We start from the raw sequence: 56234 nt of genomic DNA, 5'->3' as shown, positions 1-56234 counted from the left end.
ATAAACATTTAGCCACTCAGCGAGAATTTAGCGGTTCTGAGGTAAGGTCCTTAAATGCTCCTCGGTAACTGCTCCTGCGTTACCCTACCTCCTATATCCCTATAGTCGTGCATTAATGACATTCACCACATCCATGTGGTTTGCAACGAGTGAAGAGCATAGTTATTCTACGGTTAAGCTCGTTAACACATCATCAGAATCGCTAAAACTCGCCATTCTGGCGCGTTTTAGGCTGCCTACTTCTGCGTTGAATAATTTCACAATGGAACAACCATTGTTTCAATCATTCGCCTTGAATTAGTTTGCCCAAAGCGCGCTGAGTAGATCAAATTCTTATACTGATTGGTATAAGTCAAAGCATCAATAATGGCGATAGCAAGTGAGGGAGGGGCAATGTCTATATCCTATCCAAGCATTACTATTAGTGTGGCCCGTCAGCAGGCTGGCGTATTGCGACTGCATTGCAAAGTAGCGGGGGAGGTCACAGATAACGACTGCGCGAATGTTGCCCCCATGTGCAACATATTAATGGCACAAAATGACTGCTTTGATGTGCTGTTGGATATGAGTCAGTTTCAACACTGTGATTTAAAACTGTTATATAAAAAGCTGAAGTTAGCGGTGCAATATCGACACCTTTTCAGGCATGTTGCTATATGGGGTACAGACACATGGCAGGTGAGCATTGCAGCATTAACGGCCAGATTACAACTAACCGACATGCATTTCTTTGAATATCGTGCTGAGGCTTTGTCATGGTTAGATGAGCAAGCCTAATACGCTAGTCAGTTGGTGCTATCAGCATGACTTGCCGTTGTGGAAATTGAGTTTGTAGATGGGGTTGAATAACCTCTGCATCACCACGTATCAAGATGATGGGTGACGCTTGCATCAGTGCGTTGGCACTGTCGTTAAGTTGGGCCGAATCTAACTGCTCAATTTGTTGTATATGCTGCTGTATTTGTGTTTGGGTTGCCCCCAGTGTTAGCTCATTAATGTAATAAGCTTGTGCACTACGCGGGGTTTGGCCTTTGAGTTGATATTGGCTCAATAGATAGGTTCTCAATGCGCTGACCTCTGGCGCTTTTACTGCTTGTGACTGCGCTAAAGTGAGATGATCAATTATGCCTTTGATGAAAGTACTTGTGTGCTGAATCTTGGTGTTGCCATAAAACTTCAGTGTTGTCGCTTGCGGGTTATGATAACAACGGCCGTATACACCGTAAGTTAACCCGCGAGTTTCGCGTAAGTCATAATAAAGACGACCGCTAAAGCTGCGTCCTAACCAGCTTGCCATTTCTTGACATTGCTGCGCTGCGACAAGGCCGGAAGGTAGCCGATACCCAACTCTAACCTGGGTTTGCACCGCACTAGGTGCATCGATCAAATAAATTTTGTCGTTGCTAGCGCTCATTTCTGTGTTGGTTAGCGCTTTTGTTGTAATAGGTGTACTGGTGCGAGGCAGTTTAGCAAGCAACGGCGTAAGCTCAGTTGTTAACGCGTTATCAATTGGCTCAGAGAGCAATAAGTGCCATTGTGCGCCTTGCAATAGATTCGATTGGATCTGAGCTAATTGTGCCATTGAGAGTTCATTTTGCCATTTGGGGTTGTTCAATGATTGTGTGTAGGGATGGTCCGCACCGAGTATAAGTTTGGCCCAAGTACGATCAATTTCTGCACCACTATAGGCGTTGATGTGTTTGCTTAACTTGAGTTGACGTTGCACCAACGCCATATCCAGCTGATCAAAACTACTGGGCTGCCATTGTTCAATAAGCAAGGCTATCGCTGTGTTTACTTCCTCAGCAGGGCAAGTCATCGCTAGGCTAATATGATGAATTCTAGCGCTGATTTGTAATGTTTCTATACAAGATAATGACGAACGCTTCGCCAGTGCAATGGCATTAAGTTGCAGCGCGGTTTGCAGCACGTCGATATCATGTAGTGGTCGATTCGGGTTGAGCAACACAAGATTAATATCTATCAGTGTTGATTGCCGCTTAGGCAGTTGGTGTAAGGAGACCTGCTCTACCTGCCCACTTGGTATGATGGCACTGAGGTTATTGCTCAGGTGGGTGGGGACACTTAAGGTGGGGGCGCCGTTAAGCGGTGCAAATTCAGCCACTGTAGGGGGCTGATGCTCGGTGAACTCAATGTTGGTTTGTTGGCAACCTAGGCTAAACGCCAGCAGTAGCGCAATGAGCATTCGATTGGTGATTGTCATAGTGCCCATTCCTCAATGCTTTCTGCTAGCGAACTTGGCAGCCACTCCATGAGCGTTTTGCCCCAGCGTATATACCAAGGTGGTAAAAGCTTCAATGTAACTGTGCCTTGTTGAAAATATTGCTGCGCCGCAGCTTGTAATTGCTCAGGCGTGACCGCATAAATACGCTCCCATGGGCCCGTTAATGGCGTCAGCTTATCTAGCGCTGCAGTGGCTGATAGCTGCTTTGCGAGTGCCGCAGGATCATCAAGTTTTTGCAGCGCATTAATCAACCAGTTTTGTTTCAATTGCCGCAATGCAGCGGCATCAACGCCATTGGCGGCCACATCTGCGATCAATCGATCAACGTTGTCAGCGAGTAAGTCTAGTGACACCGCAGCCCTTGGGACTAGGACTAAATTACTCACGCCCATATATTGCATCGACAATGGAATTGAATAACTCAATAAAAACTCATTTTGGCTTAAACCGCGCTGACGGACTAAGCTACTGCGATTTTGTAGTAAATAATTTTCAAGCAGTGTGATTGCAGCAGCATCTTGATGCTGTTGGCCAACGGTGTGCCAAGCGAGCAGGAGCGCTGGCCATGGGCCTCTTGAGTCTATGATCTCTCCTGACACTGATTTGGCTTCAAAAGTGTAGTGGGTATCGCGTTTGGGCAGCGGCTTTTCAGGTGGTTGCCAGTGAGCAAAAGCGCCATTGACCCAATCTAGTGTTTGCGCGGGTAGTGAGCCTACTAGACTCAATTGCATATTATCGGGACGGTAATAACGTTGGTGAAATTCCAGTAGTGACTGTGGCGTGGCCGCTTGTATATCTTCAGCGCTGCCAATCACGGCATGACCATAGGGGGAGCTTTTCGCCTGTGCGAGCAAAAATTCCATGGCTTGTCGCACGTAGGGCTGATTGTCGATAGTGGTCGCCATCTCTTCTAAGACGGTATGCTGCTGATTAGTTACTGTTGCATCTGATAACTGCGGAGCCATAAATCTATCGACTTCTAACCATAAGGCGAGCTTTAAGGCGTAACTGGGTACCGTGGCATAATAGTTAGTGAATTCAAAAAAAGTACTGGCATTAAAGCGGCCGCTGAACTGGCTCATTGTTTGTGCGTAGCTATCACCCGGGGCATTTTCACTGCCCTTAAACAACATATGCTCAAATAAGTGGGCATAGCCTGTTTGTCCTGGGTTTTCATCCCGTGAACCGACAGCAAACTCGCTAGCAATGGTCACGCTACTGGCAGAATTTTGCGGCAGCAATCGCAGCTGTAAGCCATTTTCAAGCTGCAGATATTCAATTTGCTGCTCGACCTCATACAGTGGCTTGGCCTTCGTCATTAGGCTCGCTTCTGCCGCTAAGGCAGCGGAGAACCATCCCGGTGTTGTTGTGCCAATCAGCAGTAAGATAAGTACAATTGATTGCCGCAGCGTTGGCCATAAGCATTTGATTGGCATAGACGTGGGGTACTCATTCCATTTGAGAAGGCTAAGGCTTTAATATAAAGGCTTATTTAGCCAAAGCAACTGTAAGTTGAGTAATTTGGTAAGGTCTATATAAAGCGGTGAACCACAGGGTTCACCGTATTGATATTGCGCGGTTACTGATAAAGAGACGGTGAGTCTTTATCTGGGCGAGTTTTGAAGCGGCGGTGGAGCCACATATACTGCTCACGTTTTTGATCTATGATTGATTCAATGATTTTATTGCCGCGTATAGCATCTTGTACTTCATCTTCACCGGGGAAGTTATCTAATGGCGGTTGGATTTCAATGGTGTAACCACTGTCATCATCGTTTCTTACTACAACAAAAGGCAGTACTTTAGCGCGACCGAGCTTAGCTAATGTGGTCGCACCGGTAATTGTAGCGGCATCTGGTACCGCATAAAATGGAATAAAGGTTGCGCTAGAGCGGCCAAAGTCTTGATCTGCCGTGTACCAGATCACATCTGGATTGCGCAGGCAGCGGACCATTTGTCTCACGTCTCGCTTGGGGACCAATGCTTTATTAGAGCGTAATCGGCCCTTTACTTGCAGGTACTCCATAACCGGGTTGTTATGGGGTCGGTAGACGCCGACGCCAGGTTGAAACTGGCCAAATATACGCGCACCCATCTCCAATGGTAGACAGTGAACCGCAAATAAGATCACGCCTTGCCCAGATTCAAGGGTTTGTTCGACATGTTGGCGGCCATTAATGGTCATGTGTTGTTGAATTCTCGCATCTGACCACCACCAAGCATTGATCGTATCGAAAATAGCCTTGCCAGTTTCTTGGAAGTTGCGTTTCAGTAGATGCTGCTGCTCTGCTTGTGGCATATCGGGAAAACACAGTTGCAAGTTGCGCTTAGCTGTATTGACGCGGCTACCGAGCAGCTTTTGCGCTAAACCACCAATGCCGCTGCCAATTTTCATTTGCCATTTTAGCGGCAGAATTTGGGTTAAGCGCATTAAAGCTACACCGAACCATAACAACCAATATTTGGGGTGGTACAAGTGTGAGGTAAATTGGGCTTTGTCGATCACGTCTAACTCATTATTTCTCTGACTATTGCGTTATTCTAACGCAAAATTTACCGAGTATTGGCGTGTTTCTGAAATTTTGTAGCAAAATAGCCAACATACAAAAGCGATGCTGGCTGTGTTATACCAATCAGTATAAGAATTTGATCTACTCAGCGCGCTTTGGGCAAACTAATTCAAGGCCTGCTAATTCAAAGTAAATATTGGAACAATGGTTGTTCCCTTGTGAAATTATTCAACGCCGAAGTAGGCAGCCTAAAACGCGCCACAATGGCGAGTTTTCGCGATTCTGATGCAGTGTTAACGAGCTTAACCGTAGAATGACTATGCTCTTCACTCGTTGCAAGCCACATGGATGTGGTGAATGTCATTAATGCACGACTATAGGGATATAGGAGGTAGGGTAACGCAGGAGCAGTTACCGAGGAGCATTTAAGGGCCTTGCCTCAGAAGCGCTAAACTCTCGCTGAGTGACTAAATGTTTATACTGATTGGTATTAACCAATATTAGTGTAAATTGGTGCCACATATACGTGGGTTAGCAGTGGATAGAATGACCCATGATTGAGCATGAAAGGATGGAGAGCGATTGAATACGTGGTTATTGTTGGCCAGTAGTTGGCTGTGGACGCCTTTGAGTCAAGGCCAGGCATTGGTGTGCTCAGTTGCAGAAATTGAAACGTGCTTAGCGCAATTACCCAATGAGTTAACCCATCAGGTTGCGCTGACTTCGGTGTCAGCGACAGAGGCGCTTGGCGGGCGAGGTGCGTTAGTTTACCCCTTGTCCCATGATGCGATTAGTGGCTTGGTGTTGCTATCTGAGAGCGCCATACCTACCCAAGTTTCCGCGTATTGGAATAATCAATCGTATGCTTTGCCATTGCAGCAGCAGCCTAAGTTGACGCTTTGGCATGAATTAGGCCATATAGAGGCGAGCTTGTTATTAGCACAAGGTGAGCAATGGAGCGCATATCAGCATGAATGGCTTGCTGATCTTTACTTGGTCTGGAGACTAGCCCATGAGCAGCAAGATCAAGCGCTCGCTTGGCAACAGTATCATCGTAGAAATTTAGCATTCATGACCGATACCACGGCGATTAGCCATTGGTCTTCACCTATTATTTTGCAGCTTTTCCAGCAGTACTCGTGGCAAGAGGTAGGGCAATTCGCGCAGTTCTCACAACTGTTTGAGGCTTTTTATCCCCAGTGCCGCCAATACAGTGAAGATGAATTAGCCGAGTTTGCCAGTTTAGTCGGCCGAACGTTTGGGCGCGGTAAAACTTTTCATCTGCCCAATTACATGAGTTGGCGCCGAGCGGCATTGGGAGAGTACTTGCAGCCCACATTGGCATCGATGATGGGACAAAGCCTCGCAAGTGACTGGCTTGTCGAACATCAAATGCTGGCAAGTGATTAGTGGGCCATTGGCATATGCAGTGGTTGACTCGGTATTGGGTTGCTTTTAGCTCATTCCGGCGTTAAAAACAAACAGGGAACCTTAGGCTCCCTGTTTATATAACAACTTTGATTGATTATGTTGTGCGCCGTTTTAGTTAGGTCGGCCGTCTCGTCGCTGGCGGAGAATTAATGTTGGGTTAAAATCGATATCGCCTTCATCGTCAATGGTCACCAATTGATCATCTTGTTTAGCGACAGCTGTACTGTGAGTTTTTTCCTGACGGACAAACAATAATTGGTAACCTAACTTAGCTAAAGTATAAAAAGCAAAGCGTTGTGCAGTGGTGAGTCTATGCCAGTGCTCATCTATATTGGGTTGAGTTATTCTTCTATCACCCAAATCTGTAAAAGTATGATTCAGTGCCGATGCTTGCATCTACACAGCTCCCTTAATGATTAGCTCATCATAATATTCGACCAGTTGCTATCTAATCAGATGTTGAATTTTTATGCAAGTCGGCTGTTGTTATTTTGTTAACAAAGTCATGAAATTACTGTTCTGTAGTTCATACATTTAAATTACTGGGCCAGGGTTTTGAAAACATTGATTATTAGGCCTATTTTCACTGGCATTCTTGCCGTGCTCTAGCGTATCCTTTGGCGGGTAAATGAACGGTGCATCACAGTCGCAGAAGATGCATATTATGGAGCGTAGTGCCGTTGTTAAGGAGTCGTGCACGAATATGGATATTAAACCGCAACCCGCTAACCAAGCTCAAAGCGTGAGTCAGCAAGTGAATAAACGTTTTCCGCAGCTTGATAATCAAGAGCTAGTTAAAACCAGCTTTTGGATTAGCCAAATTTTCATGATTGTTGCCACCGTTGCCGGCGTGTATTTGGCGGCGCAAGAAGGCCTGTCGCAGGCAATTACTTTCGATTCACTGACCAATCAGCAGAACAACTACTATTTACGTCATGCACTGTATGATGAAGTCTCTGATAACGTGGCTGAGATAGAAAACTATGTCGACGTTATTGCGACCAAGGCAGCCCATGAACGCAAAAACTTTCGACCGATAATGGCAACTTTTGTGTGGGACAACATGCGCTATTCGCCGCACACACTGGAAACACCCACCGCTATCTTGTCTCAGACGAGGCGCTTTTATATGAAATCAGGCGATATTGTCGACAAAATTGAGCGGGGATTTTACGGCGCTGCTTATGGTGGAAAATTGCTTAAAGCACTCACAGCTGAAATGCGCCAAGCGACTCTGCCAGCATTAAAAACAAACTATACCGCACTTGCGCTTTCACTGCGTGAAAATGATATTGAAGTTGATTAGAAAAGGATTTTTATGACCATGCAATGCCCCAGTTGTCAGAGTAAACACTTTGACGTATTTGATTTTCATGGCGAAGAGGTCGACCGTTGTCAGGATTGTTGTGGATTGTGGTTTGAGCGGGGTGAGCTCAATAGTGCGCTGTCTACCGCCGACAATGGCGATGACCGTGTACGACTTGAGCGGTCGTTAGGGCAGCATTTGGGCCAGACTTCACGTCAATGCTGCCATTGCCAGCAGCCGATGCAACATTTTCACTTAATGGAAGGCTTTGAAGTTGAAATTGATATCTGTAGTGAGTGCCATGGTGTGTGGCTCGATGCGGATGAAACTCAAAAAGTGGTGCATTCGCCGAAAATCAAGCAGGTGTTAGGCGAGCTTGATAGGCAAATAAGTATTAAAACCTGGTTGTTTCAGTTTTTATCGCAAATGCCAGTTGAGTTTAATATCAAGCCCAAACACCGCCCTTGGGTTACCTATTTGCTGATGCTGGTTAATATCGGAATTTTCATGGCTTATGGGTTCAATTTATCGGCTGCCGAAGTGGTGTTTGATGAATTTGCCATGCGTGCCGACCATATCGTGGCGGGTCAACAACCGTGGACTTTGTTAACCCATATGTTCCTGCATGGCGATTTGATGCACCTTGCGGGCAATATGTATTTTCTTTATGTGGTAGGTGACAATTTAGAGGATGCGTTAGGTAAACTGCGCTTTGTTGGTTTGTATCTGTTGTGTGGTTTTGCTGCAGCGGCTGCGCAAATTGGTGCAGATCCTCAATCTAATATCGCCATGGTAGGCGCCAGCGGTGCCATAGCTGGGTTATTCGGAATGTACCTACTATGGTTTCGTCATGCCAGCCTGACATTTATGTTTATCGTGTTCCAGAAGAAGCTGAGTCCGATGGCTTTCTTTGCCATTTGGTTGGTGTTCAACATTGTTGGCTTGATGATGGCGGGTCAAGGTGTGGCCTACTGGGCCCATATTGGCGGCTTTGTCGCGGGGCTGTTGGTTGGCTTGAGCTTAAAGCAATCGGTGATGGCACGTAACCCATTGCTGTCGATGTTGAATCAGCCAGAGCTGAAGATTCAGCGATAGTGCTTGGTATTATCTCACCGCATCAAGTCGCGTGCGGTGAGATATTTGAGACTAGCTTACAGTGAGGCCTGTGTTTAAAAGTGCCATTGCAGCGATACGGTCTGGTAATTGCTGCCCCCTTTAATACGCCCAAATGCCGAGCTGGTTTCGAAAATACCAGAACGGTGGTGAATGCTATAGCCTAACCACAGGTTCTTCATTCTTTGGCTATTAATAATATCCCCAATATTAACCTCAAATGAAAAATCTAAATAGTTAAGTAGTTTCGATGGTTTGTAGCCTTTTTCAGCTATTTCAGAGCCTTCAATATAGGTGAGGTTGCTGACGTAAGATAAACCTTCAGCTACGCCAAGGCGCCATCTAGGGCCGAATTTGAAAGTATAAAATGCCTTAATTGCGACGACAGCCTCAACGATATCGTCTTGAACTTCTGAATCGTAGTGCCAAACGGCGCCGGGGGTAAAATACAACTCTATTGGTAAAGTGAATAAAGTTTCAGTTAGGCGCGTACCATAAAACAGCGACGTCATCTGGTTGTTATAAGGATCTTTTTCGGCATTGCCAGACAGAATATCATTCAGATTAGAGGGGGTTGCCCACCCATGAGCGACTCGCAAAAACTGGTCGTTATCTTCATTAGCACTTGGATTTTTGTAGTCGAAACGTTGTTTTCCAGGCTCTGGGAAGAAGCCGAAGCCTAAGAAGCTTTCGTATTGATATTGGCTGTCTATGCTGGGCAGATCTACTACGCTATCTTCAAGGCGGCCAACCCCAAACTTACCGATTAAGTATAAGTTTCTAGACACATGGTAGCGCGCGGTTACGCCGGCATTAAATTGCAAACCACCTTCAGTATCGTATTGATCTAGCCCGTAATAGTAACGGTTAAATTTATCAGACTTCCATTGAAATTCTGCGTAGGGAATCAAATCCCAGTCGCCGCTATGCCAATGGTATTTGGTACGCGTATACATATAGCCGCGCTTATTCGAATCCGACAGTAACGCAACATCGGCTTCCCAAGGGCCATGGTTAAATTTGTATTGTAGGCCGAAGTCAAAAGCTTGTGCTTGGGATTCGTTTTGCAACTCTTTGGGGATATCGACAAAGCGGAAACGGGTATAGGCATTGACTTGATGAGCATCATTTTTCCACAGGTGTAGGCCAGCTTCCATGCCATCAATAAAGCCATAACTGCCTTGATACTTCAATAAAGGTAGTACATCGTAGACTTGGTCGTCTTCTACAGCGTAAGGGATATCACCACGGCGTACTCCAATGGCTAAACCCCATGAATCATAGCGCAACGCATCTTGCTCACTCGACTCCAGTGCTGTTGTATCATCACTCTTAGTAGCAGGCTCTTCAGCTAGTAATACTGAGCAAGGGAATACAGTTAAGGTAAGCAGCGTGGCAATTCGGTACAGCAAACTTCGCGTCATAATGATATTGGGTCCAATACAAAAGGAAATGGCGTGCAGCTATGATAACAAGATGTTATCAGGATCGTGAATTAATGGCGAGCCGCCTTGGTTTTAAGGTGAAAAAAAGGCTGCTTACGCAGCCTTTTTATTGTCTTACTCGGCCTCTTTCAGGCTCTGGGTGAGATCGACAATGGCCTTCTTACCATCACCAAAGAGCATCAAAGCATTGTCTTTAGCAAATAGTGGGTTAGGCAATCCGGCAAAACCAGGGCTTAATGAACGTTTTACAACCACGACAGTGCGCGCTTTATCAACGTTCAAAATAGGCATACCATAAATTGGACTGCCTTTGTCTTCCCGAGCCATTGGGTTGGTTACGTCGTTTGCACCAATAACAATTGCCACATCGGTTTGCTCAAACTGTGGATTAATTTCGTCCATTTCAATCAGTTTGTCGTAAGGCACTTCAGCTTCAGCCAACAGTACGTTCATGTGGCCTGGCATTCTTCCCGCAACAGGGTGAATCGCGTAAAGAACCTCGGTGCCGCGTGCTTCCATTACTGATGACAGTTCACGTACCGCATGCTGGGCTTGAGCCATGGCTAGTCCGTAACCAGGAACAATGACAACACGCTCAGCAGTCTCAAGTAGCATTGCCACTTCTTCTGGTGAAGAAGAGGTCACTTTACCGGCATAAACTTCGTCAGCATCAACCGTTTCGCCACCTTCAGCCATCACACCGAACAACACGTTGAACAGTGAACGGTTCATGGCTTTACACATGATTTGCGTCAAAATGATACCAGAGGCACCAACCAGAGAACCTGAAACAATCAATACCGTATTACCGGTAATGAAACCGGTTGTTGCCGCGGCAATACCTGAGTATGAGTTGAGCAAAGCAATCACAACGGGCATATCCGCGCCACCAATTGGGATGACCAATAACAGGCCAAGAACGATGGCGACAGCAACTAGCGCGTAGATAAGCGCGGTGTTACTTGGATCCATTACCACAGCGACAGACAGGCCCAGTGCACTAAGCAGTAATATCGCGTTGAGGACTTTATTGCCTGGGACTTTAATTGGGTTGCCAGAGATTAGCTCTTGCAGCTTAGCAAAAGCGACAAAAGATCCCGATAAAGTTACCGCACCAATTAGAACCGTTAAACTGATAGAGACTAAGGCTACCGTGTGGGTTGCTGATTCTGGGTCTAGGAAGTTAGCAAGTGCAATAAATAATGATGCACCACCACCAAAACCGTTAAGCATTGCAACCATTTGTGGCATTGCTGTCACTTGAATTTTGGTCGCCATCACTGCGCCAATGGTACCGCCCAGTAGGACACCTGCAATGATCCATTCATAACTTAATATGCTTTGGTCTAGCAAGGTGACGACTACGGCGATAAACATGCCCAGTGCCGATAGCTGGTTACCGCGAACCGCAGTTCTTGGCTTAGTTAGGCCTTTAATGCCTAAGATGAACAGACTCGCAGCCACAAGGTAGGCGAGATAAATAATCGTCGTACTCATGCTGCTTTATTTCCTTTTAAACATGGCTAACATGCGGTTGGTCACCATGTAACCACCCACTACATTGATTGTGGCTAACACCACTGCGATAAAACCGAGGATATTGACCCACAAGCCGGCACCTGAACCTGCAGAAAGCAGTGCGCCTACGAGTGAAATTCCTGAAATGGCGTTGGAGCCTGACATCAAAGGAGTATGTAATGTGGGTGGCACTTTAGTAATGAGCTCGACACCCAAGAATACAGCGACCATAAATAGGGTCAGCAGAAGTAATAGTTCCATTATGAAGCCTCTTGGTTGTCAGCATTGAGCGCAGGTAGCTCGAGTAATTCTCGTAAGCGCGCGTTAGTCACTTGCTTTTGATATGTCGCAACGGTGTCTTGGACGATCTCATCTTCAAAATCGAGCACCAAATCACCGTCATCGTTAACCATCAGCTTAAGTAGGTTTTCAATATTTGTACCGTACATCTGGCTGGCATGGGTGGCCGCGCTACCCGGTACATTTGAAGGGCCTAAAATGGTCACTCCTTTATGTACCACAACTTGATCAAGTTGAGTCAATTCGCAGTTACCGCCAGTTTCAGCGGCTAAATCAACAATGATTGTGCCTTGCTTCATCCCGTCGACCATCTCTTTGGTGATCAGAATCGGTGCTTTGCGACCTGGGATTGCGGCAGTGGTGATAACGATATCTTGCTGAGCCAATACATTGGCCATGGCTTGCTGTTGACGTTTAAGGAAATCGTCACTTTGCTCAGCGGCATAACCGCCTTTGGTCTCGGTGTTTTCTGCTTCTAAATCGAGTTCGACCGGCTTAGCTCCCACAGAGATGATTTGCTCTCTAGCAGCCGGGCGGATGTCATAGGCTTCAACCACAGCGCCCAAACGTTTAGCGGTTGCACAAGCCTGAAGACCCGCAACGCCCACACCCATAATAAACGCTCGTGCAGGTTTTAGGGTACCCGCCGCAGTCATCATCATAGGGAATAAGCGAGGCGCTTGGTGAGCGGCCAGTAACACGGCTTTGTAACCCGCAATTGTCGCCATGGATGAAAGAATATCCATGCTCTGTGCGCGAGTAATACGCGGTACCAATTCTAGGGCGATAGCCGTTGCCCCGGTTTCGGCGAATTCGGCAATATTGCTCGCTTGGGCAAGTGGGTCCATCATGCCAATAACAAACTGTTGAGGTTTGACGACCGTTTTTAGCTCGTCGAATTGAGTCCCTTTGCAGTTTACTACTGTGATGATATCCGCATCGCGAAGCACTTGCTCACGGGGGATGATAGTGGCACCAGCTTGTTGGTATTCATCATCGGTAAAACCAGCCGCAAGACCAGCTCCCGATTCCACCAGAATCTGGAGATTTTTTTTGATAAGTCGAGTCACATTTGCAGGGATGAGCGCTACGCGCTTTTCTCCAGCTTGGCTCTCTTTAAGTAGACCTAGTTTCACAGAGGAAACCTCTTAGTTAGGGACAGACGTCGTTATTAATATCTTGTAGGGTTATTATTGTGGCGGCTCTAACTTGAGACACAAGCGCGAATTTTTCATTATTCGCTTTTTTGCACTGGTCAGAGCAAAAAGTTTGCACTAGGCCACATTTTTTTCACTGCGGTTTTGTGCTAGACACCACTATTTCTTATAAAAATTGGCTTTCGCCCTCACTTTTGTAGCTCAATAATTCACCTTTGCATATTCCAAAAACGAATTAAAAATTAGATTTTATTCTTTTTTGCTTTCGTCAGTTACCGCTAAGCTAGCTCCATTAAACTGATACAGGGCCGTCCTCATGTTGTTAAAAGAGCTATCATCACTGGCTTCACCACTGTCACAAGGACAAGTGGACAAGCTTAAGCAACTCACCGCCGAACTTAGTGCCGTTCAATTGGCATGGGTGAGTGGCTATCTATCTGCTAGTGCAGAACTTGGAGGCAGCGCTGCTGCAACCGAGAGTGCACCAGAGCAAACACTGACTATTTTGTATGGTAGCCAAACGGGTAACGGTCGCGGTGTCGCGCAGCAGTTAGCGGAAAAAGCACAGGCTCAAGGTTATGCGGTTAACTTAGTTTCTATGGCTGACTACAAAGTGCGCCAATTAAAGCAGGAAACTCTGTTATTGGCGGTCGTGAGTACCCACGGAGAAGGCGAAGCCCCAGACGATGCGATTGAGCTGCATAAATTCCTCGCATCAAAGCGGGCGCCAAAACTGGATAACCTACATTATTCGGTGTTGGCTCTTGGCGATACCAGCTACGAGTTTTTCTGCCAAACAGGTAAAGACTTCGACCAACGATTATCGGCGCTCGGTGCGAAAGCGTTGGCACCTATTGTGGAATGCGATGTTGACTATGAATCGGATGCAGAAGCGTGGCAGCAAACTGTCCTTGAGGCTGTTAAGCCCCTTATCAGTGCAAGCAGCGCTAATACCAATGTGGTGTCTATTGGCGCAGCAGCATCAAGCAATGCTTTTAGCAAGCAAAAGCCCTATACCGCAGAACTACTTGTTAGTCAGAAATTGACGGGTCGTGATTCAGATCGCGATGTTCGTCATGTTGAAATCGATTTAGGCGAGTCTGAACTGAGTTATCAACCCGGTGATGCACTTGGGGTGTGGTTTAACAATGCCGAAGTGCTGGTTGATGAAATCCTTGCGAAGTTAAGTTTAGGCCCTGAAGAAACCGTTACTATTAAAGATGAAACCTTAACCTTGCGTGATGCGCTCATCAACAAGCGTGAAATCACGCAGATCCATCCCGCCTTAGTTCAAGGTTGGGCGCAACTAAGCGGCGATGAAAGCCTCACCGCTCTTGCTGAAGATCGTGAACAATTGCGTCAATTTGTGCTTAATCATCAGTTAGCTGATTTAGTGGCAAGCTACCCAGTATCGATTACTGCTTTCCAGTTGATAGAGCTGTTACGTCCAATTACGCCGCGCCTGTATTCCATTGCCTCAGCGCAGAGCGATGTTGAATCAGAAGTCCACCTGACTGTGGCTTTGGTTGAAAATGATCGTGATGGTGTTGCGCGTTACGGCGGCGCATCCCGTTTCTTGGCTGAAAGTGAAGAAGGTGCAGAGGTTAACGTGTATGTGGAGCCTAATAACCACTTCCGTTTGCCAGAAAACCCAGAAACGCCAGTGATAATGATTGGCCCGGGTACCGGTGTGGCACCATTTAGATCTTTCTTGCAGGAGCGCAGCGCACAAGGCATTACCAGCGATAGTTGGTTGTTCTTTGGAAACCCGCATTTCGAACAAGATTTCCTCTACCAAACTGAATGGCAACAGTACCTTAAAGAAGGCACCTTAAGTCGTCTTGATTCCGCTTTCTCTCGAGACCAAGCCCATAAGGTCTATGTACAGCACCGTATTGCTGAGCGTGGAGAGGCCTTGTGGCAATGGATAGAGGCGGGAGCGCATATTTATATCTGTGGTGATGCTGAGCGCATGGCAAAAGATGTGCACCAAGCACTACTAGATGTGATTGCCCAATATGGTGGCAAAAGTGCTGAAGAGGCTGAGGCATTTTTAGAAGCCCTACGTAGCGACAAGCGCTACCAGAAAGACGTCTATTAACGCATTTGACGTTGCAGTTTAAATACAACAAAACCAATAAAACAATAGCCTTGTATGGATGTCAGTCGGTACAAGCGAGAGTGAGGCATAAGCCATGAGCGAGCAAAAGTTATCTGTAAATGAGTATTTGAAAACCGACAGTAATTATTTACGTGGCGGTATTGAAGAAGGGCTAGATACTTCTCTGACAGGCTCTTTTAGCGAAGGCGATCAACAGTTGATCAAGTTCCACGGGTTCTATCAACAAGATGATCGTGATTTACGCAATGAAAGAAAAGAGCAAAAACTGGAGCCTTTGTATAGCTTCATGCTGCGTGCCCGTGTTGCTGGTGGTGTTTGCTCGCCGCAGCAATGGCTTGGTGTCGACAAAATTGCCACTAACTTAACCAGCTCTAACAGTATTCGTTTGACGACGCGACAAACGTTTCAGTATCACGGCATTCCAAAACGTAATCTTAAAACGCTTATCCAAGATTTGGATAAAGAAGCATTAGATTCAATTGCTGCGTGTGGTGACGTAAACCGTAATGTGATGTGTAATCCAAACCCTGTTGAATCAAAGTTACATCAACAGGCTTATTATTGGGCCAAAAAGCTATCTGACAACTATTTACCGCGTACTAAAGCCTACGCTGAGATTTGGTTGGGTGACGACAAGGTTGCGGTTAGTGAAGGTACAGAGGTAGAGCCTGTTTACGGTAAAACTTACCTGCCACGTAAGTTTAAAATGGCTGTAGCTGTACCACCTGATAACGATGTGGATGTTTACACCAATGACTTAGGTTTTGTGGCTGTAGCAGAAGCTGGCGAGCTAGTTGGCTTTAACTTGGTTGCAGGCGGTGGCATGGGTTCTACCCATGGCGAAGTTGAAACCTTCCCTCGTCTTGCAGATGACTTTGGTTTTATTAAGGCCGAAGACACGCTTAAGTTTGCTGAAGCTGTGCTCAAAGTACAACGTGACTGGGGTAACCGCGTAGATCGTAAACAATCACGTTTGAAGTACACCATTGTTAAACATGGCTTTGAGGCATTTAAAGCGGAAGTTGAGCAGCGAGCTGGCGTTAAATTTGAGCCTAAACGTGATGTGATTATTGGTGATCGTGGCGATCGCTACGGTTGGATCCAAGGCGTTGATAATAAATGGCACCTCACTTTATTTATTGAGGGGGGCCGTATTAAAGATCTGCCAGGACAGCCATTACAAACGGGTTTACGAGAGATTGCCTTGGTGCATAAAGGTGATTTTAGAATGACCTCGAATCAAAATATCATCATTGCCAGTGTTGATGAGCAAGATAAGCAGCAGATTGAAGATATTGCACGCAGCCATGGTTTGATGGGTAAGCTCATTTCTGAAACACGTGGCCACTCTATTGCTTGTGTGGCTTTACCGACTTGTGCGCTTGCCATGGCGGAAGCTGAACGTTATTTCCCAGACTTTATTTCTAAAGTTGAAGCGCTGCAGGAAAAGCATGGCTTTATTGACCAGGGGATTGTGGTCAGGATGACAGGTTGTCCAAACGGTTGTGCTCGACCATTTGCAGCGGAAATTGGCTTGGTGGGTAAAGCGCCTGGCCGTTATAACCTTTATTTAGGCGCCAGTTTCGAAGGCACAAGATTGAACAAGTTATATCGAGAAAATATTCAAGAAGCAGAGATTTTGTCTGAACTTGGTAGCTTGTTTGCTCGTTACGTGGCTGAACGTGAAACTGACGAGACATTTGGTAACTTTACGGTGCGCATTGGCGTCGTGAAGGCGGTTAACGATGCCGCTAAGGATTTTCATGGATGATTCAGTGATCACTGCTGACGAACTTAAGGCGCTGTTATCTGCGCCTAAAGTTGAGCAGGATATTGAGCTTAAAAGGGTTAATGAGTTCCTGTCAGCATTAACGCCACAACAGCGAGTTGCATGGGGGCTGAAATATTTGCCTGGCAACCATGCACTTTCGTCAAGTTTTGGTATTCAAGGGGCAGTCATGCTGCACTTGATGACGACAGCACAGGCTGATATCCCGGTGATTCTGACCGATACAGGGTATTTATTCCCTGAAACTTATCAGTTTATTGATGAGCTGACCGAGCGCTTATCGCTTAACTTGAAAGTATATCGTTCTAACATGAGCAGTGCTTGGCAAGAGTCGCGCTTTGGTCGATTGTGGGAACAGGGGCTCGACGGTTTAGAGCAATACAATCGCATGAACAAAGTGCTGCCCATGCAGCAAGCGCTAGAAGAGTTACAGGTCACGACTTGGTTTGCCGGTTTGCGCCATAGTCAATCGAGCACACGAGAAGGTTTACCTATTCTTGCCATAACGGGTGGGCGCTATAAACTGCTGCCTATTATCGAATGGAACAATAAGCAGGTGCATGAGTACCTGACCAATAATGACTTACCTTATCACCCATTGTGGGAGAAAGGTTATGTCTCAGTTGGGGATACTCATTCAAGCAAGCCACTTGAAGTGGGTATGAGTGAAGAGGAAACCCGCTTCAATGGTATGAAGCGCGAGTGTGGTTTACATTTTGATATTTAATGCGCAAGGCACTATGCAAAATAGGCAGACAAAACGACCTCGAAAGCACTGATTCACTCAGTGCTTTTTTATTGGCATAACTAGTACTGATGTACCAGTTATGCGCCCATAAGCTAACTGGATAATTCCTTTTAATTCAGTGGTTTGCTGTTTTGCTGTTGTTGTGGTGAAATGCGCTGGAAAATAGTTTTACAATTTTTTGCACAGGGTTATGCACAAGGGCTGTTTTTGATCTATAGTCTTAGGTTCCCGTAGATGGTTTTAAGCTACCATTCTGTATTGAGCTTAAATTTGAGCTTAGCTAATTTGTCACCTTCCGCTGGTGCATACCAGATGACGGTTAGTCGACAGAGGCGTTGGTAGTGTTAAACCTAAAGCAAGGTGGATGCCTTGCGATTTGATTGGCTTGCTAGCGCTTGTACAATCAAAAGCCTCTGTCTCCTGGGTAGTGCGGTGTCGCTACCCAGGAGCCCGACGATTACTCGCTTCCTTTCTGACTGTTAATTCACCTCTTTGCTCTCGAATTTGTTTTTTACGTGCGCTTATTTTGTCGGTGTCGTAGTATAGTGCCCACAGTTATACTGATTGGTATTATTTAATGGTAACTGCTTGATGTTGTAACGTTCCTTAACATATAGGTGCGTAGTAGCCATATTGGCTTAAGAGTCAAGCAGCGGCTTTGATTGAAACAATATAGGGAAGAGTGCATGAACAAGGTGTTAATTGGGGCGGCGGCAGTGGCTTTAGCCGCTGGGGCTTATGTCATATCACAGCAAGACGGAGCAACAACGCAATCTGATAGCGTATTAGGGTACATCCCCGCTGACACCCCGATGTTGGCAGTGCAAACCGCAGCTTTCCCCATTAAAGACTATATCGACACTATGGCTTCGAGCCAGCTGCACTCAGTTAAAGCGTTTGCGCAAGAGTTGGCAGACGATCCCGCGCCAATGTCACAGTTTTTAGCGAGTTTAACGCAAAGCTATGCTGCGGCTAGTGCGAGCGGTCAGGCATTTATTGATACCTTTGGGTTACGAGAGAGCGGCCGTAGCTATTTTTATACACTGGGCGCTCTGCCAGTGATTAAGGTTGAACTTGACGATCCGCAGGCTATTTGGGCTGTGCTGGACAATGCCGAGCAGCAAAGTGGTGTTACCCACATGAAGCAGCAACGCCAACAGATTGAGTACCGAGCCTATCGCTTAACAGAGGCCACTGACAGTGAACAGCTGGATGTGGTTGTGGCCATTGACGGTAAGATGTTGACCATCACCTTAGAAGCCAGCTTTGCCGAACCTGCTTTGTTAGATGTGGCGCTGGGTTTGGTAAAACCGCAACAGTCAGTGGTTGATTCTGGGATTATTGATGCGATTTATGACCGCCATGGTTTTATGAAAACCGGGGTAAGCTATATTGATCACCAACAGCTCGTCACTGCATTAACCACCACAGATGGCAATCAACTAGCCAGTCAAATGACTAAACTGTTTGAGCTTGTCGGCGATGATCCTCTGTATGAGCTTCGCTCGAATGAGTGCCACCAAGATTTAAGTGCCATAGCTAAAAATTGGCCACGCACGGTGATGGGCTACAACGAGCTCGAGATAGATGCTAAACAAGCCAAACTTAACTTCAGCACCATCATTGAGAGTAATAACCAGACCATGCTGGGAGCGTTGAGTCAGTTAAAGGGTTATTTACCTAGCTTTACTCAAGATGTTAAGGCCAGTACTTTCTCTATGGGCGTGGGGATTAATGTCAATGAGTTCGTTCCGGCTGTGACGACGATTTGGAACGAGTTCCTAAACCCAGAATATCAGTGTGAACCACTACAACAAATGCAGTGGCAGATGAATCAACAAAGTCCGGCAATGTTGGGCATGTTTACCGGTATGGCTAATGGCGTTAAAGGCATGAGTTTTGGCCTGATTGACTATCAGCTTAATGATGATATTAATCAGCCTGCCATGGATCAGGTAGATGCCATTATGACGCTGTCAGCTGAAGATCCGGTGATGTTGCTTAACATGGTGAAACCTTTTGTGCCTGAACTGGCCAACCTGCAGGTGCCTACCGACGGTACGCCAGTGTCACTCAATCAAGCGCTACAAGTCCCCGCTGCTTATGGCTTAGATGCTAAGTTGGCGATTAAGGGTCAACATATGGTGATTTATACCGGCGAGGCGAGCGCTAAGGTGGCAGAGCAAGTTGGCAAAGGGGCGGTCGACAATAATGGTTTGTTGAGTATCACCGCCGACTACCAACGCTTACTTGCGCCATTGATGACTGTGCTGGAAATGAGTGGCGAGCCAATTCCACCTGAACTGCAAGACTTCCAGTACTACAACATGTCAGCCAAGTTCGACTTAGACATCAATAAACATGGTATTGTTATGGGTTCGGTGATGCAGTCAAATAGTCAGTAAACAAAGACTGGTTTTCAAAGCCCTAATTCATATTAAGAATATGAGGTAGGGCTTTTTTATTTGGAGAGATAATGATTACAACTGGGGTACTACTTAAGGCCAACGAAGCGAGATTGGTTAGTTTGTCTGGCACACGAGGGCAGTGTCATCTAGTCGCAAGTCAGGTTAATAAGATTGTCATTGCTAAAAATCCTACTCAGCAAGATATTGCTGAGTTCATTAATGCGCTGCAGGCATATCTTAGCAGCGTTGGAAGTAATGCTTTAATTGTGAATCGCCGCGCTACCACTGGCCAAGGTGCGGGTGGGGCGGGTACTTTTATTCTTGAAGGAGTGATATTAGCTTGTCTGGCGCAGCCGGTTGAGTTTATTCATCCTGCGACAATACGGGCTACCGATAAACGCTGGGCAGAGCAGAAAACCTGTCGGCCAAAAACTCAAGATATGGCCAAAGCTTTTGATTTAGCGTTTGAAGGATTGGATGCATAGTAGCTAAACCTGAGCAAAAGCTCATTGTGAACGCATTAGCAGCTAGGGACTGATACTTCATCGGTAAAACAAAGCCAGAATGGTCGCGAAGACAACCATTCTGGCTATGGGGGGGGGACAACCGCTTGGCTGGTTTACTTATCGGTTAGCTTGCCTTGTCGATGTTAAGCTCAGCGAGCGTGGCGGCAATATCTTGCGCTGCAGTTTCTGGATTGATGTCATCATCAATTTTTAAAATGGTGCCATCTTTACCTATGTAGAAAGTAACTCGGCTAGCAACTCTGACTAAGTTGAGCACATCGAAAGCTTTAGCGGTCGTTTTGCTCGGATCGCTGAGCATAGGGAAGTCGGCTTTTTCTTGCTCAGCAAAGGCTTGGTTATCTTCTAAGTCATCAACACTAGCCATCATATATACCGCATTGTACTGCCGAATTAGGTGGCCATCTTTAACCAGTGAGCGGCACTCCAACGTACAACCACGGGTATTGGCCATTGGATACCAAGCCAACACTAAGGTCTGTTTCCCTAAATAGTCCTGCAACTGGTAAAAATGACCGTCTGTGGCTTGTAAGCGAAAGTCAGGGGCTTTGTCGCCCACCTTTAAATCCGTTGCGTGAGCGCTCAAAGGTAGCCATAGGTAGCAAAGGCCAACTAGCATCATGGTTAATTTTTTCATCTGTTGATCCTGTTATTGTGTCACTGCGGTGCTTGAATGGCTGTTGATCACATCCAATAGGCCAGGCCAATGGATATTTTCATCTACAGTCAATTCAATATCGGGTTGAGTTGCGCGCCCTGTGAGTAGCTGGCCGTGCATGTCATAGACCAAACTATTGGTCAGCGTAACGTCTATATTACTCTTAGGTAAAGTAAATCGGTGCTTTAAATCAAAATCGCCTCGGGTTGCTGTACCAATTAAGGTTACGTTAGGCCAACTTTGGGCAAAATGAACCAGCCATTGGCACTCACCACGGCATTGTGGGCCAATTATTAATGCCAGTTTGCCGACTTTATTATGGGTCGGCAATGGGCTGACCTTAATCTGACTAAAAGGGGCTTTACGGGCAAACCACTGACCAAAACTACTGTCACTGTTGCTGTGGGCAGCCTGGCTTGCGGTAGTTAAATGAAGTTGCTCAAAGGAAGAAAATTGATCAAACAGCGCAAATTGGCGGCTTTGCAGGTAATCGGCCCGCAGTCGATTGTTTAGGCGATAACGGGCTATTGCCACCGGAGGCTGAATGCCGGAGTAGCTTTGCATACCGTAATAACCTGCAAGGGTGCGGGTTAATAGGCTGTTTGTGCCGTGCCCCCGGCGTAGATCGAGAATGGTAAGCGGCGTAAGCAGACTTTGCGTAACCACGGCTTTGAAAGCGGTATCGTTATCAAATTGATTGAAATTACCAATTTCAAACACATTGCTTGGCTGCGGTTTTATCACCCAATTGGCACTAAAAGGCAGGTGCGGCGGCCTATCACTGTCGATAAGTGCAATCGTTTGCTGGTGGCTTTGTTGCCCGTCTGATAGTGTCAATGTGACAGTCTCACTAGGACGAGCTCCAATCTCTTGGCGTAACTGCGGCAAATAGCTTAGTTGGGTCAGGAGTGCGTTGTAATCTTGACTCAGTCCCGATGGCAAATAACGGGCAGCGGCGCTTAACCAATAACTCAGCGGCAGACCATCAAGGTGAGTAAGGTATGGGTACTGGCTGATTTGCAGGCTGCCTTTATCGTTCAGCGCGATAAACTGGTTATCAATATACCGAATATGGATTGGCAGCTGCTTGCTGAAACGATCAGTTTTAACATGGGCGTTTATGTCATCGAGTTGTGCCAATATTTTTTGCACTTCAGGGACAAACTCCGTGACACTGACACGGGAGGGCAAAATCTGCTGAAACTGCTGACTGGCTTTAATGACTTGATTTAACTGAGAGGGATCAATAGCTGCTATGGCCGAGTGTTGGCTAATCTGCTGCTGCAAGACTTGTAGATCTTTGTTGGCCTGATAGGGGCTTAAATGGGTATTTTGCCAATCACTGTTAAGTGCAATTAACCCCAGTGCACAGCCACTGGTCAGCATTGCTAGCCCAAAAAAGTTGATGATTGTCTTAGCGCCAAATTGCATCAAAGTCCTTATGTCGGTGACGACTCATCTAAAGCCAGCTAATTATCCATTGTGTTTTATCAGTGAGTTAACTAGATATCGTGCTAGTTACTCGCTTATCTGAGTATCCTTCAAATTACAGCAATTTGCCAATACGATGACAGATAAAAATCAGTCACTTATATAGCTGCTTACGAACAGACATTTCAGCCAACATATTCAAACCATAGGCCCGCTACGACTTTGGTAGCGAGAGTATTGCCTCACTAATAACAAAAAGGAATAAATTTTAACTTTTATCTATTTTTTTAATTATAAGAATATCGCTATATTAGCCTGAAGTTATTTCGTCTGGAATTGATTATGGAACTCATTGCGTTACCTGGGCAGCAAGCTGCCGGAAAAGTCTGGCTAGTTGGCGCAGGTCCTGGCGATGTGGAGCTGCTAACCATTAAAGCGTATCGTGTGCTTTTGCAGGCTGATGTTGTACTTTATGACGCGCTTGTGAGCGACGATATTATGGCGTTGGTTCCCAGTGATGCGGAGCGAATTGCCGTGGGAAAACGTGCGGGTAAACACAGCGCAGCGCAAGAAGAGATCAATCAATTGTTGGTCACCAAAGCATATACTCGCAAGAATGTGGTGCGCTTAAAAGGTGGCGATCCGTTTATTTTTGGCCGTGGTGGCGAAGAGCTTGATTCCTTAGTTGATGCCGGAGTGGAATTTGAAGTCGTCCCTGGGATCACTGCGGCTAGCGGCACCTCTGCCTATGCGGGTATTCCATTAACCCATAGAGATTATTCTCAAGGTGTGACCTTTTTAACTGGTCATTGCAAGCTTGAAAGCCGTCCGATGGATTGGCCCAGCTATGCTAAAGCTAATCATACATTAGTGATCTACATGGGCATTCTCAATGCCAGTTTGATAAAGCAAGGTTTGATTGGTGCGGGGCGTTCAGCAGATACGCCGGTGGCCATAGTCTCTAAAGCGACGACACAAGCACAGCAAAGATTTATTGGAACATTAGGTCAGCTTGATAAGCTTGCCGCCGATCCGCAGCTGCAAATGCCAGCGTTAATGATAATTGGCGAAGTGGTAGCCTTGGCTGACACACTAAACTGGTTTCAGCCCAAAGGCGCAACTAACGCGATTGATGAGCAAATTGCCATTCGGCTCAATCAATAATAAAGTCTTTAGCAAACAAGGCCTTTATTGCTTTTGTATATTCGATATCTGCCCCAGGGCGCACCAATTGGGCTAGTTCTTCTCCCACTGGGGTAAGACGATAATAGCTAAATAGCAGGTGGCCGCCCTTAGGTGTCAATGTCATCTTTATATCTTGCAAAGTAAAACTGATTGGGGTTTTGCTGTTGAGTAAGCCAGTCTCAAATTCACTTCGGTGCAGTATGCCCGAATCAATTAGCGTTAAAATTGTTGAGTAAGGTAAGCCAAATTGAGACAGGCCGATACTGATAGCATCGGTTTTGCGAAACAGCTTACCTATACCACCAGCATAGCGATAACCAATAATCAGTTTATGCCGGGACTCGTTATTAATTTTTACTGCCATCGCCAAGGCTTTTTCAAAAAACTGCGCCTCTTTATGGGTGAGCTGCTTTAGCGTGGCTAATGTTCTTAAGCTAAAGTTGCCGGGCGAGGTAATTTCATAGGCGAGAATGCGCCCCCACAGCTCCTGCATTTTACGATTGTGGATTTGCTCTGCCAGTTGAAAGAATTGGTGAACCCAATCTGGATCTAAATCGGTTCCAGTGACCTCAGATGGCGTATTTGCTAACGCAATGGTGTAGACCGCTTCTAAATTGGCCTGGTATTGGCTATCAAGTTTACGCTGACGGTGCTCAGCTCGCTCGGCAATAGAGGCTTGAGATGCACGATAGCCTTCTTCGCTCGTTAAACCTAACCGTCTTCCCAACAGTAGTGCTTTTTTACGTGCCGATACATCGGAGGTTTGCTCGCTTTTGGGCTCTGAGGGAGTGTCAGCCATGATGTCTATTGGTTCCGTCTTTTGCTTTGCTAATAAGATAAAATAATAGTGTTAACCACAGCTATTGAACAGTGCTATTTAGTTTCATTGAGCATTTGAGTGGGCCTTGGTTGGGGTTAATGGCCAGCAGACACGGTGGTTTTGAGTTGGCATTAAAGGGATATTGCGCGCCAAAATGAGGGAACACAGTGCCAGCCCAGCACCGATAAAAAACACCATTTTCGGTGAATACAGCCATAGTAGGCCTAGCAGGGCAGGAATCACCACCGCAGCAATATGATTAATGGTAAAACTCACCGACATGGTTGCGGCAATATCTTGTTTATCAGCAATCTTTTGGAAGTAGGTTTTGATGGCGATCGCCATGGCAAATAGCAAGTGATCGATGACGTACAATCCTGCTGCAATATAGGGGTGGGTCACAAAAGCGTAGCTTACAAATACAATGATTAGGCCGATATATTCGATTGTTAATGCCCGGCGTTCGCCGATTCGGCCAATAAAGCGCCCTAATGCGGGGGCAAAGAGCAAGTTGACGACATAGTTAATCAAAAACAGGGCAGTGATCTGGCTAACGCTATAGCCAAGCTTCTCTACCATCATGAAGCCCGCAAACACCATGAATATTTGTCGTCTAGCACCAGAGAAGAAGGTCAGTAGATAATACAGCCAATATTTTTTACGTAAGATGATTTTCTTATGCTGCGGCTCACCTTCTGGAAACTTGGGAAAATATACCGTTAGCACTGCCACCATAAATAGCCCAAGTAAGCCAATAAAGGCATACATATACACATAGTCAAACTTAAGCCAGGTCATAATTAACCAAATACTGGCATAGCCTGTTAATGCGGCAGCAGCTTTCCATGCCATGGCTTTACCCAAAAAGCCTGCCGTGTCTTGCTTATCTACCCATTGTAAGGTTAATGATTGGTTGATAGTTTCAAAATAGTGGAAGCCCACAGACATTAATATAGTGGTGAGATATAAGCCCATTGCTGACGGGAAAAAACCACTTATCGCGACACCAATGGACAATACGGCCAAAGAAATTAATGCAAAGCTCTGCTCTTTTAGCACCAGTAATACGAAAATTGCGGTAAAGGCGAGAAAGCCTGGTACTTCGCGCAAGCTTTGTAATATACCTATCTCAGCGCCGGTAAACGCTGCACGTTCAATAACAAAGTTGTTGAGCAATACCTGCCATACGGAAAAGACCAACGACATAATAAATGTCATCCATAACAATAAGCTTTGCGGCGTTCTTTGCATTGGTTCATTCCATCGTCGGCACCAGAGCTCAGTCTATCCGAAATCCAACTTTATCCCCAAGGCTATTTTCGATTCAGCGAGGGTGTATGGTCACGATGACGCTCAACGCTGTGCACTGAGCGCTGTTTAGCCGATCTGCCAAGATTGCTATGCAATGTAACTTGTACAATTCGCTCGACCTAAATTTATTCCCTAAATTATTGTATTTACTAATTATTAAAGTTGGAATTACTAGCGAGAAACAATATTAGCAGTTGCAAATGTAATTGCATTGTAAATTGTATTGTAAATATTAATGCAAATTGTTCTCATTCCGTATATTTTGTGGGGGATTTTTCAGGGGGAGCTGTTCTACAGCGGAGAATGATATGAAAACAAGATTGACCTTGTTAGGAATTTGTATAGCAAGCGTGTGTTCCATAAATGCTGTTCAAGCAGCCGATCCAGCAGCGCTGGAAAAAGCGATAGCTAAGCAGGAAGCAGAACTGGCAAAGTTAAAACAGGACTTGGCTGAACTTGCGGCACAACAAAAGCAGCAGGCAAAACAGCAAGAGCAACGCGCTGTTGAGCAGCGACAGCAGGTTGCAGCGATTGTTGATGAAAAAGTCAGTGAAAGCCCATGGAGTAAATTTACCTTCAAGTCGTACGGTTCAGTTAACTATACCAGCGACGAATATTACGAGAATGTCCAAGACACCACACCAGAGCGTCGTGGAAGGTTCGATTTAGAGCGTATCGTTACCGAGTTTGGCTATCAATTTAATGACCAGTGGGATATGGAAGTTGAAATTGAATATGAACACGGCGGCACGGGCGCAGCGCTAGAGTATGATGGCTTTGATGAGTTTGGTGAGTTCGAGTCAGAGGTAGAAGCTGGCGGTGAAGTGATGATTGAGAAAGCCCAAATTAGGTATCGACCTAATGAGGCGTTTGGCGTCAAGTTCGGTAATATCCATCTACCCATCGGATTGACGAGTATCCTTCACAAGCCTAATCAATACCTGACAGTGCTGCGTCATCGTAGTGAAACCGCAATGATGCCAGCGGTATGGAATGAAACCGGTGTCGGTATTTTTGGTGAAGTGGCAAATTTTCACTATCAAGCGCAAGTCGTCAGTGGGCTCAATTCTGAGTATTTTCGCACCTATGACTGGGTAGCCTCTGGTCATCAAAAACGTTTTGAACATGTCAACGCTGACGATCTCGCCTATGCATTGCGGTTAGATTACGGCAGCTTTAAGCAACCCGGTTTTGCAGCCGGTGTCGCTTACTATTATGGCAATACCACTGGCAATCGCCATAAGAGCAACAAGGTAACTGGCGATGGTACCGTGTCTATTTTGGCGTTGTCGGGTGCATATGTTCAAGGTCCTTGGATACTGCGAGGCCAATACTTATACGGCACCTTAAGTGATGCCGATGCGATTACCCAAGCCAATAAAACCACCCCAGGATTAAAGCCTGGCAACTTTGCTCAGCTGGGCTCAGAGTCTGAAGCTTTTTTTGTTGAAGCTGGTGTCGACTTAAGTTATTTCACCTCTATTCCATTGACTGTTTTTGCCAATATCGACTATTCAAATCCGCTGAAAGAGGTGGAAACCGGTACGGCGACCAAACGCTACGAAAACACTTGGACGAGTGTCGGGGTTAACTATTCACCTATCCCTGAAATTGTCATCAAGGCTGAGGGCGGCCGCCAACAAGTCGCCGTTGCTGCCATTCCCGATACCAACTTCTTCGCTTTAGGCGTCGGTTATCAATTCTCTTTGTAAATATTCCGCCTAATAGGCATTGAAACTTATTAAAATTTTGGAGCTTTAACATGAAAAACATTAAATATTCAGCTGTGGCATTGGCTTTGATTACCACACTTGCAGCTTGCGGTGGCTCAGGCAGTGACAGTAGCACACCCGATCCAGTGGTCCCTGAAACGGGCTTCACTTACAGTGCCGATGAACTTATTACTAATTTGACCGATGATGTCATTGTTGCTGGTTACGCTGCATTAGCGGCACAAGGTGAAGCGATGCTTGCGGCAACACAAACACTGGTTGCCACCCCCACTCAAGCAAACCTTATTGCTGCTCAAGAAGCATGGAAGGCGGCGCGCCAACCATGGGAGCAGGGTGAATCACATATTTTTGGCCCAGTTGACTCGTTAGGTATTGACCCACATCTAGATAGCTGGCCACTCAATACCACCGACTTAACCACTGTGCTGGCGACTAACTCAGGCTTCGATGCTGACACTATTAAAGGTTGGAATGATGATGTGCAAGGTTTCCACACTATGGAATACCTATTGTTTGGCGATGGTGTTGCGGACAATGAGAAAGATATTGCCGATCTAACGGCAACAGAGCGTGACTATCTAATGGGGCTAGCCGAAGTTTTTCGCGACTATACCAAAACCCTTGATGATGCCTGGCAACTTAGCCATGACGGTCAAAGTGGCGATGCTTATGCCAACTTAGTGAAAAATCCTGGCGCTGATGGTAATACATTTTATGCATCGCAGGTTGGAGTGATTGAAGAGCTTATCAATGGCATGATTGGCATTGTCGATGAGGTGGGTAATGGCAAAATTGCTGACCCATTTGGTGCCACCATTAATGATGCAGACACTTCTAAGGTAGAGTCACAGTACTCTTGGAACTCATTGACTGATTTTAGCGACAATATTATTGGCGTGCGTAATGTTTATCAAGGCGAGCTAACAGGCCAAGCAGATAAACAGGGAATTGTCGATTTTGTTGCAGCGGCAGATGCCACCTTAGCCGCACGCGTTGGCAGCGAGATTGATGATGCCATCATTAAAATTCAAGCGATAGCGGGCACCAGTGACATGCCATTTAGACAAGCTATTCTCGATGAAGCAGGTAGAGAACGAGTGCAAACAGCGGTTGATGCCTTGACCACGCTGCAAACCACCTTAGAGTCTGATGTGTTACCACTATTGCAAGATTGGAATGTTTAACCACAAAAGTTAAGGGAGCTTAGGCTCCCTTTTTTTGATTGTATATCCATGATTTTTACATGGTTTATCAGTAAATGCTTAAGAGCTATATAGAGTGTGCAGCGCATGAAATCAATCAATAATAGCTTGATAAAACTATCAAGTATTTCTTTAGCTATTCTATTTACCCTTAGTGGCTGCGGAGGATCAGGTGATGAGGTTGTCGACCCTGTCATTCCTGAGCCCGAAGTGACTTACCCAGATTATACTGATGTGACTGCTTTAGGCGGTGACACCACCACGTTCGATGCGTCAGAGTCGGGGCATGGTTTTTCAACCCCGGCACCTAACCTTAGCGAAGCTGAACTTGAGTTGCATTTAGACGGTGACTTAGGTTTTGAAACTGCATTCACCACAGCGCCCAATGTAGAACACCCTGATTTAGATGGGTTAGGTCCAGTATTTAATAATGCCGACTGCAACTCTTGTCATCAGCGCGATGGCCGTAACTCTACACCGATTGTTGCCAGCGGCGAAACACGCGTTAAATTGGGGTCTGAGGCTGGTATCTTCTTGCGCATAAGCCTTGCGCGAGATCAGCCCTGTACCCAAGGCACGGCAGCTAACAATTACTGTGCGCCGATCCCTGTACCAGATTTTGGTGGCCAGCTATTTCATCGCGGTGTGTTAAAAGCTCGGCCTGATTGGGAAACGAATCTGTTTGGCGGTCAAGCCGATGTTTATCTGTCTTATGAGACCAGCCAAGTTACTTACCTTGATGGCCACACTGTCACCTTGAAAAAGCCTTTATTCGAAGTTGAAAACCCTTACGATGCGCCGGGGGAAACGAAGCAAAGCAGCAATGTAACCTCCAACTTGTTACAAGATGATGTGTTGATGGGTTGGCGTAATGGCATGCCAGTATTTGGCTTAGGTTTGCTAGAAGCGATTCCTGAAGCGGACATTTTGGCACTGGTTGATGAAAATGATAGCAACCAAGATGGCATTTCTGGACGCGCGAACTACGTGTTTGATGCGGTAAAGGCGCAGGCCGGTGATCCTAACCCGGTATCGCTGGGACGGTTTGGTTGGAAGGCCAATACACCCAGTGTCAGAGTACAGTCGCTAGGCGCGCTGCGTGGCGATATAGGCATTACTAATCCATTGTTCCCACAAGAAAGTGTTGCGGGCACTGCTTTGCACGATAGTTATCTGACACGTACCGGTTTTGTCGATACTGGTGAAGATGAAAACGGCGCACCTGAAGCGGATGCCGCGTTCAGTGACGCAGTGGTGTTTTATGCCGAAACCTTAGCTGTTCCAGCTCGCCGTAATGTGCAAGATGCAGATGTACGTGAAGGGGCACGACTGTTTGCTGAGATTAACTGTAGCGGCTGTCACCAGCCTAAATTTGTCACTAAGACAGAGGGGACAATTGGTGGCAATGCGATGACTGAAGGTCATAAAGGGCAAACCATTTACCCATTTACCGATATGTTGCTACATGACATGGGAGAAGGCTTAGCGGACAATCGCCCAGACTTTCTCGCGGATGGTACAGAGTGGCGTACTCGACCGCTTTGGGGAATAGGCTTGACCCAAACCGTTAATCCTCAAGCGGGGTTCTTGCATGATGGCCGTGCCGCGACCATTGAAGAAGCTATTTTATGGCATGGCGGCGAGTCACAAGATAGTACCGATAAGTTTATGGCGCTTAGCGCCGCTGAGCGAGCTCAGGTTATCGCGTTTGTTATGTCATTATGATTCACTTAGAGCTGGCGTATAGCCAGCTCTATGCTTCTTAGTGTGCGCTACCTATAGCACCTAATGCTTACCTTACGCTGATCCCAAGCGTGAACAACTGCGATCGCTGCAACCAAAATATCGCGACATCACAAGTTTTCACCTCTTCGCAGTATTTAATTGTTCTGCTTTACAGTGGGTTAACAAGTCAAACTTGGCCTTCTCAAATGTGGTAACTCGCTTATTGCAAGTCATCAAAATTGGATCATATCTTGATCACAAAAATACCTCTTTAGGGGTAATATGTGAGTTAAACTAGGTTAAGACAGCAGTTGTTGTGATAAGTTCTCACAATCGAAGTAACTTAATTCATTTGGTCAAAAACTCATGTTAAAACAACTATCAAGGTTAGATTACTTTACTTTAAAGGTGCTCATCGGCTTATTTGAATTTAAAAATGGCAGTGTTGTAGCAGAAAAGCTTAATAGTACTCAGCCTAAGGTAAGCCGTGCACTCAGCACGATGCGTGAAGTGATCCATAATGAGTTATTTATTCGGCAGCAGTACGGATTGCAACCTAATGCTATGGCTGAACGCCTGTATCCTTTGGCCAAAAAGATTGTGGCTTCCTATGACCAAATGGCTATTGTTGCTCATGCGAAGCCTGAATATCACCGGCTGTTGCATATTGGCGCACCGGAGCAAATGTCGACTTTTATCTTACAGTCGATTGAACAAGCGAGTGAGGCCTTTGGCGTGAGTCATACCGTTGATATTCATCCCTGGGGCGAAAATGTCGAACAATTGATGGTTCAGGGAAAGTTAGACTTTTGTATTTCAGCTCGACCGGTGCAAAACCAGCATATCATCAATAATAAACTTGGAGACGTAGAGTTCTGGTTCTTGGCAGTACGTAAAGGTCATCCGATTTTGCAACAGGAGATCACCTTAGAGGCGATTCTTGAACATAGACTAGTATTCATTAACAACGGACCACTTTCTGAGCTAACAGAATTGGTTGACCGCTGTGGTGAAACTATCAACAAGAAAGTCGATATTAGCTTGATCACATCGAGCCTACTGGTTGCGTTTGAGAGGGTAATTAACTCTGATGACTTATGCTGGGCGCCTTCGGTTTTTCCTTATGAGCTAAGCAAGCAGCGCGACGATATTGAGCTGATTGATATGACTCAATTCTATAAAGAACACTTTAAGCACATAGAGAACTTGCGTCACCCGAGCCACTATTTACAATTTCATGAAACTCAGAAAAATGAGTTTGCTGCATTACTGTCTGAAATTATGAAAGAAAACTTGAAGCTATGCCAACAGTTATACAGAAACATAAATAGTACTCAGTCCTTTGAAATAAACCGCTATAAATGAACTTCGTTTTATTAAATAGCAAAAAGCCATTAGTCATCTAATGGCTTTTTGCTATTGATTCTAAAAGCGCTAGTGCAGTGCGGTATGTACTAGATCTTGCAGTCTATCGGACAGCCAGTGAAAGTTCATTTTATGATTGTTTCTATTGTAAATCATGTACAGTGTCGGCGCTTTTATCTCCATATAAAGCCTTTCTGACTCAACCTTTGCCAATTGACACGCATGTAAGCCCGGAGTGGAATTAATTACATTGTAAATAGAGCTGTATGGCAGTAGGGCAACTGCATCAGTCTTTCTTAAATATTCAAACAAACTGGATACGCCGTTAAGGTCCATTTCGGTATTCAGTGGGATGTTATTGATGCAGCAATACTCCTGAAAGGTACTTAGTCTTTGTTCAGCATCCCCTATGTTGCTATTGACATAGGGATACTTTGCAATGGACTCCAGAGTGATATCTTCCTTTAGGATGGGGTGATCATCATCGCAAATTAAAAACAGTTTATTGAGCTTTTCTAGTGGAACAATAGCCAAATTCTCATCAATGGTCTCTAAGTTAGCTACGGTTTTACAGCAACAAAGACCGATATCTATATCACCGGACACAATATGTTTAAGTGATGACTTACTCCAAGGAGAGATATTAAAGTTAACTTCTTTTCCTGCATCCCTAATTGATGTCAGCAACATCTTCGGAAAAGGAAACGACACAAGATCTGGGGCAACAATTTCGAAGTCATGAACGTGCTCTGCTAATACCTCGCCATTGAGTTGCTGTAAGTTATTCGAGCACTCTAGAATTTGCTTGGCAATAGGGTATACCTTTCCTGCGAACTCATTTGGAATTAAGCCATATTTTTTTCGTATGAATAATTCGTTGCCAAAAATTTCACGTGCATGTTTAAGGCATCGGCTAATTTTGGGGGCTGGAACATTCAGCTTATTTGATACATATGTTGCTGATTTGTATTCGTAGAGGTTTACTAGGATGTTGATACTTAATAAGTCCAAGTTGCTAAAGCTAATATCTCTCATCTGCATTCCTCCAAAGTTGGTACATTAATACAATACATAATTTGTAATTGTTTTTGTTGTTTTATTTTAATTACTTTTTAGAAATGCATGCTGTGTCGCTTATTAAGTTATTCATAATTTTTATAGTTATTAGTTGAATCTGGTAATACTGGTATTTTATATGGAGTTTACTGTATTTACTTACCTTAAAAATAACCTAAAAACCATTAAGTAATTATTTTGTTGGATTTTAAGTTTGCTATTGCTTATTGTGTATTTTGGTTTTTTGTTTTCTGCATAACTGTTCTTTCACTGTGAAAATAAAAGGTTTAGATATTTTAAAATTGCATTTCAAAAAATTAATTTTAAAATTTTCAAAATGTAAATTTTAATAAATAACCTCATTCGATATATTTGGGTATGAAAGTTATCGCCCTATCCATTAATTGATTTAAATCAATGTTTGTAATGCCGAGTGGGGAAATACTGAATGTGCTTTAAATATAAACTTAATAATTAATGAAAGTTTGGAGGCGTTTATGAACACATCAGTCATATTAAGCTATGCTTTTGTCTACTTTGTACTGCTTATTGTTGTACCTTTTGTTTTAGTGATATTTACTATGACATGTATAAAGTTTTTCAAAACAAGCAATGTAGAGAATGTGGGAGTTAATATTAAATTAAACCCAGAAAAAATTGCGAACAAACCGGTTGGATTCTTCAATAATCTAAACAACATCGTTAACACTGTTGCCAAGGGGAAATATAACATTCTATATGGCACTTCAATGGACAGCATAGTCGACATTGATAAAACGGATAAACCAGAGGATGCACACCAGCATTTAAGACACTGTCACCTTGACTATGTTGTGGTTGATGATAACTCTGCCGTTAAATTGGTGATTACTGATCCTCAGCACAATTCACCTGAAAACAATGACTTTATCGACCACTCCTTAGCAGAAGTAGGAATTAAAGTGATTCACCTTGCACAGAACCAGCAATGTGATGAATCCCTCATCCGTAATTCTCTCGCTGCATAGTGTTATTGAGTACTGAGGGTCCACCTCAGTACTCAAATCCTTCAAAAGAATAAATTGTATCACTGAATAATGTGAGGACTCATTATGTCCAAAATCTCTAAAATAGCCCTTCCTTTGCTGACCTCCATTTTGGTGGTATTTAGTTTCAGCTCGCCGATGGTCAAAGCAGAAACGTCAGAACTAAAAATGAACCAAAATCGCCAATGCATTATGTGCCATAAGAAGAACGGCAATATGTACGGTTTGCATGCAAACGATGCCTTGGGACAAACTTGCCAAGACTGTCATGGCGATAAAGGTAAACATCCTCGTGGTGAGTCAGATCTTATCGGCTTCAGCCAGTCTTCTCCGGCTACAGTTGAGCAGCAAACTGCAGCGTGCATGTCATGCCATGATCAACAAGAGTTGTCCGAGGCAGACTGGACTCACAATGTTCACTCGAACAAAGTCAACTGTGCTGGCTGTCACCAACTTCACCCAGAAGTCGATCCAATTATTGGCATTAGTGAAAGCAAACGCATCGCGTCATGTGTTAGCTGTCATGAAAGCAAATAATTAGGAGGATATAACAATGAAAAAAGAAAGAAGACAATTTATAAAAGGGGCATGTGCATCAGCCTTTGGCGTAGCCTGCGTATCGGGCCTTGGTATCGCTAAGTCTAATGCTCATAAAGATAAAAATGAGACCAACTGTAAGTACGCACTGATTCATGATGAAAACAAATGCATAGGCTGTGATGCTTGTTCAGTTGCTTGCCGTGAAGCCAATGATGTACCTGATGGCGTGAGTCGTTTAGAGATTGAGCGTGAAGGTCCGTTTGGCGAATACCCAAATCAATTCTATCGTTTTACCCGCAAGTCTTGCCAGCAGTGTGAAGGCAAACCTTGTGTGAATGTTTGCCCCACAGGTGCCGCATACCATGACCCAAGCACCGGTATTGTCAGTGTCGATGAATGGAAATGTGTGGGCTGTTTGTATTGCATTGCCGCTTGCCCATATCAGATTCGTTTTATCAACCCTGTCACTAAAGCTGCTGACAAATGTGATTTCTGTAAAGAAACTCGCTTGAAAGAGGGGCGGCAGCCTGCTTGTGTTGAAGCTTGTCCTACAAAAGCACTGACATTTGGTGACCTTAAAGACCCACACTCACAAGTGGTAGAAGTACTTAAAGCGACACCGAATTATCGCAGCAAGACTGAACTGGGTACTCGCCCTAAAGTGTTCCGTATTGCTTCGCAAGAGGGAGAAATCAAATTATGAGCCCATTCCACTTTGACAGTTTAGTTTGGCACTGGCCAATTGCTATTTACCTATTTTTAGCAGGCATTTCTGCTGGGGCAATCTGCTTTGCGGTACTGCTAAAGCACTTTAAGTTAGGCAAGAACGCCTACAAGTCTAGTTTTGTAAGGGCGGCTTGTTTAATTGCCCCTCTTGCGGTATTTGCAGGCCTAGGTATTTTGGTCATCGATTTAACCAAGCCTTTCGATTTTTGGAAAATATTGGTTTTCTATAACCCAACGTCGGTGATGTCTATCGGTGTCGCCGTGCTACTGATTTATCAAGTCGCTTTGTTTGCCTGGTTGGCCTGTTTATTCAAAGAGCCAATCCTTAAATGGTGCAATAACCGCTGGCCAGTGGTTGATAAAGTTCTGAATGCTTTCACCAAGTGGGAGGCGACGATTACCGGCTTGTTGGTGATATTAGCATTAGGTTTAGGTGCATACACAGGCTTCCTGCTATCAGCACTAACAACCTTCCCGATGCTCAATAACCCAGTGCTACCGCTGTTGTTCTTGATTTCAGGTATTTCTTCAGGCGCCGCAGGTACCTTGTTAGGTGGTGTGTTAATGAAAGGCAACCCAGATGGTAAAGAAGTGCATTTCATTCACAACATTGAAATTCCGTTAATTTTACTTGAATTAGCCCTGCTATTTACATTCTTTGTTGGCCTAATACTTACCGGTGGACAAAGTCAGGCAGCTGCTCTCAATGCAATTGGAGAAGGCTTCTGGGGTTGGATCTTCTGGGGCGGAGTGGTGGTGGTTGGCTTAGCCATGCCATTGGCATTCAACTTATTCATGACAGCATCAGCCAAACGTAAATTCTCTTATGTTGCTATCACAGCAAGCTGCAGCTTATTTGGTGTACTACTGCTGCGTAATTTCATTCTTTATACCGGCCAGATGACGGTAGCTTAATCATTATTTAGGAGTTAACCATGCTAAAAGTTTTAGGACTATCCATTTTACTCAGTTTCTCAGGTGCAGCGCTTGCAGATTCAATTGCAGATACGCATACGGAAATGGCTGGATGTGAAGCTTGTCATATGAACGGAGAGCCTTCTGCAGATATGGCCTATGAAAACCAAACTTGTATCGATTGTCATGGGGGATTAGATAGTATCGAGGGGGAAATTCATCAGCAACATGATGGTGTACTTGATTGCGGAACATGTCATATCGTGCATGATGAAAAAGACCCTAATGATACGTGTGCAGATTGTCATTAGATTCCTTTCCACCAAGTTGCACCCACTTAACGGTAGTGGGTGCGCTAATTAGTTAAAATTCAAAGTGAAAATCAGCCTCTCATCAGGCGATAGATCGAAGGGATGACAGTTGTCATTTCGTCGAATTAACAAGGAAGTGATTGGGCAGGATGCCATTTTAGCGCAACTACTTTGCACACCTCTTAATCTGCCTAAGGGTGTGCACCCAACCTCCAAATGGGTTCGCCACTCAGTACTAGGGTGGCTTTTTTGGTAACAGTACTTGTGCTTCCCCCTTTGTTTTCTCATGGTTAGTTCGCGAAATAGCGCCGCACTCTGTTTGCCTTAGCACTGAGCGTGCCAGGCAAATTGAGCGATCAATGCTGCATCGCGGCTGCTAAATACAGCCTCTTGGTGTGACGTGTCAGGTGCAATGAGCCGGGCGATACTTGCTGCTAGTCACAGGCAATATCTTTTAAGTAAACAGCGACGACATCATAGGGTTTTGCTGCTGGGTTTAGCCGACACTGGCGAGCGATTTTCTGAGTACATGGACACGATAAATCAATTAGTTGGTAGGCATATCTCGATAACAAATACCAGGCTATAGTGTTAGATATTAGCGCATGTTGCTGTAGCTAAAATAATACGATCACTAGGCAAAAATATAGCGCATTAATACTCTGTTTAATTAATTGATAGTGTTATGTGATAGAGATTAAATTAATGCCAAGATAAGCCAAAGTGCTTGTGATCTGATTCAAGTAAATATTGGCAATTATCTATTATGATAAGTTTATCAATTGTAGTTATTTTTAGAGGCGAGAGTGAGCAAATTTATTATTATTTATTCCAGCGTGCATGGTCAGACCCTGAAAGTAACCAATTACTTAGCTGAAAAGCTTATTGAGCAGGGTCACCAAGTGACTACGGCAACTTTAGAACAGGCTCCGGCATTGGATGAGTTTGATAAGGTGGTACTCGGGGCCAGCATTCGGCACGGTAAGCATACACCCGGTTTGTATGATTTCATCACTGAACAACAAACTGTGCTTGAGCAGAAAGCGACGAGCTTTTTCTCGGTGAGCTTAGTGGCGAGAAAGCCGGCAAAAAATACGGCTGAAACTAATCCCTATATGCAAGCGTTTTTAGCTAAAACACCTTGGCGGCCAAATTTGTTAGAAGTGTTCGGTGGCAATTTGAATTACCAAGGTTATAACGCGATGGATCGGAATATTATCCGATTTATCATGTGGATCACTAAGGGCCCTATCGATGCAAATACTAATGTTGAGTATACTGATTGGCAAAAAGTTGATCGCTATGCACAGCAATTAATGGCACTGTAAATAGCGCCAATGGCTTGTCGATAATCAAGGATAAATATGGCTGCAAACCGTTCACTCATTCAGCGGGTTATCTCTCAGTATCTGGAGCGTCAGCACCTATTACTGATTGTGTTATGTTTGTTTTTATTGCCAACAAGTGGCTACTTGATGATGGGGCGAGCGCTGCGTAAAAACGCCTCTTTTTGGGATATATCCCATGTTTATCTGGGTTTGTTGGCCTGCTTTATTGCTGTTACCTTCTTAGTAACCAATGTCATGGGTAATAAGTGGCGTCAGTATTTTCCTTGGCTAACGCTGGATTTTTCACAATTACTTCAAGACATCAAAGGCCTTTTCAAAGGCAGGCTACCACAAGCGGGCGGGCGTGGCTTGTTCAGTTGTGTGGAAGGCCTTGGTATGCTGATTATGGTAGCGGTGGGAATAACTGGCGCAATGTGGTTTGTATTGCAAGGTACGACCGATGCGCTGATGTGGCGCAACTACCACATTATGGCCGCCAAAGGGTTAATGGGTTTCTTAGCATTACACGTGATTTTTGCCGCGCTGCATCTGCTGGACTTTATTCGAAACTAACTCAGTTTAGCTGCTTTAAAAAATAGCCTTTGTGGCTACTTTTCCTTCTTCCTAGCTCAATACGTTAATCTTTTTCTATGTTACATTGGCCATATAGTCAATGGGGCTGAGGCCTCATGTGAACTTTCTGCTGATAGATACTATGTGTTGGGCTAGGGGAAGGCGATATGGGCAACAAGCAAGCAAAAGTACTCCATTTAGTGGACGACCTGGCCATGGGCGGGGTGAACGTTGCCTTGGCAAGCTTAATGGAAAGTGAGCTAAATACAGAGTATGACTTTGCCAGCTTGTGTGTCTGTTTTCGTTCTCCTCGGCAATGGTGGCGAGCGCTGCGTGCGATAAAGCAGCATCAAGCTGATATTATCTGCCTACATTACGCTGCTAATTGGAGCCGTATCGGGTTCACTTTATTGCTTAGATTGTGCTTTTCTGGACGTATCGCACTGCAAGAGCATCACTATAGTCGTGGCTTCGTGGAACATAATGTTAAGACACCAAAGCGATTTTATTGGATGCTAAAGTTGATGTATCGCAGTGTCGATAGAGTGCTTTGTATCTCAGTTTCACAACGCTTGTGGATGCTAGAGCAGCAATTGATAAGCGCTGATAGACTGATTTTTGTGGGGCAAGGATGTCAGCGATTAAACCTTCTTGCCGTTACGCCTAAGCCGCTTGAACAACCATTAGTTGTTGGGGCTTACGGCAGATTTAATCAACAAAAAGGCTTTGATATTTTAGTGCAAGCAGCCACTTTGCTTGATCCTGCCCTAGTACAGTTAAAAATTGCCGGTGAAGGGCCGCAATATGCACAGCTACGTGCATTGGCCGAAGATTCGGACAATATTGAGTTCATTGGTAAAGTTGACGACATTGCGCTGTTCATGCAACAGGTCGACATAGTCGCAATCCCATCCAGATGGGAACCGTTTGGTTTAACGTGTATGGAATCGCTGCTAGCAGGAAAACCTGTGATGATATCCCTAGCCGATGGTTTGCCTGAGCAGGTAGATTATTTGCTGGCAGCAAATCTGGTTCAGGCTTGGCCACGTTTTACCGCGATGACCCCAGTGGCGTTTGCTGCTGCGATATCGCAAACTGTTAACCAGTTGCAAGCCAGAGAAAGCCGACCACAAAGTCTTGCCATTTCATCCGATGCTCGGCAGCGTGTTGCGCAAAGTTGGCCGGCATTGATACAAAGGTGGCGATTGACATTGATGAAGCTCGCCGACTAGCTCGGCGAGACTTATTGGCGCAAGCTGCAGCCTACAAAGCATATAAAAAAAGCGCCAGTTTGGCGCTTTTTTTAGGGAGTCATTAAAGTTACTTGCGCTCTACCGCAAGGTAGTTGATCAAGTCGATCAATTCGCCCAGTGTACGAATTTGGCCCATGTTAACGGCATATTTATCATTAACGATAAATGCCGGTACGCTTTGTACGCGGAATTCACGTTGTTGTACACGCCATAGGTCGATTTTGTCGTTGACGGCTTTGCTATCGGCAATCGCGTCATATTTGCTTACGTCGAAACCATGTTCTGCAAAGACTTTTTTAATGTCATCGCGGTTGTTGATTTCTGGTTTCTCATGCGCGCTGTGGTCGTGGTCATGGCTGTGACCATGTGCGCCTTCTTCGCCTTGAATTGCAACGAACATAGCGTGAGTCATTTTATCGCCAAGATCGGCTTCTTGAATGACTGCAAGAGAGCGCATCACTTCAGTACCAATGTCGCTATTCATGAAGTCAACGTGTTTACTATCAAAAGTCACTGACTTATTGAGATTAGCTTTGATATCGCCAAGGAACTGAGTTTCCATATTGAAACAGTTGTGGCAATAGAAAGAGAAAAATTCGGTTAGTTTAGGCTCGGCACTGGGTGCCTTATTAGTGACGGTAGTGAAGTGCTTACCTTCAACAAACTGCGCGGCAAAACCGCTTAATGGTGCCACGGCCAAAGTTAAAGCTAATGCGATATATTTAATCAAGCTGCTGTCCTCAAATGTGAAAGGTCTGTCTAAGTTTATGTAACTTATCATTAACGCAAACCTCTATGCTATTTAGCATAATAGCGAAAGCTTAAGTATGACTGAAGTAGCTTGAAATGGCAGTGTTTAGCATGTGACCTGTAACAAGTTTTTGCACGGTTCTTATAAGTTCCGTCGCAAAGTTTGCCATGCTTCACAAACTTGCTTAAATTTTATCGCATCGCCGCCTTCTCGGTCTGGATGCCACTTAAGGGCGAGTCGGCGCCACTGCTTACTGATGTCTTTATCGGTTGCCTCTTCATTGAGCTCAAACACGCTTAAGGCGCGGCAATGATGCATGTCGGTGGGGTTAGCGCCAATGTAGTCTTCATAGCGACTCCAGAAAGACGCTAACATCTCTTGAATGACATTAGGGCAGGTATCATAGTTGCCCCAATCTAAATAGTAGTCTCGCAGCGCATCATCAGTACTGAGTTGTTGGTCAAGGTTACTCGGGAGTATCCTAAAAATTTGGATCTCCATGGCTTTGACATGTAAATAGCTATTGGGCAGCAGTATCGATTGCAGATTGAACAGCGCGTTCATTAGTAGGAAGTTGCGCTTGAACAGGGCTTTTTCGGGATTATTATCTAAATCTTGCATTAGGCCTTTAGCTTGCAATTCGGCAGCTAAATGATGGACCTTCCAGCTCTGGTTACTGGCTTGTAGTAAGCTAAGTAGCGGCCAAATTAGCGGGTTATCGCCTTTAATATGGCAAAGCTTTTCCTGTTGAGAAGCATCAGTTAGCCTTGGTTCAGTGAAGGCTGGTTTGGCTAAAAGCATAAACGAGACTCTAGGTAACTGGCGATATTTTCTACTATGACATAGTCGTAATTGAACGCAAGTATTAATCACCCGTCACCAGTATACAGCGAACATATTATCGCCTTTTACTCAGGTTTTTGGATGAACATAGGTAATACAAATTGACACATACTGGCGAGTCATAATTTATTTGTGGTAAGTTGGCTTGTTAGTCGATATTTTGTGCTAATTACTTTAAATAACATTTAGCTAGGGAAGCATGACGTGAGCCGTTGGCGTTGGGTATTATTAATCTTTTGGATGTTGGCCGGATTATCCGTGACCGCGGTCATGGTCGATCGAGTTTATGACAAAGAAACTCGCGCGATCGCGGCTGAGTTTCAGCAAGATGTTGATGATAAAACCGCGGCGTTAGAGCGAGAAGTGTTGCTCAATATAGAAGTGTTGTATGCATTAAAAGGATTATTTGAAAGCTCAGATGACGTCACCCGTGCAGAGTTTGACAAAATAGCCACTCCCTATTTGCAAAGGCATCAAGATATCGATTCGCTGCAGTGGGCAGTGCGGGGCAGCACTGATAGTTTGACTCAGTTGCCAGTTACCTACGTGGCTTCTTTGACAAATTATGATGAGATCCTTGGTTTTGATTTGCTAAGTCGCGATACCTATCGCAGTGCCATTGAGCAAGCCATTGACGTCGATAACGTAGTTGCCAGCTCAAGTGGTATAGGCAAAAGCAGTGCGTTAGACATTAACGTGTTTATCAGTGCCTATCGTGGAGAACCTAATAATGCCATTGAGCGCAGGGCACAAACCTTTGGCGTTGCAGTGCTCAGCCTGAAAGTGGATGCGATGTTCAACCGAGCTGTGCAACGAACCGCGACGAAGGGGATTCATTTTACCTTAAAAGATCATACTGACCCGCTAGTAGAAACATTACTGACTTTGCACTTAGGCAATGAGCATGGTGGCCATGGTGCCGAGTCTTTTGAATACCAGCGCCAACTATCGACTTTTGCTGGGCGACGTTGGACTATTATCGCGCGCCCTAGCAGTGAATATGTAGATAGTCATCGCAGTGCGTTGCCACTGGTGCTTGGGCTATGTGGCGGCTTGTTTGTTCTGTTTGGCGCTGGCTATTATGTTGCTATGCGACGCCGAACGGATATTGTGGAACAAGAGGTGCAACAGCGTACTTTAGATCTTTATAAAGCCAAGCGTCAATTGGAACTATTATCTCAAACAGACGGTTTAACGGGGCTGGCCAATCGCCGCCATTTTGAACAGCGTTATGAAGCGGTTTGGAGTGAAGCGATCAAAGCCAAGCGTTGCATTACGCTGATGATGCTCGATGTTGACCATTTTAAATCGTTCAACGATACCTATGGCCATTTAGAAGGGGACAAGTGCTTAAAGCGTGTGGCTCAAGTGGTAGAACAAAGTCTTAATCGTAAAAGTGATTTCATTGCGCGCTATGGCGGCGAAGAGTTTGTCTTATTACTACCTCATACTCGTGATAACACGATTCCTGCTCAGCGTTGCATTGAGGCAATCGAAGCGTTGCAAATCTCGCATACTGGCTCGACCACAAGCGAATTTGTCACCGCCAGTATAGGGGTCGCTGCGATGGTGCCGACCATCGCAAATCATATTGAAGACCTAATTGTTTTGGCTGATGCTGCCTTATATCAGGCCAAAGAAAATGGCCGCAATGCCGTGCACTATCATGTGCCTAAGCCCGCCATTACGGCTGTTGAACAAGGTGTTGCTTAAGGGCTAATCACCGCTTCATTAAAGTAGTGATTGCTCTTTTAATGCCAGTTCCACTTCAGGAATATTCAAGCCGATAATTCGTTTGTCACCGATGATAATGACCGGATAAGCATTGGCGGCAAGATCATTAAATCTTTGGCTAGCTTGTTGATCTTTTTCAGGATTAAATTCGGTATAAGCAACGTTATTTGCGGCAAAATAGTCTCGGGTATTAGCGCAAACCGGGCACCAGTCGGTACCATACATAATCACGGGCTTGTCAGAGTATTCAAAGTGTTGTGAATAATCCCCGACCACTACGGGCGCCGGCGTTGTCAGCCATTGATAGCCATGCAAGGCGCCATATCCCAAAGCAAGCCCTATACCAAGGCATAGTGCGTATGAAGTAATGCTCTTTAGTATTGCTACACTACGACGCTGTTTTACTGCGGTATTGATGTTACTCATTATAATTCCATTTATATTTCTATTATTATCTAGCCACTTTAAATCAGCCTGTTAATTCAGCCAATAGTTCTTTTTTACTATATTAATGAGTCTGTGAATGATTGGGTACTATATACCTTTGGGGGGTTGTAATCATTTTTGGATGATATTTAATTGTTCGCAGCGTTATAGTAACGCTGAGTAACAAGCAATTTAAATTCTATAAAGTAAAAATAATAAGTGAGAATATAAATGAAAATTAAAAATATGTTCAAAGTTATGTTGTTAGGTTTAGGTCTAGGTGCTGCGGCATCAGCCTATGCGGCATCGTGTACCCAGTGTAATAATGCATTTAATAACTGTTTAGAAAGTGGTGCTTATCCATCTGCTTGCCATACTGACTTTCGTGCTTGTAAGCGAACAGTTCAAGGGCCATGCTGGTTGTACTAATCAACTCAGCTCGTCTAAGTTAAAGGTTTTTAAATATCGGCTGTATAGCGATAATTGATTTATATCACCGTCGCTGATTAACAGCTTAGTCAACTAAAAGGAAAGAGTGATGAATATAAAAAAACTAGCTAAAGTTTTATTGGTTGGAATGGGCTTAGGGGTAGCTGCCTCTGCATATGCTGCTACTTGCTACCAGTGTTTAAGTGCGCTCGAGCGCTGTGAGTTTACGGGTGGACAACACTGTGCCAGCTCTTTTGAGGCCTGCTTAGCAACCATACCACAGCCTAATCGTTGTTGGTTCCCTTAGCCACTAAGGTTTAGTATTTAGCCTGGTAGCGTTAAGTGGTGCTATCAGGTTGTTTTATTTAGAGTCAGACCCGTTACTTTCGTGCTACCTAACTCCTTTATTGCAGTGTGTAGAGGATTTTGTCGAAATTTAAAATAGTGCGGTTTGTGGTTTAAATCAGATATAATTAACTAATGCCTTTCAGCTGCGGCCATCAATTTGTCGACTCAGAATGAACATACTCAGTTTAACATTGCGACGCTTAACTTATTTAACTTTGTTGAGCCACCCAATGCGTATTATGATTTTGAAAATATCTATACAGCAGAACAATGGCAGAAAAAACTGACATGGATATCGCGATATATTGACTTGCAGCAACCTGATGTTATCGGTTTTCAAGAAGTGTTTAGTATTGAAGCCCTCAAAACGTTGATGCAACAATCGGGTTATCAATATTTTGCTGTTGTTGATGAGCCAAGCATTAGTGATGATTTTATTTATAGCTGTCCTGTGGTGGCGTTAGCATCTAAATTCCCAATTGTTGAGATCAATGCCGTCGCGGTTGAACACCAACTGTTGCAGCTACTGTCATTGCCTAGTGACTTTGCTTTTAGCCGTATCCCTCTGCGTGTCACTGTCGCAACACCATTATTAGGTTCAGTTGATTTTTTCGTTGTGCATTTTAAATCGCAACGGGGAATTTTTGATGTAGATGAGCAAGTGCAAACTGATATGGGTAATCCAGAGCGTTTTGCTTTAGAAGCGGTGGCTAAATGGGGGGCGGCTCAACAACGCGGCGCAGAAGCGGTACTACTTCGCTATAGTATTGCATCTAGGCGCGAGCAGACTCAAAACCCTTGTGTATTACTGGGAGACTTTAATGAATCACTACAAACAGGTGTACTTAAAGGACTTGTGAGTCAAGACAGCCGACTGAAAAATCAGCTAAGCGAGCATGAATTTACCCTATATAGCCTAAGCGATGCTTATGAATTATGCCAAGCCAATCAATATGCCCCCAGTGCTGTAGCGCGCGCACCTACCCACTATCATCTTAATCACGGCAATGTCTTGGACTACATCTTACTCTCTGCAGAATTTAATAGTCAGAATCCACAGAGTTTGGCTGAGGTGACTCGCTATCATACGTTCGACCAACACCTGACCAATCCCCAGTATGCAACGGATAGCCATAGCAGTGATCATGCGGCTGTTTGCGTCACTTGCCGTATTAGAAATTGATATTGTCATTTGAATTTGGCTTGCGCAATAAGGTCATTACTCATATGTTGGTGATAGTTTGAAGTGGCATTTTGCTATTGAATAAATAGCGCAGGGAATTGAAACGACAGGGTGGGTTTAGCTGTGCACGTGCAACAAAAGATTAATCAGAGTAATAACTTCTTTTATATGACCTTTGCTTTAGTGAGCTTATTGGTCTGTTCTTCATTAGTGCAGGTGATGCCACAAGGCGTATTAGAATACGTAGTAGAAGGTTTCACTATAGTGACGTTTATTGTCTGTTTACGGAGTTTACGGTTTGATCGGCGTTGGTATCACTTTATGGTGTTACTGGTGGTGTGTTGGTTAGCGGCCACGCTAGTTCGCAATTTGTTAGATATCAAGGTCATGGATTTACTGATGCTGTCGTTCATGTTCGCCTTCTTTTGGGGGACGTTTACTTCAGTTGCGCGGCAAATTCTATTTGTTGGCCATGTTGATCGGAATAAAATTATTGGTTCAATCGCGCTGTTTTTATTGCTCGGTTTGATGTGGTCATTAATTTATCTGTTTATTTTGGAGTTCTCCCCTCAATCTTTTACCGGTGTCGAGCCTCAAGCATGGGGCGAAAACTTTTCGCAAATGGCCTATTTCAGTTTCGTCACTTTAACGACACTAGGTTACGGCGACATTAGCCCGGTTACCCCGTTTGCCCAAGTTGCAGTGTATATGGAAGCTATTGCTGGGGTATTTTATATGGCGATTGTGGTTGCGAGTTTGGTTAGTGCAGGCCAGGCTAAAGCAGAGCAGCAAGACTAAGAGACATAGGCCAGAGTTATTATGTTAGATGCCGTATATCGACCAGCCTCTTCAGCAGGTTCTGCGCTTGATGAACCTGGGCGAGTTTATTCAGTATTCGCCTTTCAGCAGCTTGATGATGACGAGATTGCCCGATTACGCTGTCACCTTTATTGCCCTGAGTGTCAGGGGCTAGCTTATTATCGTAAAGCATCTAAAGATGGCAAAGCAGCTTGTTTTGGTTCTCGCTATCACGCGGCTGATTGTCTCGAATTTAAACCTTCAAGTTCAAGAAAGCTCGAAGAAGCGGATGCACAAATTGTCAATGACATCGTGTTACAGCACGACGCCATGCAGATTGATTTTAACCTTGCCCCATCGAAGCAACGTCAGCTGCATACAAGCACTAAAACCCCCCGCCCATTAAAGCCTGCGTTGACCAGTCAATCACCCCAGTCGATACTTGCTGATGGTGAGTCAACGCCAACCACACCGGTTACAAACTCCCAAGCGGATGAGGCTAAAAAGCAATCTGAATTAGCTAAGCCCAAAGAGGGGTTGCAACGACTATTGCATAGCTTACTTCGTGGTAGTGAGCTGCAACAGTCGCAACTGTGGGTTTATACCGATGAAAAGTATCGTTGGCGTGCCAAGAATTTGTTTGTGAACTTCGCCGATGCCGAGCCCACAGACAATGGTGCACCAAGGATGTATTGGGGCACCTTATCCCATGCAGATAAACAACTCAATTGGTTAAATCCGGCGGAGAACAAACACATAGGCATCCCAATTGATGCTTACCAAGCTAAGTTTAAGCAACGCTTTAATATCGATGAAGCCAGTGAACTGGCGGGGGCGGCAATCATCGTATTTGGACGTTGCTATTGGAATAAAGATAAGAGTCGAAAGATCATTCAGTTGTGGAACAAAGATATTCGTCGGATGCACATCATTTTAACCGAAGACTAATCAAGTGAAGTTAGGTTTGGATGCCAGCCGGTTTATAAACTACGCACAGTTAATATCTGTCAGCTTGTTTCAATTTGCCAATGCATTTTGCAAATTGTTCGCTTGAGATTGGAATATGCTGAGTTATTTTTAGAACAATACTGAACAAATATAGCAATAATATTGTCGAAATTGATGCATTAAAATATATAAAAACAGCTGCTTACGCATTGCTTGGTGATTCTGACATCGATTGTGGCATGGGATATGCTCTAGGTAATATTGACCATCAACACTTGGTCGTTCTATTTATTACCTAAGGAGTCCATCATGGCTTATTCAAACTTAAACCTCGCTAAGCAACAGCTACATTTTGCGATTAATCAGCATCTCTATGAAACATCGGATGCTTACCGTTGTCGAGTGGACTATGTGATTAAACTTATTGGTGAGCAAGCGGAGAAAGAGCTAGGGATTGCGCACACCAATCAGCATGTACTCTATCAAGAAACCGATTTTGTACTGGGGTACAACTAATGCATTGTTATGTTAAACATTGCGGTGACCCATCGCTCTTTGTCACCGCAATGCCATCACTGAATGCAGCTATTTTGCCGTTTACTCTGCCACCATTTATCACCAAACAGGTAAAAGGCTAAGCCCAATAAGACTAGTCCTGCACCAATGATCAGTGTTTGACTGACCTGTTCCTGGTTGAGTACAGCCCCTAGCGCCATAGCAAATACAGGTGTAATCAAGGTTACTAGTGATACAGTGCTAGCATTAAGGTGCTGCAATATATAGAAATAACCTACAAAGCCAATTAATGAGCCAAATATCCCGAGGTAAACGATTGACCAAATAGACTTTGCACTCCAAGTCTCTGTAGGCACAGTGCCATCAAATAGCAACCAAGCAAGGGCGAATAGCGGAGTTGATATCAGCAAGGCACCCACGGTGCTTGCGATGGGATGAATACTCAAGCTCACCGTCTTAATTAACACACCACTTAAGCTAAACAGGGTTACCGCACACAGGATTAATACTAAGCCTATACCTGCTTCACTGCCCAAAGCCAATTTAGATGAGCAGACTATGGCCAATCCTGAAAATGCCAAAATGAGTGCAACAATTTTCACTCGGCTAAACTTGGCTTCGCCTAAAATCCTTTGCGCCAACAGCCCTGAAATAATCGGTGACAGCCCAAAAAGCAGCGACATGGTACCAGAGGGAATATAACGGGCAGCCATATAGCTGAGCAGCATGCCACCGACAATACCGATGGCTGAAAAGCCATATAATTTAAAGGCTGTTGCAGATAGCGGTAAACGTATTGAACTGCAGGCAATCACTAAGCATCCAATCACTAGTGCCAGCACCATGCGTAATAATACCGCCATAGTGGGATGAACACTCTCGCTGCTCCAGACTATCCCCAGTGGGGTTGTTGACCAGATCAGTACCACAGCAATAAATGCGATAGGGACGAGCTTGGGAAGTGATGGCTTTGTTTTCATTACATGTCTACCTCAATGTTCCATATTGTTAGCAAGGTGACGACAACAGGTAGGCAATGCGATAAAGCGACCGCAATGCTTGACGTTGCGGTCAGGGATGGCTAATAGCTGGGAGTTTAGTCCATATGATCCGCGGGTGTTTTCAGCCACACACAAACACTAGTTGCGAGTTTTCGCACTAGAGGTTGGTTACACTGGAATGTATTGGGGCTTGTTAACACAAGGGAGTTCATATTGGTCATTATTTCACTATATTAGTCATTGGTTTCATACTGAATGGCAGGCGGAAGATTGTCAATCAGATAATTAGGCTAAAACTGATTACTGGGGCTCTTTCTTTACTTCCCAAATTAAGCGCTACGGTTCACTGACATTATTTAGATTATTGAGCTAGTATGAATAAACATGAAATGGATTTTACATAGGGCAGGCATGATAACGCGCGTAATTTTGATTTTGTTGTTGCCATTTACCTGCGTGCTTTCCGCATTTGGTACTCAAGCTCCAAGTCTTATTCGCTACAATATCTCCGCAGATAAAGTCGATGGCAAACAAAGCTATTATATTGATGTGCTCACATTAGCACTGGAAAAAAGCCGTCCAGAATACGGTGATTTTGAGCTTAAACCTGTTTTTATGTCGATGCCGCAAAGTCGCACAATCAAATTAGTCGCCGATAGAAAGTTAATTGATATTGTTTGGACCATGACCTCCCCTGAGCGTGAACAGCAATTATTGCCCGTGTACTTTCCCATAATGAAAGGTTTGATGGGTTATCGGATCGCAATTATTCGTCGTGATGAACAGTTGCGGTTTGATCACATCAATGATCTTGAAGATATGAAACAGTTGGTTTTTGGGCAAGGTAATGACTGGCCAGATGCCGATATTTTACAATCCCATGGCTTTTCAGTGGTAAGAGGCGCGTCTGATAACTTGCTAAATATGTTGGTTAAGGGCCGATTTGATGCATTTCCTCGTGCGTTACACGAGCCTTGGGAGGAGGTTTCCGGGCGCAGCGATGTGATGATAGAAACTGGATTGTTGGTCAAATACTCAGCACCGATATATTTCTTTGTTAATGCTGATAATCATCAGTTAGCTTCGCGAATTCAGTTTGGTTTAGCAAAGGCGATTGATGACGGCAGTTTCGATGAGTTGTTTTTTAGCCATCCAACCACAGCGGGGATTTTACAAAAAGCTAAATTGGAGCAGCGGCGAGTAATTGAACTGAATAATCCCAATTTATCCTCCGAAAGTCAGGCGCTCACAAGTAGCAAAAATTTGTGGCTACAGTAAATAACCATGTCAGTTATCTTAATCTGTAATCCTATGTTTGATCTTAACGGCGATGTTATGGGCTCAGTTTGAGCGAGGAATGGCAATTGAGATAAGTTGCAGGAGTGTCTAAATATCAAAAGGGGCATTGCCCTTTAGCGAATGCCCCTTTGTTGTGTTTGCGGTTGTATGAACCTTTGCCCTTTTTAGGCTTTTCAACTCTTGGCCTAAATAAATTGCTGGTTACTAACGCTTTAATTGCGTTGTCTTTAATCTCTCCTCGACCATGTTCGTGGCCAATACGCGAAGAGGCACGTGGTTTTGCCATTCTATTTTCCTTTCACTACAACGAGTGTGGTTACAAAAAATCAATCTGATTGGTTTGTTGGTTTCAGCGAGTCAGTGCTGCTGAAATTGTGGAGAATATAGGCTATTGCCGACTATCTGTACAGTGATAAAGTGGTCACTTTTTGCGATCAAACCCACAAATGTGATGGCAATTTAGTCAATAGTGGTTGGTTGTTTATCTAGTGGTTGGTTGTTTATCTAGTGGGGGAGGTTGGTGGAGCTGGTCTCCGAAAGGTGCTAATTTTTAGCAGGGATGACTATAAGTTGTTGTTTTGCATGCCCTTTTGTATTAAAGGCGCTTGTTAGATGCTGGTGAAGTATAATTCATTGATTATTAAGCCTAATTGCCTCAATTAACATTGCATCATGATGGTGAGTTGGCTAATATTTTAGATACGTGAACTCAAGCACATTTTTAGTGTCATAAAGTGTAGGTAGCGTTGTGTTGTCCGTGCTTCGGGTTAGTCTAGTTTTGAAAATCTTAATGGTTTGAAGGTGATGAATGGATAGAGCTAAAATCTTGATTATAGATGATGACCCCGTCTGCACCGGCGTGTTACTTGCTATGTTGGGCGATGATTATCAAGTCACCACCGCTAATTCAGGTTTAGGTGGTATCGATCTTTTAGATTCAACCACTCCAGATTTAATCTTTTTAGACATCAGTATGCCGCAAGTTAACGGCTACCAAGTGCTTAAGCACCTTCAGCAAGACAGCGTCAAAGCGCAAATACCTGTGGTTGTCATCAGTACATTAGCTGAAGAGTCAGATCAGGAGTTTGCCAAAAAGTTAGGCGCTAGTGATTATGTGACCAAACCAATTTTGCCCGATGCTATTCAACAGAAGCTCGACAAGTATCTAGCGAGCTCCTAGAAGTACAATAACCATATGAAAATAAAGGTTAATGGAAATGCTCTGCCGTAATATTAACGAATCAAATTGTTATAAGCAGATAGGCTGATTTTTAAACTAATCAGTTAACTTTTAATCGCTGATCGATTATATTTAATCGTCCAGTTTCATGTTGACTCGCAGGGATGCAGTATGGGTCAAACGTCAAACTTAGAAAGTTGTGCTAGCACATTTACCAATTATCAGACAAATGTGCTTAAACTTTTACACAAATATTCTCAGCAACTCAGTCATCTTTAATCGACAACCATAGCGCTTTTAGTTGTGGAAAAAATAAGCTTAGTACCACACCAAAGAGGCTAGCCCACATCACGCACACTAGTGCTGCTACAGCGTAAAGCCCCAACTCATTATCCGCTACAGCTACATACATGTGATGGGTGCCTTGTAGCAGCCCAATAAATATTAATAAACATACAATACTACCAATAATTGGTTTTACCATGTTGCTCACCTTATGTAATAAATTGTATCTAACATAGCTAACTTTGATGGCATTATGCAAGTTTACTTAATCCGAGGGGTGATACAGGTAGAGGAAAATTAAATAGCTAGATTCAGCTAACAAAATTCCTTTATTACAATAACTTGTGGAATGTTAAAAAAAGCGAGGTCATGTGGCCTTGTGATTTGTCGCTTGTTGAATACTTATTGGTAAAGATAAGCTGCTACTTAGCATGATTTTTGACAGGTGAATTTAAGGCGAATATCACCGAGAATGGTGACTTCCTTAAAAGGTTACACAACCTACAAGTCGGTTGTTCAAAGCAGTGTTTAAAGGCGAGTTATAGTGGTCCATATGCGGTGGCAACCAATCTAAACCTAGTGTCACTAGCTTTAAATTGGTTACTTAGCCGCTGAACCACTACCTGCTCGCTGAGCGATCAACTCTTTATAATCGTTAGTATAAAGAGTTAACGTCCGCCCGGCTCGGCAAAACGCGTCATCCAATCTTCCACTTGGTTGTACCAATAAATAGAATTATTAGGCTTCATAATCCAATGGTTTTCATCTGGATAATATATCATGCGTGATTCGACCCCACGGCTTTGTAGGGTGCGGAATAGCTCAAACCCTTGCCCTACCGGTACGCGATAATCAAGTTGACCATGAATGACCAAAGTCGGCGTGTTGAAGTTGCCTGCGCCATAGTGTGGTGAGATAGACTGGTAAATTTCTGGGTTATCCCAGTAGTTACCAAATCGGGTACTATGTACGGCAAAGTCGGCTGACATTTGTGAGTACATGTTATAAACCGCTGCATGGATAAGTAATGCATTAAACGGGTGTTTTTGTCCCAAAATAATCGATGTTAAATAGCCGCCGTAGCTCGCGCCGCCAGCCACCATACGCTCACTGTCAATCCAATCTTTGCTCTCAAACCACTCGGTGGCTTTAAATACATCTTCGAGTGATTTATTTTTCCAGTCTGGGTTGATGCTGTCGGCAAACTCTTGTCCAAAGCTACTTGAACCATGGAAATTAGGCCATGCGGTCACATATCCCCAAGATGCAAAAGTTTGTGCATTCCAGCGGTAGTGAAACCCGTCAGAGATGGCGTTATGTGGTCCGCCATGGATCAGCATCATTAGTGGGTACTTTTTGCTGCGATCAAATCCAGGTGGATAATGCACCCACATCTGAATATCTTGGTCATTATAACCTTTATAGGTGACTGACTCATAAGTGCCCAGATCGACATCAGCTAGAATATCGTCGTTAAAGCTATCTAAACGAGTCGTTTTACCACTGCGGGTATCAATCTTAATCACTCGTGCAGGATAGAGAAAGCTATCATTGGCAGCGACGAGGGTACCGTCATTGGCGATTGAAGGCTTGCCATAGTTGGTGTTATCGGTAATGGGCTTCACTTTGCCATTTTTGGCACTAATGTGGTAAATACGGCGTGTGGCTGCATCGTCGATTGCCGCATAAAAACCTTTACTGTCAGCGGTCCAAACGTAGCGCGCAACCGAACGATCCCAATCCGTGGTGATTTCACGCAGTGTTTCACGCTGAATGTCATACAGGTTTAGGTTTGCCGTGTCGGCATAGAAGCCATGGATAAGTTGACGGGTAAATGCCAGCGTTTTTCCATCAGGGCTGAAACTTGGGTTGGCATCGGGAGCTTCATTTTTTGGCGTGAGATTAACCGCTTTATCACTGCCTATCTTAGCTAAGAAAATATCGATTTTTGGATCGACATTGCGCGTTTTTTTATCCGCTGCCCAGCCATTGGCATTGAAGGCAATGTACTGTTCGTTAGGGCTCACATCGTAGCTAGCTGCACTTTGATAAGAGCGAGGTAACTGCTTATTGAATGTGGCAGTGACTGGTTCTATTTCGCCGCCGTTAGCATTGATTCTAAAAACGTGGGCTTGTCTGTTTTCGTCAATCCAGTGATCAAAACTTGAATAAGGCAGCTCATTCCATTGTTGTGCAGATAATTTACTGTCTTTATCAGCTTTAAGTTGCTCACTCATTTGCTGCCAGTTTTTACCTGGGAAAATACGGCTGATGAAATATAAGTGTTCACCGACCCACTTTACTCCGTAAACTCCGCCTGGCACTTCGGTTAGGCGTTGTGCTTCGCCCGCTTTGTTTAAAGGCAACAGGTATATTTGTCCAGCTTCATCGTCATCACGTTTGCTGACAAAAGCAAGGGTATTACCATCTGGTGAAAATACCGGTTCGCTAGCACGTAAACCTTTAGCGGTAAGTGGTCGCTGACTACTGCCATCTTTGGCAAATAACCATAGTTGAGTCGCACCTTTATCTTCAGGTACGTCATATTGGGTAACTGGCGCAACAATGTATTCACCATGGGGGGAAATCATTGGGCTACCAATTCTGTTGAGTTGCCACAGCACATCAACTGAAAGAGGCTTGTTCTGCGCCGCAAATGCATTTGCCAGAGGCAGTAGCAGGCACAGTAATATAATCCCGGCTTTCTTCACGAGTGGTCTCCTTGGATAACATTCAATTTGTGATTAGTTTTATTATTGTTAGCCCTCAGTAAGCTGGGGGCGTCATGAGTATAGCGGTGTTCAGTTAAAAGCTGTATCAGAAAATATGTAAGTTTATGTAGCTGAACATTGAGATTGGAAGCAACAAATAACTAGCGTGTGAGTGCAATATCACCACTTCGCACGTAGGCGAAATCGCCATCAAGATTGACCAGTTTAGCTTCGATATGCATCGACATCGGAAATTGGCTATCGGGCTGCTTTATAATGACCTCAGCGTAGGTTCGATAGCGGTTTGACAACATATAATGTTGCTCATCTGACTGACAGTCGAAATAGAAGTTGGGCTCGCTTAAGTTAATGTTCTCTAGTCGGTGTTGGGCTTGACGTAGGTACTTCTCGGTGGTGGTGACGTGGCATTGAAAGTGCTGGTTATTACTTGAGAATACAAACATCAACGCTTTTTCATCGTTCAAATCTCCTTGATAACCCCCATCGTAACGGGTGAGCTCAATGGTGGCCGCCATTGCGCACGGCATTAAAAGCTGGGTTATTACCGCACCCCATAGCGTCAGATTAGTTATGTTTCTAGCCATCACTGCATCCCTGTTACACCGGCTTACTTTGATATTAGTTGACAGGTTAGGATAGATAAAGCTCATTTTATCAATGGTTTACTTAAGTTTTTGCTAATTTTAATCTATGAGTTAACAATAAAAAAAAGGGTAGCGCTTGCTACCCTTGAATCACGCAATTGCCAACTTACATTCTATTCAGGCTTTTGCCAGCTTAGTTCGGTGCTAGACTCAACTGCTGCAGCAATATCCGCTTCGTTAAATAACAGTGGGCGGAACTGTTTGCTGCTCGAGTACAACTGACTTTGGTCACTCGATTGTGGAGAGGTGATATTGCTCGACTGCGAGTAAGTTAAAATGCCTTTTGCGACAGGCCCTTGGTCGGTAAAGCTTACCGCCATCATCCAACTTGAGCCATAACGGATAGGGTAGCCTTGCGCCGTCAGGCCTGAAGGCAGTTGTGCTTGGCTAACCGGATCTATGACGCTAGGGTAGGTGTGTTGCGGTATCAAGGTGTCATCACCAGACAGGCTGGTTGAGAACACATTAAAGCCACCAGATGCATTGTGGCTGCCAGGCCAAGGTAGTTTGTTACCTGAAGGGCTGCCATCGGGTAGCGATTTTTCAACAAACTGAACCGTGCCAAGTGCTGCGTCCACAGCAAAGCCTGCGGCTTCAAGGTTTATTGCTGCGCGTGCCAGTGCAACAAGTGCACTGCCGTCAGTTGCCAAGGTGTTTGGCGTATTTGCTGCGTCATTGGCGTCAAAAGGCACACTCAACATGCTAGCTTGATCAAATAGATGCGCAAATTCACGGATTAATGGCCCACCAATACTGTCGTTGTCTTGTCTGCCATTCCACTGCTGCAATGCATCACAAGCAGTGCTGATATCCTTGCTCAGTGTTTCGCTAATCATCACCGGCGTATCACCTTGCGCAGTACATTGGCTGATTAAGTCTTCAAACACCAAATGTTGCAGATAAACTTGATTAGACAGCGCCGCGGCTGCTAGCTCATCAAGGTTAAACTTGCCATCTTCACCACCGGCTTCTTGCATAAGCTTGAGCGCCATTCGAGTGCGCAGCGATTGCTGGCCTCGCTCTGGACCATACATTGCAGAGTACCCCTCAAGTGGGCTAGCTAAGTTGGTTGACCAAAAAGAGTTGTTGGAGTTTTGCACAAAGTCACTGCGTTCTAACTTAGGCGCAAACTCATAACCAAGCGGTGCATCGTAGGCAAATAATGAACTGTTTCCAGGCAAAATCGTAAACCCAGCCTGTGCACGAGTGGCAATAATGTCGGGATTAGACTTTAACAAGCTAATTGCCACGCCAGTTAAGCCTGGTACCGTTGAGTCATCAATATAGAAAGCGTTACCCGCTTTGTCGGCGTACATGGTGTTATTGAAAATGACGCCGTCATAA

General features: G+C 44.6%; 52 protein-coding genes (1 of these 52 only partly in view). 30 read left to right on the top strand and 22 right to left on the bottom strand.

The window, feature by feature from the left end; all coding sequences use genetic code 11:
- The first annotated feature begins 393 nt into the window (after positions 1-393).
- Positions 394-777: a SpoIIAA family protein gene (locus L865_RS0101580; protein ID WP_028771620.1), complete on the top strand. Its 384-nt coding sequence runs from the start codon at positions 394-396 to the stop codon at positions 775-777.
- A gap of 4 nt (positions 778-781) precedes the next feature.
- On the opposite strand, the gene L865_RS0101575 is transcribed toward L865_RS0101580, so the two are convergent.
- The 3 genes from L865_RS0101575 to L865_RS0101565 form a co-directional block, all read right to left on the bottom strand.
- Positions 782-2224 (bottom strand): insulinase family protein, encoded by a 1443-nt coding sequence (locus L865_RS0101575; protein WP_051484379.1) that lies wholly within the window; start codon positions 2222-2224, stop codon positions 782-784.
- On the bottom strand, positions 2221-3654 hold the full coding sequence (locus L865_RS0101570; RefSeq protein WP_425423594.1) for a M16 family metallopeptidase: 1434 nt from the start codon (positions 3652-3654) through the stop codon (positions 2221-2223). The genes L865_RS0101575 and L865_RS0101570 overlap by 4 nt, the downstream gene beginning before the upstream one ends.
- A gap of 170 nt (positions 3655-3824) precedes the next feature.
- Entirely contained in the window at positions 3825-4751 is a 927-nt protein-coding gene (locus L865_RS0101565; protein ID WP_028771617.1) for an LpxL/LpxP family Kdo(2)-lipid IV(A) lauroyl/palmitoleoyl acyltransferase, read from the bottom strand.
- Between the two features lie 586 nt (positions 4752-5337).
- On the opposite strand from L865_RS0101565, the gene L865_RS0101560 reads away from it, so the two are divergent.
- Positions 5338-6165: a hypothetical protein gene (locus tag L865_RS0101560; RefSeq protein WP_028771616.1), complete on the top strand. Its 828-nt coding sequence runs from the start codon at positions 5338-5340 to the stop codon at positions 6163-6165.
- 132 nt (positions 6166-6297) lie between these two features.
- Here L865_RS0101560 and L865_RS0101555 read toward each other — a convergent pair whose 3' ends face one another.
- A complete protein-coding gene (locus L865_RS0101555; RefSeq protein WP_028771615.1) occupies positions 6298-6582 on the bottom strand; it encodes a hypothetical protein in 285 nt (94 codons plus the stop codon).
- Positions 6583-6889: 307 nt separating this feature from the next.
- On the opposite strand from L865_RS0101555, the gene L865_RS0101550 reads away from it, so the two are divergent.
- Positions 6890-7492, top strand: coding sequence for a hypothetical protein (locus tag L865_RS0101550; RefSeq protein ID WP_028771614.1), 603 nt, complete (start codon positions 6890-6892; stop codon positions 7490-7492).
- Positions 7493-7504: 12 nt separating this feature from the next.
- Positions 7505-8587, top strand: a complete 1083-nt coding sequence (locus L865_RS0101545) for a rhomboid family intramembrane serine protease (RefSeq protein ID WP_028771613.1) — start codon at positions 7505-7507, stop codon at positions 8585-8587.
- Positions 8588-8661: 74 nt separating this feature from the next.
- Here L865_RS0101545 and L865_RS0101540 read toward each other — a convergent pair whose 3' ends face one another.
- The 4 genes from L865_RS0101540 to L865_RS0101525 form a co-directional block, all read right to left on the bottom strand.
- Entirely contained in the window at positions 8662-10029 is a 1368-nt protein-coding gene (locus L865_RS0101540) for a MipA/OmpV family protein (RefSeq protein ID WP_028771612.1), read from the bottom strand.
- A 135-nt stretch (positions 10030-10164) separates the two neighbouring features.
- Positions 10165-11547 carry an NAD(P)(+) transhydrogenase (Re/Si-specific) subunit beta gene (locus L865_RS0101535; RefSeq protein WP_028771611.1) on the bottom strand — a complete coding sequence of 461 codons (1383 nt, stop codon included), beginning with the start codon at positions 11545-11547 and terminating at the stop codon, positions 10165-10167.
- 6 nt (positions 11548-11553) lie between these two features.
- On the bottom strand, positions 11554-11829 hold the full coding sequence (locus L865_RS0101530) for an NAD(P) transhydrogenase subunit alpha part 2 (RefSeq protein ID WP_028771610.1): 276 nt from the start codon (positions 11827-11829) through the stop codon (positions 11554-11556).
- Positions 11829-13004 carry a Re/Si-specific NAD(P)(+) transhydrogenase subunit alpha gene (locus tag L865_RS0101525; RefSeq protein WP_028771609.1) on the bottom strand — a complete coding sequence of 392 codons (1176 nt, stop codon included), beginning with the start codon at positions 13002-13004 and terminating at the stop codon, positions 11829-11831. The genes L865_RS0101530 and L865_RS0101525 overlap by 1 nt, the downstream gene beginning before the upstream one ends.
- A 337-nt stretch (positions 13005-13341) precedes the next feature.
- Here L865_RS0101525 and L865_RS0101520 point away from each other — a divergent pair, with 337 nt between their 5' ends.
- The 5 genes from L865_RS0101520 to L865_RS0101500 all read left to right on the top strand — a co-directional run bounded on the left by L865_RS0101520 (position 13342) and on the right by L865_RS0101500 (position 20577).
- A complete protein-coding gene (locus L865_RS0101520) occupies positions 13342-15126 on the top strand; it encodes an assimilatory sulfite reductase (NADPH) flavoprotein subunit (RefSeq protein ID WP_028771608.1) in 1785 nt (594 codons plus the stop codon).
- Between the two features lie 94 nt (positions 15127-15220).
- Positions 15221-16918, top strand: coding sequence for an assimilatory sulfite reductase (NADPH) hemoprotein subunit (gene cysI, locus L865_RS0101515; RefSeq protein WP_028771607.1), 1698 nt, complete (start codon positions 15221-15223; stop codon positions 16916-16918).
- Positions 16911-17663: a phosphoadenylyl-sulfate reductase gene (locus tag L865_RS0101510; protein ID WP_028771606.1), complete on the top strand. Its 753-nt coding sequence runs from the start codon at positions 16911-16913 to the stop codon at positions 17661-17663. Before cysI ends, L865_RS0101510 begins: the two co-directional genes overlap by 8 nt.
- A 707-nt stretch (positions 17664-18370) precedes the next feature.
- Positions 18371-20089 (top strand): mitochondrial porin family protein, encoded by a 1719-nt coding sequence (locus L865_RS0101505; protein ID WP_028771605.1) that lies wholly within the window; start codon positions 18371-18373, stop codon positions 20087-20089.
- Between the two features lie 71 nt (positions 20090-20160).
- Positions 20161-20577, top strand: coding sequence for a DUF3010 family protein (locus L865_RS0101500; RefSeq protein ID WP_028771604.1), 417 nt, complete (start codon positions 20161-20163; stop codon positions 20575-20577).
- Between the two features lie 145 nt (positions 20578-20722).
- Here L865_RS0101500 and L865_RS0101495 read toward each other — a convergent pair whose 3' ends face one another.
- Together L865_RS0101495 and L865_RS0101490 are read right to left on the bottom strand one after the other, a co-directional pair.
- Positions 20723-21253, bottom strand: a complete 531-nt coding sequence (locus L865_RS0101495) for a peroxiredoxin family protein (RefSeq protein ID WP_028771603.1) — start codon at positions 21251-21253, stop codon at positions 20723-20725.
- 12 nt (positions 21254-21265) lie between these two features.
- The gene (locus L865_RS0101490) at positions 21266-22705 is read right to left on the bottom strand and encodes a S41 family peptidase (protein WP_028771602.1); all 1440 of its coding nucleotides are present in this window, start codon (positions 22703-22705) and stop codon (positions 21266-21268) included.
- A 342-nt stretch (positions 22706-23047) separates the two neighbouring features.
- Between L865_RS0101490 and cobA the strand changes: the two genes are divergently transcribed.
- A complete protein-coding gene (gene cobA / locus L865_RS0101485; protein WP_028771601.1) occupies positions 23048-23869 on the top strand; it encodes a uroporphyrinogen-III C-methyltransferase in 822 nt (273 codons plus the stop codon).
- On the opposite strand, the gene L865_RS0101480 is transcribed toward cobA, so the two are convergent.
- Positions 23859-24689: a TIGR03899 family protein gene (locus tag L865_RS0101480; RefSeq protein WP_028771600.1), complete on the bottom strand. Its 831-nt coding sequence runs from the start codon at positions 24687-24689 to the stop codon at positions 23859-23861. The two genes, cobA and L865_RS0101480, sit on opposite strands and share 11 nt — an antisense overlap.
- A gap of 84 nt (positions 24690-24773) precedes the next feature.
- On the bottom strand, positions 24774-25961 hold the full coding sequence (locus tag L865_RS0101475) for an MFS transporter (RefSeq protein ID WP_028771599.1): 1188 nt from the start codon (positions 25959-25961) through the stop codon (positions 24774-24776).
- A 368-nt stretch (positions 25962-26329) separates the two neighbouring features.
- Here L865_RS0101475 and L865_RS0101470 point away from each other — a divergent pair, with 368 nt between their 5' ends.
- The 4 genes from L865_RS0101470 (at position 26330) to L865_RS22850 (ending at position 32046) form a co-directional block, all read left to right on the top strand.
- On the top strand, positions 26330-27733 hold the full coding sequence (locus tag L865_RS0101470) for a porin family protein (protein ID WP_028771598.1): 1404 nt from the start codon (positions 26330-26332) through the stop codon (positions 27731-27733).
- Between the two features lie 50 nt (positions 27734-27783).
- Complete coding sequence (locus tag L865_RS0101465) at positions 27784-28938, top strand: imelysin family protein (protein WP_028771597.1); 1155 nt, start codon at positions 27784-27786, stop codon at positions 28936-28938.
- Between the two features lie 105 nt (positions 28939-29043).
- Positions 29044-30681, top strand: coding sequence for a di-heme oxidoredictase family protein (locus L865_RS0101460; RefSeq protein ID WP_157577384.1), 1638 nt, complete (start codon positions 29044-29046; stop codon positions 30679-30681).
- A 366-nt stretch (positions 30682-31047) separates the two neighbouring features.
- A complete protein-coding gene (locus tag L865_RS22850) occupies positions 31048-32046 on the top strand; it encodes a LysR family transcriptional regulator (RefSeq protein WP_051484378.1) in 999 nt (332 codons plus the stop codon).
- Between the two features lie 69 nt (positions 32047-32115).
- On the opposite strand, the gene L865_RS0101450 is transcribed toward L865_RS22850, so the two are convergent.
- Positions 32116-33081, bottom strand: a complete 966-nt coding sequence (locus L865_RS0101450; protein WP_028771595.1) for a LysR family transcriptional regulator — start codon at positions 33079-33081, stop codon at positions 32116-32118.
- Positions 33082-33599: 518 nt separating this feature from the next.
- On the opposite strand from L865_RS0101450, the gene L865_RS0101445 reads away from it, so the two are divergent.
- From L865_RS0101445 to L865_RS22845, 8 genes are all read left to right on the top strand, one after another.
- The gene (locus tag L865_RS0101445; protein WP_028771594.1) at positions 33600-34109 is read left to right on the top strand and encodes a DUF2726 domain-containing protein; all 510 of its coding nucleotides are present in this window, start codon (positions 33600-33602) and stop codon (positions 34107-34109) included.
- An 84-nt stretch (positions 34110-34193) separates the two neighbouring features.
- Positions 34194-34664, top strand: coding sequence for a nitrite reductase (locus L865_RS0101440; protein ID WP_028771593.1), 471 nt, complete (start codon positions 34194-34196; stop codon positions 34662-34664).
- A gap of 16 nt (positions 34665-34680) precedes the next feature.
- Complete coding sequence (locus tag L865_RS0101435) at positions 34681-35370, top strand: 4Fe-4S dicluster domain-containing protein (RefSeq protein ID WP_028771592.1); 690 nt, start codon at positions 34681-34683, stop codon at positions 35368-35370.
- Entirely contained in the window at positions 35367-36308 is a 942-nt protein-coding gene (gene nrfD, locus L865_RS0101430; protein WP_028771591.1) for a cytochrome c nitrite reductase subunit NrfD, read from the top strand. Before L865_RS0101435 ends, nrfD begins: the two co-directional genes overlap by 4 nt.
- A gap of 20 nt (positions 36309-36328) precedes the next feature.
- Positions 36329-36619 (top strand): cytochrome c3 family protein, encoded by a 291-nt coding sequence (locus tag L865_RS0101425; protein WP_028771590.1) that lies wholly within the window; start codon positions 36329-36331, stop codon positions 36617-36619.
- Positions 36620-37425: 806 nt separating this feature from the next.
- Entirely contained in the window at positions 37426-37947 is a 522-nt protein-coding gene (gene hemG / locus L865_RS0101420; RefSeq protein WP_028771589.1) for a menaquinone-dependent protoporphyrinogen IX dehydrogenase, read from the top strand.
- Between the two features lie 36 nt (positions 37948-37983).
- The gene (locus L865_RS0101415; RefSeq protein ID WP_028771588.1) at positions 37984-38520 is read left to right on the top strand and encodes a cytochrome b/b6 domain-containing protein; all 537 of its coding nucleotides are present in this window, start codon (positions 37984-37986) and stop codon (positions 38518-38520) included.
- Positions 38521-38687: 167 nt separating this feature from the next.
- Positions 38688-39752 (top strand): glycosyltransferase family 4 protein, encoded by a 1065-nt coding sequence (locus tag L865_RS22845; RefSeq protein ID WP_051484377.1) that lies wholly within the window; start codon positions 38688-38690, stop codon positions 39750-39752.
- An 88-nt stretch (positions 39753-39840) separates the two neighbouring features.
- On the opposite strand, the gene L865_RS0101405 is transcribed toward L865_RS22845, so the two are convergent.
- Together L865_RS0101405 and L865_RS0101400 are read right to left on the bottom strand one after the other, a co-directional pair.
- A complete protein-coding gene (locus tag L865_RS0101405) occupies positions 39841-40503 on the bottom strand; it encodes a thiol:disulfide interchange protein DsbA/DsbL (RefSeq protein WP_028771587.1) in 663 nt (220 codons plus the stop codon).
- 162 nt (positions 40504-40665) lie between these two features.
- Positions 40666-41325: a DNA-J related domain-containing protein gene (locus tag L865_RS0101400; protein ID WP_028771586.1), complete on the bottom strand. Its 660-nt coding sequence runs from the start codon at positions 41323-41325 to the stop codon at positions 40666-40668.
- Between the two features lie 246 nt (positions 41326-41571).
- Here L865_RS0101400 and L865_RS0101395 point away from each other — a divergent pair, with 246 nt between their 5' ends.
- Positions 41572-43080 carry a diguanylate cyclase domain-containing protein gene (locus tag L865_RS0101395; RefSeq protein WP_028771585.1) on the top strand — a complete coding sequence of 503 codons (1509 nt, stop codon included), beginning with the start codon at positions 41572-41574 and terminating at the stop codon, positions 43078-43080.
- An 18-nt stretch (positions 43081-43098) separates the two neighbouring features.
- Here L865_RS0101395 and L865_RS24460 read toward each other — a convergent pair whose 3' ends face one another.
- Positions 43099-43527, bottom strand: a complete 429-nt coding sequence (locus L865_RS24460; protein ID WP_051484376.1) for a glutaredoxin family protein — start codon at positions 43525-43527, stop codon at positions 43099-43101.
- Positions 43528-43758: 231 nt separating this feature from the next.
- On the opposite strand from L865_RS24460, the gene L865_RS0101385 reads away from it, so the two are divergent.
- The 5 genes from L865_RS0101385 to L865_RS0101360 all read left to right on the top strand — a co-directional run bounded on the left by L865_RS0101385 (position 43759) and on the right by L865_RS0101360 (position 47749).
- On the top strand, positions 43759-43956 hold the full coding sequence (locus tag L865_RS0101385; RefSeq protein WP_028771584.1) for a hypothetical protein: 198 nt from the start codon (positions 43759-43761) through the stop codon (positions 43954-43956).
- Positions 43957-44461: 505 nt separating this feature from the next.
- The gene (locus tag L865_RS0101375) at positions 44462-45487 is read left to right on the top strand and encodes an endonuclease/exonuclease/phosphatase family protein (RefSeq protein ID WP_211237680.1); all 1026 of its coding nucleotides are present in this window, start codon (positions 44462-44464) and stop codon (positions 45485-45487) included.
- Positions 45488-45610: 123 nt separating this feature from the next.
- Positions 45611-46285 (top strand): potassium channel family protein, encoded by a 675-nt coding sequence (locus tag L865_RS0101370; RefSeq protein WP_028771581.1) that lies wholly within the window; start codon positions 45611-45613, stop codon positions 46283-46285.
- A 21-nt stretch (positions 46286-46306) separates the two neighbouring features.
- Complete coding sequence (locus L865_RS0101365) at positions 46307-47233, top strand: hypothetical protein (protein WP_028771580.1); 927 nt, start codon at positions 46307-46309, stop codon at positions 47231-47233.
- A 309-nt stretch (positions 47234-47542) separates the two neighbouring features.
- Positions 47543-47749 carry a hypothetical protein gene (locus L865_RS0101360; RefSeq protein WP_028771579.1) on the top strand — a complete coding sequence of 69 codons (207 nt, stop codon included), beginning with the start codon at positions 47543-47545 and terminating at the stop codon, positions 47747-47749.
- A 56-nt stretch (positions 47750-47805) separates the two neighbouring features.
- Here the strand turns inward: L865_RS0101360 and L865_RS0101355 are convergent, their stop codons facing one another.
- Positions 47806-48729, bottom strand: coding sequence for a DMT family transporter (locus L865_RS0101355; RefSeq protein ID WP_028771578.1), 924 nt, complete (start codon positions 48727-48729; stop codon positions 47806-47808).
- Positions 48730-49161: 432 nt separating this feature from the next.
- Between L865_RS0101355 and L865_RS0101350 the strand changes: the two genes are divergently transcribed.
- On the top strand, positions 49162-50028 hold the full coding sequence (locus tag L865_RS0101350) for a substrate-binding periplasmic protein (protein ID WP_028771577.1): 867 nt from the start codon (positions 49162-49164) through the stop codon (positions 50026-50028).
- A gap of 115 nt (positions 50029-50143) precedes the next feature.
- Here the strand turns inward: L865_RS0101350 and L865_RS0101345 are convergent, their stop codons facing one another.
- On the bottom strand, positions 50144-50335 hold the full coding sequence (locus L865_RS0101345; protein WP_028771576.1) for a ribosome alternative rescue factor ArfA: 192 nt from the start codon (positions 50333-50335) through the stop codon (positions 50144-50146).
- Positions 50336-50857: 522 nt separating this feature from the next.
- On the opposite strand from L865_RS0101345, the gene L865_RS0101340 reads away from it, so the two are divergent.
- Complete coding sequence (locus L865_RS0101340; RefSeq protein ID WP_028771575.1) at positions 50858-51229, top strand: response regulator; 372 nt, start codon at positions 50858-50860, stop codon at positions 51227-51229.
- Positions 51230-51494: 265 nt separating this feature from the next.
- On the opposite strand, the gene L865_RS0101335 is transcribed toward L865_RS0101340, so the two are convergent.
- The 4 genes from L865_RS0101335 to L865_RS0101320 form a co-directional block, all read right to left on the bottom strand.
- Positions 51495-51713, bottom strand: coding sequence for a hypothetical protein (locus L865_RS0101335; RefSeq protein ID WP_028771574.1), 219 nt, complete (start codon positions 51711-51713; stop codon positions 51495-51497).
- 469 nt (positions 51714-52182) lie between these two features.
- The gene (locus L865_RS0101330) at positions 52183-54225 is read right to left on the bottom strand and encodes a S9 family peptidase (RefSeq protein WP_028771573.1); all 2043 of its coding nucleotides are present in this window, start codon (positions 54223-54225) and stop codon (positions 52183-52185) included.
- Positions 54226-54386: 161 nt separating this feature from the next.
- Positions 54387-54830 carry a hypothetical protein gene (locus tag L865_RS0101325; protein WP_051484374.1) on the bottom strand — a complete coding sequence of 148 codons (444 nt, stop codon included), beginning with the start codon at positions 54828-54830 and terminating at the stop codon, positions 54387-54389.
- 173 nt (positions 54831-55003) lie between these two features.
- Positions 55004-56234: the 3' end of an acylase gene (locus L865_RS0101320; RefSeq protein WP_028771571.1), read on the bottom strand. Its footprint extends 1358 nt past the window's final position; 1231 of the gene's 2589 nt are visible here — the last part of the coding sequence; the start codon falls outside the window, past its right edge; it ends in the stop codon at positions 55004-55006.

The organism is Shewanella waksmanii ATCC BAA-643 (genome assembly GCF_000518805.1).
GTDB classification, from domain to species: Bacteria; Pseudomonadota; Gammaproteobacteria; order Enterobacterales; family Shewanellaceae; genus Shewanella; species Shewanella waksmanii.
The sequence above is the reverse complement of the archived record's forward strand: the minus strand, read 5'-3'. Positions and strand labels throughout refer to the sequence as shown.

Coding starts and splice junctions, on each gene's coding strand:
- L865_RS0101345 (WP_028771576.1), bottom strand. CDS start 50,335: ATGGCAAAACCACGTGCCTCTTCGCGTATTGGCCACGAACATGGTCGA.
- L865_RS24460 (WP_051484376.1), bottom strand. CDS start 43,527: ATGAGTAACATCAATACCGCAGTAAAACAGCGTCGTAGTGTAGCAATA.
- cysI (WP_028771607.1), top strand. CDS start 15,221: ATGAGCGAGCAAAAGTTATCTGTAAATGAGTATTTGAAAACCGACAGT.
- L865_RS0101480 (WP_028771600.1), bottom strand. CDS start 24,689: ATGGCTGACACTCCCTCAGAGCCCAAAAGCGAGCAAACCTCCGATGTA.
- L865_RS0101490 (WP_028771602.1), bottom strand. CDS start 22,705: ATGCAATTTGGCGCTAAGACAATCATCAACTTTTTTGGGCTAGCAATG.
- L865_RS0101325 (WP_051484374.1), bottom strand. CDS start 54,830: ATGGCTAGAAACATAACTAATCTGACGCTATGGGGTGCGGTAATAACC.
- L865_RS0101415 (WP_028771588.1), top strand. CDS start 37,984: ATGGCTGCAAACCGTTCACTCATTCAGCGGGTTATCTCTCAGTATCTG.
- L865_RS0101460 (WP_157577384.1), top strand. CDS start 29,044: ATGAAATCAATCAATAATAGCTTGATAAAACTATCAAGTATTTCTTTA.
- L865_RS0101575 (WP_051484379.1), bottom strand. CDS start 2,224: ATGACAATCACCAATCGAATGCTCATTGCGCTACTGCTGGCGTTTAGC.
- L865_RS22850 (WP_051484378.1), top strand. CDS start 31,048: ATGTTAAAACAACTATCAAGGTTAGATTACTTTACTTTAAAGGTGCTC.
- L865_RS0101335 (WP_028771574.1), bottom strand. CDS start 51,713: ATGGTAAAACCAATTATTGGTAGTATTGTATGTTTATTAATATTTATT.
- L865_RS0101355 (WP_028771578.1), bottom strand. CDS start 48,729: ATGAAAACAAAGCCATCACTTCCCAAGCTCGTCCCTATCGCATTTATT.
- L865_RS0101350 (WP_028771577.1), top strand. CDS start 49,162: ATGATAACGCGCGTAATTTTGATTTTGTTGTTGCCATTTACCTGCGTG.
- L865_RS0101365 (WP_028771580.1), top strand. CDS start 46,307: ATGTTAGATGCCGTATATCGACCAGCCTCTTCAGCAGGTTCTGCGCTT.
- L865_RS0101505 (WP_028771605.1), top strand. CDS start 18,371: ATGAACAAGGTGTTAATTGGGGCGGCGGCAGTGGCTTTAGCCGCTGGG.
- L865_RS0101445 (WP_028771594.1), top strand. CDS start 33,600: ATGAACACATCAGTCATATTAAGCTATGCTTTTGTCTACTTTGTACTG.
- L865_RS0101360 (WP_028771579.1), top strand. CDS start 47,543: ATGGCTTATTCAAACTTAAACCTCGCTAAGCAACAGCTACATTTTGCG.
- L865_RS0101400 (WP_028771586.1), bottom strand. CDS start 41,325: ATGCTTTTAGCCAAACCAGCCTTCACTGAACCAAGGCTAACTGATGCT.
- L865_RS0101435 (WP_028771592.1), top strand. CDS start 34,681: ATGAAAAAAGAAAGAAGACAATTTATAAAAGGGGCATGTGCATCAGCC.
- L865_RS0101475 (WP_028771599.1), bottom strand. CDS start 25,961: ATGCAAAGAACGCCGCAAAGCTTATTGTTATGGATGACATTTATTATG.
- L865_RS0101450 (WP_028771595.1), bottom strand. CDS start 33,081: ATGAGAGATATTAGCTTTAGCAACTTGGACTTATTAAGTATCAACATC.
- L865_RS0101465 (WP_028771597.1), top strand. CDS start 27,784: ATGAAAAACATTAAATATTCAGCTGTGGCATTGGCTTTGATTACCACA.
- L865_RS0101340 (WP_028771575.1), top strand. CDS start 50,858: ATGGATAGAGCTAAAATCTTGATTATAGATGATGACCCCGTCTGCACC.
- L865_RS0101425 (WP_028771590.1), top strand. CDS start 36,329: ATGCTAAAAGTTTTAGGACTATCCATTTTACTCAGTTTCTCAGGTGCA.
- L865_RS0101535 (WP_028771611.1), bottom strand. CDS start 11,547: ATGAGTACGACGATTATTTATCTCGCCTACCTTGTGGCTGCGAGTCTG.
- L865_RS0101500 (WP_028771604.1), top strand. CDS start 20,161: ATGATTACAACTGGGGTACTACTTAAGGCCAACGAAGCGAGATTGGTT.
- L865_RS0101530 (WP_028771610.1), bottom strand. CDS start 11,829: ATGGAACTATTACTTCTGCTGACCCTATTTATGGTCGCTGTATTCTTG.
- L865_RS0101555 (WP_028771615.1), bottom strand. CDS start 6,582: ATGCAAGCATCGGCACTGAATCATACTTTTACAGATTTGGGTGATAGA.
- L865_RS0101510 (WP_028771606.1), top strand. CDS start 16,911: ATGGATGATTCAGTGATCACTGCTGACGAACTTAAGGCGCTGTTATCT.
- nrfD (WP_028771591.1), top strand. CDS start 35,367: ATGAGCCCATTCCACTTTGACAGTTTAGTTTGGCACTGGCCAATTGCT.
- L865_RS0101495 (WP_028771603.1), bottom strand. CDS start 21,253: ATGAAAAAATTAACCATGATGCTAGTTGGCCTTTGCTACCTATGGCTA.
- L865_RS0101470 (WP_028771598.1), top strand. CDS start 26,330: ATGAAAACAAGATTGACCTTGTTAGGAATTTGTATAGCAAGCGTGTGT.
- L865_RS0101545 (WP_028771613.1), top strand. CDS start 7,505: ATGACCATGCAATGCCCCAGTTGTCAGAGTAAACACTTTGACGTATTT.
- L865_RS0101385 (WP_028771584.1), top strand. CDS start 43,759: ATGAAAATTAAAAATATGTTCAAAGTTATGTTGTTAGGTTTAGGTCTA.
- L865_RS0101440 (WP_028771593.1), top strand. CDS start 34,194: ATGTCCAAAATCTCTAAAATAGCCCTTCCTTTGCTGACCTCCATTTTG.
- L865_RS22845 (WP_051484377.1), top strand. CDS start 38,688: ATGGGCAACAAGCAAGCAAAAGTACTCCATTTAGTGGACGACCTGGCC.
- L865_RS0101580 (WP_028771620.1), top strand. CDS start 394: ATGTCTATATCCTATCCAAGCATTACTATTAGTGTGGCCCGTCAGCAG.
- cobA (WP_028771601.1), top strand. CDS start 23,048: ATGGAACTCATTGCGTTACCTGGGCAGCAAGCTGCCGGAAAAGTCTGG.
- L865_RS0101520 (WP_028771608.1), top strand. CDS start 13,342: ATGTTGTTAAAAGAGCTATCATCACTGGCTTCACCACTGTCACAAGGA.
- L865_RS0101540 (WP_028771612.1), bottom strand. CDS start 10,029: ATGACGCGAAGTTTGCTGTACCGAATTGCCACGCTGCTTACCTTAACT.
- L865_RS0101550 (WP_028771614.1), top strand. CDS start 6,890: ATGGATATTAAACCGCAACCCGCTAACCAAGCTCAAAGCGTGAGTCAG.